Source organism: Microvirga arabica, from assembly GCF_016811235.1.
GTDB classification, from domain to species: Bacteria; Pseudomonadota; Alphaproteobacteria; order Rhizobiales; family Beijerinckiaceae; genus Microvirga; species Microvirga arabica.
Window position 1 is genome coordinate 56262 of the sequence record NZ_JAFBID010000003.1, and the last position, 54187, is coordinate 110448.

Annotated in this window: 63 protein-coding genes (2 of these 63 only partly in view); 27 read left to right on the plus strand and 36 right to left on the minus strand. The window is 62.7% G+C overall.

Annotation, left to right across the window (positions count from 1 at the left end; all coding sequences use genetic code 11):
- Positions 1-1482 carry the 5' portion of an isoleucine--tRNA ligase gene (gene ileS / locus JQC81_RS02495; RefSeq protein ID WP_203270141.1) on the minus strand. It extends 1467 nt beyond the left edge of the window, so only the first 1482 of its 2949 coding nucleotides appear in the window; the start codon lies at positions 1480-1482; its stop codon lies beyond the left edge, outside the window.
- A gap of 292 nt (positions 1483-1774) precedes the next feature.
- Here ileS and msrB point away from each other — a divergent pair, with 292 nt between their 5' ends.
- Complete coding sequence (gene msrB / locus JQC81_RS02500) at positions 1775-2278, plus strand: peptide-methionine (R)-S-oxide reductase MsrB (protein ID WP_246520165.1); 504 nt, start codon at positions 1775-1777, stop codon at positions 2276-2278.
- A 40-nt stretch (positions 2279-2318) separates the two neighbouring features.
- Positions 2319-3458 carry a DUF3095 domain-containing protein gene (locus tag JQC81_RS02505; protein WP_246520167.1) on the plus strand — a complete coding sequence of 380 codons (1140 nt, stop codon included), beginning with the start codon at positions 2319-2321 and terminating at the stop codon, positions 3456-3458.
- A gap of 267 nt (positions 3459-3725) precedes the next feature.
- Here JQC81_RS02505 and JQC81_RS02510 read toward each other — a convergent pair whose 3' ends face one another.
- The 3 genes from JQC81_RS02510 to JQC81_RS02520 form a co-directional block, all read right to left on the minus strand.
- The gene (locus JQC81_RS02510; RefSeq protein ID WP_203270143.1) at positions 3726-4670 is read right to left on the minus strand and encodes a bifunctional riboflavin kinase/FAD synthetase; all 945 of its coding nucleotides are present in this window, start codon (positions 4668-4670) and stop codon (positions 3726-3728) included.
- 215 nt (positions 4671-4885) lie between these two features.
- Positions 4886-5761 carry a TIGR01459 family HAD-type hydrolase gene (locus JQC81_RS02515; protein ID WP_203270144.1) on the minus strand — a complete coding sequence of 292 codons (876 nt, stop codon included), beginning with the start codon at positions 5759-5761 and terminating at the stop codon, positions 4886-4888.
- 107 nt (positions 5762-5868) lie between these two features.
- The gene (locus JQC81_RS02520) at positions 5869-7134 is read right to left on the minus strand and encodes an EAL domain-containing protein (RefSeq protein WP_203270145.1); all 1266 of its coding nucleotides are present in this window, start codon (positions 7132-7134) and stop codon (positions 5869-5871) included.
- A 141-nt stretch (positions 7135-7275) separates the two neighbouring features.
- Here JQC81_RS02520 and JQC81_RS02525 point away from each other — a divergent pair, with 141 nt between their 5' ends.
- Entirely contained in the window at positions 7276-7524 is a 249-nt protein-coding gene (locus JQC81_RS02525; protein WP_376772358.1) for a heavy-metal-associated domain-containing protein, read from the plus strand.
- Positions 7525-7624: 100 nt separating this feature from the next.
- Positions 7625-8974: an omega-aminotransferase AptA gene (aptA, locus tag JQC81_RS02530; protein ID WP_203270146.1), complete on the plus strand. Its 1350-nt coding sequence runs from the start codon at positions 7625-7627 to the stop codon at positions 8972-8974.
- Between the two features lie 12 nt (positions 8975-8986).
- Here the strand turns inward: aptA and JQC81_RS02535 are convergent, their stop codons facing one another.
- Positions 8987-9538, minus strand: coding sequence for a TetR/AcrR family transcriptional regulator (locus JQC81_RS02535; protein ID WP_203270147.1), 552 nt, complete (start codon positions 9536-9538; stop codon positions 8987-8989).
- A 170-nt stretch (positions 9539-9708) separates the two neighbouring features.
- Between JQC81_RS02535 and JQC81_RS02540 the strand changes: the two genes are divergently transcribed.
- The 6 genes from JQC81_RS02540 to JQC81_RS02565 all read left to right on the plus strand — a co-directional run bounded on the left by JQC81_RS02540 (position 9709) and on the right by JQC81_RS02565 (position 15692).
- Positions 9709-10299: a hydrolase gene (locus JQC81_RS02540; RefSeq protein WP_376772359.1), complete on the plus strand. Its 591-nt coding sequence runs from the start codon at positions 9709-9711 to the stop codon at positions 10297-10299.
- Positions 10300-10372: 73 nt separating this feature from the next.
- A complete protein-coding gene (gene hisS, locus JQC81_RS02545; protein WP_203270148.1) occupies positions 10373-11857 on the plus strand; it encodes a histidine--tRNA ligase in 1485 nt (494 codons plus the stop codon).
- A gap of 70 nt (positions 11858-11927) precedes the next feature.
- Entirely contained in the window at positions 11928-12365 is a 438-nt protein-coding gene (locus JQC81_RS02550) for a hypothetical protein (protein WP_203270149.1), read from the plus strand.
- Between the two features lie 665 nt (positions 12366-13030).
- A complete protein-coding gene (locus JQC81_RS02555) occupies positions 13031-14125 on the plus strand; it encodes an ATP phosphoribosyltransferase regulatory subunit (protein ID WP_203270150.1) in 1095 nt (364 codons plus the stop codon).
- A complete protein-coding gene (gene hisG, locus JQC81_RS02560; protein WP_203270151.1) occupies positions 14125-15099 on the plus strand; it encodes an ATP phosphoribosyltransferase in 975 nt (324 codons plus the stop codon). Before JQC81_RS02555 ends, hisG begins: the two co-directional genes overlap by 1 nt.
- A 110-nt stretch (positions 15100-15209) precedes the next feature.
- Entirely contained in the window at positions 15210-15692 is a 483-nt protein-coding gene (locus tag JQC81_RS02565) for an META domain-containing protein (protein ID WP_203270152.1), read from the plus strand.
- 269 nt (positions 15693-15961) lie between these two features.
- Here the strand turns inward: JQC81_RS02565 and JQC81_RS02570 are convergent, their stop codons facing one another.
- Positions 15962-18058: an ABC transporter ATP-binding protein/permease gene (locus JQC81_RS02570; protein ID WP_203270153.1), complete on the minus strand. Its 2097-nt coding sequence runs from the start codon at positions 18056-18058 to the stop codon at positions 15962-15964.
- A gap of 257 nt (positions 18059-18315) precedes the next feature.
- Between JQC81_RS02570 and JQC81_RS02575 the strand changes: the two genes are divergently transcribed.
- From JQC81_RS02575 to JQC81_RS02585, 3 genes are read left to right on the plus strand one after another with little or no spacing between them, the layout of a single operon-like run.
- Positions 18316-19410, plus strand: a complete 1095-nt coding sequence (locus tag JQC81_RS02575; RefSeq protein WP_210347052.1) for a methionine ABC transporter ATP-binding protein — start codon at positions 18316-18318, stop codon at positions 19408-19410.
- Entirely contained in the window at positions 19400-20065 is a 666-nt protein-coding gene (locus tag JQC81_RS02580) for a methionine ABC transporter permease (protein WP_203270154.1), read from the plus strand. Before JQC81_RS02575 ends, JQC81_RS02580 begins: the two co-directional genes overlap by 11 nt.
- 35 nt (positions 20066-20100) lie before the next feature.
- Positions 20101-20886: a MetQ/NlpA family ABC transporter substrate-binding protein gene (locus tag JQC81_RS02585; protein ID WP_203270155.1), complete on the plus strand. Its 786-nt coding sequence runs from the start codon at positions 20101-20103 to the stop codon at positions 20884-20886.
- A gap of 63 nt (positions 20887-20949) precedes the next feature.
- On the opposite strand, the gene JQC81_RS02590 is transcribed toward JQC81_RS02585, so the two are convergent.
- Positions 20950-22029 (minus strand): flavodoxin family protein, encoded by a 1080-nt coding sequence (locus JQC81_RS02590; RefSeq protein WP_203270156.1) that lies wholly within the window; start codon positions 22027-22029, stop codon positions 20950-20952.
- A 162-nt stretch (positions 22030-22191) separates the two neighbouring features.
- Here JQC81_RS02590 and JQC81_RS02595 point away from each other — a divergent pair, with 162 nt between their 5' ends.
- Complete coding sequence (locus tag JQC81_RS02595; protein ID WP_203270157.1) at positions 22192-23019, plus strand: aldo/keto reductase; 828 nt, start codon at positions 22192-22194, stop codon at positions 23017-23019.
- Positions 23020-23035: 16 nt separating this feature from the next.
- On the opposite strand, the gene JQC81_RS02600 is transcribed toward JQC81_RS02595, so the two are convergent.
- The 5 genes from JQC81_RS02600 to JQC81_RS02620 all read right to left on the minus strand — a co-directional run bounded on the left by JQC81_RS02600 (position 23036) and on the right by JQC81_RS02620 (position 25983).
- Positions 23036-23842, minus strand: a complete 807-nt coding sequence (locus JQC81_RS02600; protein WP_203270158.1) for an anti-sigma factor family protein — start codon at positions 23840-23842, stop codon at positions 23036-23038.
- Positions 23839-24348, minus strand: a complete 510-nt coding sequence (locus JQC81_RS02605) for an RNA polymerase sigma factor (protein ID WP_203270159.1) — start codon at positions 24346-24348, stop codon at positions 23839-23841. Before JQC81_RS02605 ends, JQC81_RS02600 begins: the two co-directional genes overlap by 4 nt.
- Before the next feature lie 56 nt (positions 24349-24404).
- On the minus strand, positions 24405-24791 hold the full coding sequence (locus tag JQC81_RS02610; RefSeq protein WP_203270160.1) for a COG4315 family predicted lipoprotein: 387 nt from the start codon (positions 24789-24791) through the stop codon (positions 24405-24407).
- 91 nt (positions 24792-24882) lie between these two features.
- Positions 24883-25428 carry a VOC family protein gene (locus tag JQC81_RS02615; protein ID WP_203270161.1) on the minus strand — a complete coding sequence of 182 codons (546 nt, stop codon included), beginning with the start codon at positions 25426-25428 and terminating at the stop codon, positions 24883-24885.
- A gap of 105 nt (positions 25429-25533) precedes the next feature.
- Positions 25534-25983 carry a MarR family winged helix-turn-helix transcriptional regulator gene (locus tag JQC81_RS02620; RefSeq protein WP_246520171.1) on the minus strand — a complete coding sequence of 150 codons (450 nt, stop codon included), beginning with the start codon at positions 25981-25983 and terminating at the stop codon, positions 25534-25536.
- Positions 25984-26078: 95 nt separating this feature from the next.
- On the opposite strand from JQC81_RS02620, the gene JQC81_RS02625 reads away from it, so the two are divergent.
- Both JQC81_RS02625 and gstA read left to right on the plus strand, forming a co-directional pair.
- Positions 26079-26528, plus strand: a complete 450-nt coding sequence (locus JQC81_RS02625) for a DoxX family protein (protein WP_203270163.1) — start codon at positions 26079-26081, stop codon at positions 26526-26528.
- A 25-nt stretch (positions 26529-26553) separates the two neighbouring features.
- Positions 26554-27171, plus strand: a complete 618-nt coding sequence (gene gstA / locus JQC81_RS02630) for a glutathione transferase GstA (protein WP_203270164.1) — start codon at positions 26554-26556, stop codon at positions 27169-27171.
- A gap of 74 nt (positions 27172-27245) precedes the next feature.
- On the opposite strand, the gene JQC81_RS02635 is transcribed toward gstA, so the two are convergent.
- The 3 genes from JQC81_RS02635 to groES form a co-directional block, all read right to left on the minus strand.
- Positions 27246-28502 carry a calcium-binding protein gene (locus JQC81_RS02635; RefSeq protein ID WP_203270165.1) on the minus strand — a complete coding sequence of 419 codons (1257 nt, stop codon included), beginning with the start codon at positions 28500-28502 and terminating at the stop codon, positions 27246-27248.
- A gap of 130 nt (positions 28503-28632) precedes the next feature.
- On the minus strand, positions 28633-30279 hold the full coding sequence (gene groL / locus JQC81_RS02640; RefSeq protein ID WP_203270166.1) for a chaperonin GroEL: 1647 nt from the start codon (positions 30277-30279) through the stop codon (positions 28633-28635).
- A gap of 52 nt (positions 30280-30331) precedes the next feature.
- Positions 30332-30619, minus strand: coding sequence for a co-chaperone GroES (gene groES, locus JQC81_RS02645; RefSeq protein ID WP_196263029.1), 288 nt, complete (start codon positions 30617-30619; stop codon positions 30332-30334).
- 195 nt (positions 30620-30814) lie between these two features.
- Here groES and JQC81_RS02650 point away from each other — a divergent pair, with 195 nt between their 5' ends.
- Positions 30815-31249, plus strand: a complete 435-nt coding sequence (locus JQC81_RS02650; RefSeq protein WP_203270167.1) for a MarR family winged helix-turn-helix transcriptional regulator — start codon at positions 30815-30817, stop codon at positions 31247-31249.
- A 60-nt stretch (positions 31250-31309) separates the two neighbouring features.
- On the plus strand, positions 31310-31798 hold the full coding sequence (locus tag JQC81_RS02655) for a PaaI family thioesterase (RefSeq protein WP_203270168.1): 489 nt from the start codon (positions 31310-31312) through the stop codon (positions 31796-31798).
- 59 nt (positions 31799-31857) lie between these two features.
- On the opposite strand, the gene JQC81_RS02660 is transcribed toward JQC81_RS02655, so the two are convergent.
- Positions 31858-32703 (minus strand): DMT family transporter, encoded by an 846-nt coding sequence (locus tag JQC81_RS02660; RefSeq protein ID WP_203270169.1) that lies wholly within the window; start codon positions 32701-32703, stop codon positions 31858-31860.
- Positions 32704-32938: 235 nt separating this feature from the next.
- Here JQC81_RS02660 and JQC81_RS02665 point away from each other — a divergent pair, with 235 nt between their 5' ends.
- Complete coding sequence (locus tag JQC81_RS02665) at positions 32939-33676, plus strand: L,D-transpeptidase (protein WP_246520173.1); 738 nt, start codon at positions 32939-32941, stop codon at positions 33674-33676.
- Positions 33677-33775: 99 nt separating this feature from the next.
- On the opposite strand, the gene JQC81_RS02670 is transcribed toward JQC81_RS02665, so the two are convergent.
- The 4 genes from JQC81_RS02670 to JQC81_RS02685 all read right to left on the minus strand — a co-directional run bounded on the left by JQC81_RS02670 (position 33776) and on the right by JQC81_RS02685 (position 37140).
- On the minus strand, positions 33776-34471 hold the full coding sequence (locus JQC81_RS02670; RefSeq protein WP_203270170.1) for a DUF2076 domain-containing protein: 696 nt from the start codon (positions 34469-34471) through the stop codon (positions 33776-33778).
- A 56-nt stretch (positions 34472-34527) separates the two neighbouring features.
- Entirely contained in the window at positions 34528-35109 is a 582-nt protein-coding gene (locus JQC81_RS32885) for an NUDIX hydrolase (RefSeq protein WP_203270171.1), read from the minus strand.
- A gap of 21 nt (positions 35110-35130) precedes the next feature.
- Positions 35131-35982, minus strand: a complete 852-nt coding sequence (locus tag JQC81_RS02680) for an SDR family NAD(P)-dependent oxidoreductase (protein ID WP_203270172.1) — start codon at positions 35980-35982, stop codon at positions 35131-35133.
- A 285-nt stretch (positions 35983-36267) separates the two neighbouring features.
- A complete protein-coding gene (locus JQC81_RS02685) occupies positions 36268-37140 on the minus strand; it encodes a hypothetical protein (protein WP_203270173.1) in 873 nt (290 codons plus the stop codon).
- Position 37141: 1 nt separating this feature from the next.
- Here JQC81_RS02685 and JQC81_RS02690 point away from each other — a divergent pair, with 1 nt between their 5' ends.
- Positions 37142-38878 (plus strand): recombinase family protein, encoded by a 1737-nt coding sequence (locus JQC81_RS02690; protein ID WP_203270174.1) that lies wholly within the window; start codon positions 37142-37144, stop codon positions 38876-38878.
- Positions 38879-39042: 164 nt separating this feature from the next.
- On the opposite strand, the gene JQC81_RS02695 is transcribed toward JQC81_RS02690, so the two are convergent.
- On the minus strand, positions 39043-39396 hold the full coding sequence (locus JQC81_RS02695) for a DUF6626 family protein (protein WP_203270175.1): 354 nt from the start codon (positions 39394-39396) through the stop codon (positions 39043-39045).
- 12 nt (positions 39397-39408) lie between these two features.
- Between JQC81_RS02695 and JQC81_RS02700 the strand changes: the two genes are divergently transcribed.
- The 3 genes from JQC81_RS02700 to JQC81_RS02710 all read left to right on the plus strand — a co-directional run bounded on the left by JQC81_RS02700 (position 39409) and on the right by JQC81_RS02710 (position 40845).
- Entirely contained in the window at positions 39409-39771 is a 363-nt protein-coding gene (locus tag JQC81_RS02700; RefSeq protein WP_203270176.1) for a hypothetical protein, read from the plus strand.
- Between the two features lie 59 nt (positions 39772-39830).
- On the plus strand, positions 39831-40268 hold the full coding sequence (locus JQC81_RS02705; protein ID WP_203270177.1) for a hypothetical protein: 438 nt from the start codon (positions 39831-39833) through the stop codon (positions 40266-40268).
- A 166-nt stretch (positions 40269-40434) separates the two neighbouring features.
- Positions 40435-40845 (plus strand): hypothetical protein, encoded by a 411-nt coding sequence (locus tag JQC81_RS02710; protein WP_203270178.1) that lies wholly within the window; start codon positions 40435-40437, stop codon positions 40843-40845.
- A 35-nt stretch (positions 40846-40880) separates the two neighbouring features.
- Here JQC81_RS02710 and JQC81_RS02715 read toward each other — a convergent pair whose 3' ends face one another.
- Positions 40881-41510 carry a recombinase family protein gene (locus JQC81_RS02715; RefSeq protein WP_203270179.1) on the minus strand — a complete coding sequence of 210 codons (630 nt, stop codon included), beginning with the start codon at positions 41508-41510 and terminating at the stop codon, positions 40881-40883.
- 269 nt (positions 41511-41779) lie between these two features.
- Here JQC81_RS02715 and JQC81_RS02720 point away from each other — a divergent pair, with 269 nt between their 5' ends.
- Positions 41780-42055: a hypothetical protein gene (locus JQC81_RS02720; protein ID WP_203270180.1), complete on the plus strand. Its 276-nt coding sequence runs from the start codon at positions 41780-41782 to the stop codon at positions 42053-42055.
- A gap of 81 nt (positions 42056-42136) precedes the next feature.
- Here JQC81_RS02720 and JQC81_RS02725 read toward each other — a convergent pair whose 3' ends face one another.
- Positions 42137-42379 (minus strand): DUF6894 family protein, encoded by a 243-nt coding sequence (locus JQC81_RS02725; RefSeq protein ID WP_203270181.1) that lies wholly within the window; start codon positions 42377-42379, stop codon positions 42137-42139.
- 2 nt (positions 42380-42381) lie between these two features.
- A complete protein-coding gene (locus tag JQC81_RS02730; protein WP_203270182.1) occupies positions 42382-43092 on the minus strand; it encodes a Crp/Fnr family transcriptional regulator in 711 nt (236 codons plus the stop codon).
- A gap of 277 nt (positions 43093-43369) precedes the next feature.
- Here JQC81_RS02730 and JQC81_RS02735 point away from each other — a divergent pair, with 277 nt between their 5' ends.
- Together JQC81_RS02735 and JQC81_RS02740 are read left to right on the plus strand one after the other, a co-directional pair.
- A complete protein-coding gene (locus tag JQC81_RS02735) occupies positions 43370-43774 on the plus strand; it encodes a response regulator (protein ID WP_203270183.1) in 405 nt (134 codons plus the stop codon).
- Positions 43731-44597 (plus strand): Crp/Fnr family transcriptional regulator, encoded by an 867-nt coding sequence (locus tag JQC81_RS02740; RefSeq protein WP_246520174.1) that lies wholly within the window; start codon positions 43731-43733, stop codon positions 44595-44597. Before JQC81_RS02735 ends, JQC81_RS02740 begins: the two co-directional genes overlap by 44 nt.
- Before the next feature lie 622 nt (positions 44598-45219).
- Here JQC81_RS02740 and JQC81_RS02745 read toward each other — a convergent pair.
- From JQC81_RS02745 to JQC81_RS02755, 3 genes are all read right to left on the minus strand, one after another.
- Complete coding sequence (locus tag JQC81_RS02745) at positions 45220-45717, minus strand: hypothetical protein (RefSeq protein ID WP_203270184.1); 498 nt, start codon at positions 45715-45717, stop codon at positions 45220-45222.
- A 462-nt stretch (positions 45718-46179) separates the two neighbouring features.
- Complete coding sequence (locus tag JQC81_RS02750; protein WP_203270185.1) at positions 46180-46839, minus strand: hypothetical protein; 660 nt, start codon at positions 46837-46839, stop codon at positions 46180-46182.
- Positions 46840-47456: 617 nt separating this feature from the next.
- A complete protein-coding gene (locus tag JQC81_RS02755; protein ID WP_203270186.1) occupies positions 47457-47762 on the minus strand; it encodes a hypothetical protein in 306 nt (101 codons plus the stop codon).
- Positions 47763-48064: 302 nt separating this feature from the next.
- Between JQC81_RS02755 and JQC81_RS02760 the strand changes: the two genes are divergently transcribed.
- A complete protein-coding gene (locus tag JQC81_RS02760) occupies positions 48065-48394 on the plus strand; it encodes a hypothetical protein (RefSeq protein WP_203270187.1) in 330 nt (109 codons plus the stop codon).
- Positions 48395-48441: 47 nt separating this feature from the next.
- Here JQC81_RS02760 and JQC81_RS02765 read toward each other — a convergent pair whose 3' ends face one another.
- From JQC81_RS02765 to JQC81_RS02805, 9 genes are all read right to left on the minus strand, one after another.
- The gene (locus JQC81_RS02765) at positions 48442-48942 is read right to left on the minus strand and encodes a hypothetical protein (protein ID WP_203270188.1); all 501 of its coding nucleotides are present in this window, start codon (positions 48940-48942) and stop codon (positions 48442-48444) included.
- Positions 48943-49095: 153 nt separating this feature from the next.
- Positions 49096-49314: a WGxxGxxG family protein gene (locus JQC81_RS02770; RefSeq protein WP_203270189.1), complete on the minus strand. Its 219-nt coding sequence runs from the start codon at positions 49312-49314 to the stop codon at positions 49096-49098.
- Between the two features lie 189 nt (positions 49315-49503).
- Positions 49504-49728 carry a Crp/Fnr family transcriptional regulator gene (locus JQC81_RS02775; RefSeq protein WP_246520175.1) on the minus strand — a complete coding sequence of 75 codons (225 nt, stop codon included), beginning with the start codon at positions 49726-49728 and terminating at the stop codon, positions 49504-49506.
- On the minus strand, positions 49709-50230 hold the full coding sequence (locus tag JQC81_RS02780; RefSeq protein ID WP_203270191.1) for a Crp/Fnr family transcriptional regulator: 522 nt from the start codon (positions 50228-50230) through the stop codon (positions 49709-49711). The genes JQC81_RS02775 and JQC81_RS02780 overlap by 20 nt, the downstream gene beginning before the upstream one ends.
- A 26-nt stretch (positions 50231-50256) precedes the next feature.
- Entirely contained in the window at positions 50257-50544 is a 288-nt protein-coding gene (locus JQC81_RS02785) for a DUF6894 family protein (RefSeq protein ID WP_203270192.1), read from the minus strand.
- Positions 50545-50674: 130 nt separating this feature from the next.
- The gene (locus tag JQC81_RS02790) at positions 50675-51415 is read right to left on the minus strand and encodes a hypothetical protein (RefSeq protein WP_203270193.1); all 741 of its coding nucleotides are present in this window, start codon (positions 51413-51415) and stop codon (positions 50675-50677) included.
- Positions 51416-51515: 100 nt separating this feature from the next.
- Complete coding sequence (gene glcF / locus JQC81_RS02795; RefSeq protein WP_203270194.1) at positions 51516-52871, minus strand: glycolate oxidase subunit GlcF; 1356 nt, start codon at positions 52869-52871, stop codon at positions 51516-51518.
- A gap of 62 nt (positions 52872-52933) precedes the next feature.
- Positions 52934-54118 carry a glycolate oxidase subunit GlcE gene (gene glcE / locus JQC81_RS02800; protein WP_203270195.1) on the minus strand — a complete coding sequence of 395 codons (1185 nt, stop codon included), beginning with the start codon at positions 54116-54118 and terminating at the stop codon, positions 52934-52936.
- On the minus strand, positions 54115-54187 hold the end of the coding sequence (locus tag JQC81_RS02805) for an FAD-linked oxidase C-terminal domain-containing protein (RefSeq protein ID WP_203270196.1). 1361 nt of this gene lie beyond the right edge of the window; the window shows 73 of its 1434 coding nt (coding positions 1362-1434); the start codon falls outside the window, past its right edge — the gene reads right to left on this strand; it ends in the stop codon at positions 54115-54117. The genes glcE and JQC81_RS02805 overlap by 4 nt, the downstream gene beginning before the upstream one ends.

Sequence of the window (54187 nt, forward strand, 5' to 3'; positions counted from 1 at the left end):
GCCGTTGATGCGGTTCTCGCCGGATTCCGGCACCCACTCGACAGACTCGATGCCATGGAGCGCGCGCTGACGGAGCGTATCGCCCTTATCGTCCAGCGGCTTGTCCATGGAGATGAACCATTGCGGCGTGTTGCGGAAGATCAGCGGACCCTTCGAGCGCCAGGAGTGCGGGTACTGGTGCTTGAGCCGCCCGCGCGCGATCAGCGCGCCGGTCTCGACGAGCTTCTTGATCACGGCTTCGTTGGCGCCCGCATCCTTGCCCTTGTCGTCGTAGATGCGCTCGCCCGCGAAGATCGGCACGTGAGGGAAGTAGGACGAGTCCGGCGAAACCGTATGGGGCACTTCCTTCATGCCGCAGGCAACGAACAGGTCGCGATGCTTCACATAGGTGTTGTAGTCGTCCGCACCGTGGCCGGGAGCCGTGTGCACGAAGCCCGTGCCGGCATCGTCAGTCACGTAATCGGCCGGCAGCACCGGGACCGGGTAGTCCCAATATCCATTGCCGCCTTCGATGCCACGGAACGGATGGGCGCAGCGCTCGAGCATCACCGGCAGCACGTCCTTCACGCGCTCGTATCCGGCGACCCGTGCAGCAGCGAAGACCTCGGCCGCGAGCTTGTCGGCGATGACGAGGCGGTCGCCGACCTTGGCCCAGTTGTCACTGGCTGCTTCCGTCACCGTGTAGAGGCCGTAGGCGATGTTCTCGCCATAGGCGATGGCGCGGTTGGCCGGGATCGTCCAGGGAGTCGTTGTCCAAATCACCACGAACGCGCCGTCGAGATCGCCGTCCAGGGTGTTGGTGATCTTGAACTTGACCCAGATCGTCGTGGAGGTCTTCTCGTGATACTCGACCTCGGCCTCGGCGAGCGCGGTCTTCTCGACCGAGGACCACATCACCGGCTTCGAGCCGCGATAGAGCTGGTCGCCTACGGCGAACTTGATGATCTCGCGGGCGATCTGCGCTTCCGCGTCGTACGACATGGTCTGGTACGGGTTCGTCCAGTCGCCCTCGACACCGAGGCGCTTGAACTCCTCGCGCTGCACGTCGATCCACTTCTCGGCAAACGCCCGGCACTCGCGCCGGAACTCGACGATGTCCACATCGTCCTTGTTCTTGCCCTTGGCGCGATACTCCTCCTCGATCTTCCACTCGATCGGCAGGCCGTGGCAGTCCCAGCCGGGCACGTAGTTGGAATCGAAGCCGAGCATGCCCTGCGAGCGGACCACCAAGTCCTTCAGGATCTTGTTGAGGGCGTGGCCGATATGGATGTTGCCGTTGGCATAGGGAGGGCCGTCATGGAGCACGAAGCGCGGACGGCCCTTCTGGACCTCGCGCAGGCGCTCATAGAGCCTCTTCTCGTTCCAGCGCTGCAGGAGCAGGGGCTCCCGCTGCGGCAGGCCGGCCCGCATGGGGAACTCGGTCTGGGGCAGGAACAGGGTTTCGGAATAGTCGCGGGCGGCGCGGTCTAGCTTGTCGGTCATGACGGTCAATCAGGTCTCGTGTGGCCCGGTTAGAAGGCGGGCGCATCAGGCTTCTCTTGAGGGCGAACGGCTAGGATCCCGGACCTTCGCAGGTCATGCGAAAGCCGGGCCGATAATTCGCGCCGCGCCTATCCGGGCTGCCGGCAGGGCCTGAGAAACCATGGGCATGGGGAGCCTTTTAGCAGCGCCGGGGCGGATAATAAAGCGTGGTGATTCCGGGAGCGGCTCCCTATTTATGAGCAGGAACCAGCCTTACAATGTCCAGCGAGTGACGGGCAGGAAGGATCAGATCATGGCAGACTCGACCACCACGGCCGAACGGCGCTCGAAAGCCGGCTTCGACCTCTCCCCGCCGACCCCCGAGCAGTTCCGCGCGCTGGTGAACAGCCTCGACGACGAGGAGCGCCGCGTGCTCCTGGAGCACGGCACGGAGCGGCCCTTCTGCGGCATCTTCAACGAGGCCAAGGACAAGGGCACCTATTGCTGCCGCCTCTGCGGACTTCCGCTGTTCAACGCGGGCACCAAGTTCGAATCCGGCACCGGCTGGCCGAGCTTCTTCGACCCCATCGACCGCTCGCACATCGCCTTCGTGCGCGACACCAGCTACGGCATGGTCCGGACCGAGATCCGTTGCGCCCGCTGCGAGGGCCATCTCGGCCACGTGTTCAACGACGGCCCGCCTCCCACGGGCGAGCGCTACTGCATGAACTCGGTCTCCATGCGTTTCGTCGCAGATGGCGATCCGCTTCCGGATGAGCTGGGACGCGGCGCGCCGGAGGGCGAGGCGGCGGGCTAGAGCCCTGTCAATGGAGCCGAGCCGGCAGGACACGAACGCAATGGCGGGCGCCGATTTCTACGCCCGCCTGCCGGTTTTCGACCACTTCTCCGACCTGACCGATCCTTCGCGCTACATGCCCGTTCCGGACGATTGGGTGCTCGGCCTCAGCGATATCGTGCGCTCCACCTCGGCCATCCAGGCGGGACGCTACAAGGAGGTCAACACGGCTGCCGCCGCCGTTATCGCCGCGGTGGCCAACAAGCTCGGCACGAGCGAATTTCCCTTCGTGTTCGGCGGCGACGGCGCGAGCTTCGCCTTGCCGGCCTCCCAATCCGACATCGCACGGGACGCGTTGAGTTCCGTCACGGCCTGGGTGCGGGATGCCTTCGGCTTCGAGCTGCGCATCGCCCTCGCGCCGGTCTCAGAGATCAGGGCGCAGGGCCATGATGTCCGCATCGCCCGGTTCTCCGCCTCGCCGGACGTGTCCTATGCCATGTTCGCGGGCGGCGGTCTGGCCTATGCCGAGCGGCAGATGAAGGGCGGCGCCTTCGCCATTCCTCCCGCCCCATCGGGCACCCTGCCCGACCTTTCGGGCCTGAGCTGCCGCTTCGACGAGATCAGGCCGGAACGCGGCGTCATTCTCTCCCTGATCCTCTTGCCCACTCCGGAAGCCAACATGGGGGCATTCAACACGCTCATAAACCAGGTGCTCGCCCTGGCCGAGGGCCAGGAAGCCGGCCGCCCGCTGCCGGACAAGGGGCCTCCGCTCGCGTCCCCATTCCAGGGCTTCGGGATCGAAGCCAAGACGGTCGGGACACGCGGCCTCCGCCTGCGCCCCCTGGTGCGGCTCGCAGCCGGGCGCCTGGCCGCGTTCATGATCTTCCGGACGGGCCGCTCGTTGGGCGGCTTCGACCCCGCCCAATATCGCCACCAGCTCGTCGAGAACACGGACTTCCGCAAGTTCGACGACGGCCTGCGCATGACCCTCGACTGCACGCCCGCCCTCGCCGACCGGCTTGAGGCTCTTCTGCAGGAAGCGGAGCAGCAAGGCATCGCCCGCCACGGTCTGCACCGGCAGGAGGCGGCCCTCATGACGTGCTTCGTCCCCTCGCCTACCCGAGCCGACCACATCCATTTCGTCGACGGCGCCATGGGCGGCTACGCCATGGCCGCGCAGGCGCTCAAGCCTGCCATGTAACAGGAGTCATCCCGGACGAAGCGCAGCGAAGATCCGGGATCGGGTGCAGGATGAGGCACCGAAACCTCGACATTGTCATCCCCGCGAAGGCGGGGATCCATAAACACGACGTCTCAGGAGAATGCGAACAGCGTCGCGCCTCATTCTGCACCGTCAGCGGTTATGGATCCCGGGCTCCGCTGAAGCGGCCCCGGGATGACGGTTCTAGACTGGTTTGCGCGATCCTGGATCGTCACTGCGCTTTGTCCGGGACGACAACTTATGGGTTCACCCAATCATCGAAACCGTCATGTCCTCAGCCAGCATCCGCCTCGCCTCGACCGAATCCCGGTCCATCTGGGCGATCAGGGCCTCGATGCCGTCGAACCGCTCCTCGCCACGGATCCAGCCGATGAACTCCACGTCCAGGGTCTGCCCGTAGAGATCGCCGGCGAAGTCGAAGAGGTGCACCTCAAGGAGCGGCGCGCCGTTGTCGAAGGTCGGGCGTCGGCCGAAGCTGGCGACGCCGTCGACGAGCCGGCCGCCAACCGACGCCCGCACCGCATAGATGCCGTGCCGCAGGCGGCCATCGTCGGGAAGGCGCATATTGGCCGTGGGATAACCGAGAACGCGCCCGCGCTTGTCGCCATGGCGGACCTCTGAGCGGATGAACCAGCGATAGCCAAGAAGCCGGTTGGCCGTGGCGATATTGCCTGCTTCCAGAGCAGCCCGAATGGCGCTGGAAGAGACAGGCTCCGTGCCCTCGACGATGGCCGGGGCACTGATGCAATCGAGCCCGCGCTCCCGGCACAGCTCCATCATGCGCTCCGGATTGCCCTCGCGCCCGCGGCCGAAATGAAAGTCGTGGCCGATCACCACGCCCGACAGTTCCAGGTCCTTCGCCAGCAGGTCCACGAAGCCCGCCGCCGTGAGCGCGGCGAGCGATCCGTCGAAGCGCCTCTGGAACACGCCCGCCAAGCCAAGGCGCGCGAAGATCGCCAGCTTCACCGGCTCGGGCGTGATGCGGAACAGCGGTTTGTCAGGCTGGAAGAAGGTGCGCGGATGCGGCTCGAAGGTCACGACCGCAGCCGGCCGCCCGGAGTTCAATGCCAGGGTCAGGAGATGCCGGTGCCCGCGATGCACCCCGTCGAAATTACCGATGGCCGCGACGGCTCCCTTGAGGCTCTCGGGCACAGGCTCGCCATCGCGGCAGATCGCGAAGGAAGTGGGCATCAGGGGAGAACCTCGGAACTCATCTGGGACGGATCAATGCCGCGCGACCCTGTCGAAAAGCAGCTGACTGGTCAAGGGAAGAGACGAGAGCGGCTGCCCCGGTGTCATTCCCGACCGGAGCGCAGCGCAGGGGAAGGGAATCCACTCTCACGCACACCGTTATGGATCCTCTTCCCGACCTCAAGGCTGCCGGGGATGACAACGCGGAAGCGGCTTCACCAGGCCAGCACCTCCGTGAAGGCGGTCGGCCGAACCGGCTGCCGATCGACCCAATCCTGCACGTGATCCGACACGAGATCGCCCTTGTGGAGGCCGAGCTCCTCCGCGTGGATGCCGCGGGCGATCATCAGGGCGTCGATGCCGAAGTTCACGGCGCCGGCGATATCGGTGCGGATCGCATCGCCGACGGCCAGCACCCTCTCCTTCGGGATTGGATGTCCGGCGAGATCGGACGCGACAGTGAGAGCCCGCTCGTAGACCGGTCGGTGCGGCTTGCCGGCATAGAAGACTTCGCCGCCCATCTCCTCATAAGCCAGGGCAATAGTGCCCGCGCAGGGCAGGATCATATGGCCGCGCTCGACCACGAGATCGGGATTGGCGCAGACCATCAGCAGGTTGCGCCGGCGCATGGCCTCGAGCTGCGGGCGGTAATCCTCGACCGTCTCTTCCTCATCGTTGTCGAAGCCGGAGCAGACCACGTAATCGGCCTCCTCGATGGAGCCGAAGCGCACGTCGAGACCGTTGTAGATCGGCATGTCGCGCGGCGGGCCGATATGGTGCACCACCTTGTCGATGCGCTCCTGGATCGCAAGCCGGGTCAGGTCGCCCGAGGTGACGATGGCGTCGTAGGCGGTGGGGGGCACTTGGAACCCGTCGAGCTGCGTTCCCACCGAGGCGCCGGGACGCGGAGCGTTGGACACGAGAACCACCCGTCCGCCCTTGGCGCGAAAGCGCGTGAGCGCGTCGCTTGCGGCCTCATAGGCTTTGACGCCGTTGTGCAGCACGCCCCAGACATCGCAGAGGATGAGATCGTAGCGTTCGGCGAGGGGCTGCAGCCCCTCGACGTGAAGGGGACGGGTCAGGGCGGTCATGGGGTCTCACTCGCGCATCGTGCGGAAAAGTGGTCCCGGTATTCCGGCCCACACGATGCGCACTTCAAGATGATGAGACCGGCGGGTAGGCCCTCGCGCTGTCCAAGTCAACCGGCGCGACGCAGACGGGTTGGCGCATCCTCCAGGCCGAAGGGGCGCGGCAGATCCTGCTCGCCGGCGATCTCCGGCTTGACCGGACGCGGCGCCGCGAAGGCGAAGCCCTGCGCGAGCGGGACGCCGAGATCCTCGAGAACCGGCACCATCTCGTCCCGGTCCACCCGCTCGGCGATCAGCCGGATGCCCTGGCGGCGCAGTGCGGAGGCGAAGTCCCGCACATCGAGCTCCGGTCCCGCATAGCGTCCGTCCTGCTGCTCGGCGGCCCTGATCAGCAGATCGGCCGGCAGCTTCATGAAGCGGACACCCAGCTCCGCAAGCGCCTGCGGGTCGAACCGGAGATCGGCCGCGCGGTCGAGGGAGAACGGCACGCCGCGCTCCCGCAGGCTCGCCAGCGCATTCTTGAGGTCGGCATCGAGATGGCGCCAGCTGTGCTGGGGCAGCTCCAGGACGATCCTGCCGAGGATGTCGGGCGAGGAATCGAGCAGCCCGGCAAGCGACCACAGGAATCCCGGCTCGACGATGGCGTGGGCCGACAGGTTCACCCCCACGATGGCCTCGCTGCCGCGGGCCACGAGGTGGCGGGCGACGGCCATGGCGCGGATCAGGATCCGCCGGTCGAAATCGGCCGCCCGGCCGGAGCATTCCAAGATAGGCAGGAACTCTGCTGGTGACAGCAGGGTCCCGTCCGCCAGGCGCAGCCGCGCCAGGGCCTCGTAGAAGCGGATCTTGCCCTGCGGCAGCGACACGATGGGCTGCAGATGCAGCTCGATCCGGTCCGCCTCGAAAGCCTGGGTGACGAGCCTGATCCGGCTCGCCTCATCGGGCGAGAGCCTGCGGATGGACGGCAGCAGCGACGGCTCGGGAAAGTTTTCGGGGTTTCCGGCCGATCCGCTCACAAGCGTCAGGGCAGGCTTGGCGCGCCGCGCCTGTGCAGCCGGCGCGGCGCCCTCCGGCGCCTCCGCAGCCTTGGCGAGCTCGCGCAGGAGAACTGCCGCGCCCTGCCCGGCAACCCTGGCCGGTTGCGGCGCGGGCGGAGCGTCCGGGAATGCGGGCCGGCTCCCCGCTTCGGCCTGCCGCCACAGAATGATGAGACCGCCGATCACCATCGTGATGAGTAAGGCGAAGACCAGCATGACAAGGCCCGCTTCCATCGGCACATAGGCCGAAGCCGACGCTGTCAGAAAGGCTGGCGTGAAGGCGAGCAAAGCCGCCTTCCGACCCTTCAGGGCCGGAATGATTTTCTTGGTAATGACCATGGGTGCCCCCGCTCCCCTGGCTCGGGTTCTATGCCCGAATCAGTGTCTTAACCGAATGTGAATCAAGGCGAATCGCGAGGCAAGTTTCGTATTCCCGCAATGGACATTTTTGCGCAACCGCGCGTTGCTCGCTGAAGGAACATGAGACATTTCGGAAAGGGCGTATCGATGGAAGAGCCTCGCAAGGACCTGCTCATGCAGGTTGAGGGAATGACCTGCCAGGGCTGCGTCAATTCGGTCACCAAGGCGATCCAGCGGCTGGATCCCGGCGCCAAGGTCGAGGTGGACCTGGATCATGGACGCGTGCATGTGGTCACCACGGCGCAGGCTCTCGAAGTGACCCAGGCGCTGAATGCCGCCGGCTATGAGGCGACCGGCATGACCATGTAGCGGAAGGGTTGCGCCCGGCTCATGGCTTGGCGCAAAGATCCTTTTGCCGCCTCGGGAAACGGCTGCTAGGCTCCCCGCCAGCCATTTCCGGGGATTAGCCATGACCGCCCAGATTTCCAGAGCCGCCAACGACTCGCTTGCACCCAACGACCTCGAGGCCTGGTGGCTTCCGTTCACGGCAAACCGCTCGTTCAAGCAGCGCCCGAGGATGATCGCCCGCGCCAAGGGCATGTACTACTACACCCCCGAGGGCCGCGAGGTGATCGACGGCGCCGCCGGGCTCTGGTGCTGCAATGCCGGCCACAACCGGGACGAGATCACCCAGGCGATCCAGGCCCAAGCCGAGGAGCTCGACTACTCGCCGGCCTTCCAGTTCGGCCATGCGGGCGGCTTTGCGCTGGCCTCCCGCCTCGCCCAGCTCGCGCCCGGCGACCTCAACCACGTGTTCTTCTGCAACTCGGGCTCCGAGGCCGTGGACACGGCCCTCAAGGTTGCCCTCGCCTATTGGAATGCCAAGGGCCAGGGCAGCAAGACGCGCCTGATCGGCCGTGAGCGCGGCTATCACGGCGTCGGCTTCGGCGGCATCTCGGTGGGCGGCATCGTCAAGAACCGCCAGTTCTTCGGCTCGCTGCTCGCCGGCGTCGACCACCTGCCCCACACCTACAACCGCGAGCAGCAGGCCTTCTCCCGCGGCGAGCCAGAATGGGGCGCGCACCTGGCCGACGAGCTGGAGCGCATCGTGGCGCTGCACGACGCGTCGACGATCGCCGCCGTGATCGTCGAGCCGATGGCCGGCTCCACCGGCGTGCTGGCAGCTCCCAAGGGCTATCTCAAGCGCCTGCGCGAGATCTGCGACAAGCACGGCATCCTGCTCATCTTCGACGAGGTCATCACCGGCTTTGGGCGCCTCGGCACGGCCTTTGCCGCCGAGCGCTACGGCGTCATCCCGGACATGATCACCTTCGCCAAGGGGGTGAATTCCGGCGCCGTGCCCATGGGCGGCGTGCTGGTGCGCCAGGGGCTCTACGACACCTTCATGAAGGGTCCGGAGCACATGATCGAGCTGTTCCACGGCTACACCTATTCCGGCCATCCGCTCGCCTGCGCGGCCGCGCTCGCTGCCCAGGACATCTACCGGGACGAGAAGCTGTTCGAACGGGCAAAGACCCTTGAGCCGGTCTGGGCCGATGCGATCCATGGGCTCAAGAGCCTGCCGAACGTGCTCGACATCCGCACCATCGGGCTCGTCGGTGCCATCGACCTTGCCTCGCGCCCCGACGCGGTGGGCGCCCGCGCCTTCGAATCCATGGATCGCGGGTTCCAGGAGCACGGCATCATGATGCGCATCACCGGCGACACCATCGCCCTCTCGCCGCCGCTGATCATCACCGAGGAGCAGATCGGCGAGATCGTCGACAAGCTCACCAAGGTGATCAAGGCGGTCGCCTGAAGCTTCCCACCCTCAAACCACCTGGACGCCGTCCAGGTGGCTTTTCAACATCTGCCGCAGTTCCGAATGGATAATGCGCCTTAGGTATTCATCCTCTTGCGAGTTGAGGGCAACGGCTACCTTCATGATCTGGAGGACAACAGCCGCCATGGCCTCCCGGCGCGTCTCCGGAAAAGGTGGCTGGGCCGAAGCGAGCAGTTCGGCAATCTGGCCCCGCATCGCGGCGCCCGTCCTGCGCTTCTGATCTTTGTCGATATCCCGCCGCTCCGCGAGCACTCCGAAGGCCGGGCGCACGGTTAGGAAAGCCAGGAGCCCGTCGAAAAGCTTGTCCGCCATCCTGGCGGGACTCTGGCCGGACGCCTCCTTGCTCAACCCGTCAAGCATCGCCGCCAGGTCTGCGAGATACGCCTCGTGCAAAGCCTTCGCCAAAAGCTCCTTGGTGGGAAAGAACTGATAGAGCGAGCCGATGGAAGCGCCTGCGCGGGCGGCAATCTCCGTCATCGTGGCCGCCTCATAACCCTTCTCGAAAAAGACCTCAGCTCCCGCATTCAAGAGTGCAGCCACTCGCTCGCGCCCACGCTTTCGCTGAGGGTTGCGTGGTGCAGGCTCTGAAGTTTCGCTTGCATTTTGTGAGGATGGTCTCATATAACTCACTTTTATGAGGATTACCTCATTTAAATAAATTGAGCGTCAAGGGAAGCGCCTGACGCCCCCTCATATATCAGGACTATGCCATGCTGAACGAGCTTGATCCACGCTTCACCGCCCTTGTCCTGATCGATCTGCAGAACTGGACGCTCGGTATGCCGATTGCCCCTCACCCGGCTTCAGCCGTAGTGGGCAACGCTTCCCGTCTGGCGCGCAGCCTGAAGGCCTCAGGCGGCACGATCATTGTGACCCGGGCCGACTTCTCTGCGGGCTATGCAGACGCCCTCCGTCAGCCAGTGGACATCCCCCTGCCTCTCCCTGAAGGCGGCCTGCCCCACGAGGCAGTGGCGTTGTCTCAGGCCTTCGATATCGAGCCCGATGCCGTGATCACCAAGCGCCAGTGGAGCGCCTTCCATGGCACTGAACTCGACCTGCAGCTTCGGCGCAGGGGCATCTCCACCATGATCCTGGGCGGGGTGATGACCAATTTCGGCGTCGAGTCCACCGCGCGGGACGCCTGGCAGCACAGCTATTCCGTGATCATTGCGGAGGACGCCTCCTCAAGCATCAACGCCGACATGCACCGTTTCTCGATCGAAAGAATCCTGCCCCGTGTGGCCCGCGTCCGCGCAACGGCCGACATTCTGTCGAGCCTTGCGGCTCCCGCTACCGCATAAGCCTTGCCCCTCCCCGCCGCAGGGAGTAGGACCGCAGCACGTTCTTTCCAACAAACGGCTGCCGTAAAATCCCATGTCCAAGGCCGACAAGATCAAGGCCCGCGCCCCGCGCGGCTTTGCCGACCGCACTCCCGCCGATCTTTCCGCCACCGAGCGCATGCTGGCGGCGATCCGTGAATCCTATGAGCTCTACGGCTTCGAGGGCGTCGAGACGCCCTTCGTCGAGTACACCGACTCGCTGGGCAAGTTCCTGCCCGACCAGGACAGGCCGAACGAGGGCGTGTTCTCGTTCCAGGACGATGACGAACAGTGGCTGTCGCTTCGCTACGACCTGACCGCGCCGCTCGCCCGCTACGTGGCCGAGAATTTCGATGCGCTGCCCAAGCCCTATCGCAGCTACCGGGCCGGCTGGGTGTTCCGCAACGAGAAGCCGGGCCCCGGCCGCTTCCGCCAATTCATGCAGTTCGACGCCGACACGGTGGGCGCCGCCTCCGTCGCGGCGGATGCGGAAATCTGCATGATGGCGGCCGACACCATGGAGCGGCTCGGCCTGAAGCGCGGCGACTTCATCATCAAGATCAACAACCGCAAGGTTCTCGACGGCGTGCTGGAGGCCATCGGCCTCGGCGGAGACGACAAGGCCGGCCAGCGCCTCACGGTGCTGCGCGCCATCGACAAGCTCGACCGCCTCGGGCCTGAGGGCGTGAGCCAGCTCCTGGGCGCGGGCCGCAAGGACGAGAGCGGCGACTTCACGAAGGGTGCTGGCCTTGAGCCGAACGCCATCGAACGCGTGCTCGCCTTCACCGCCGCTAAGGGCCAGGACAATGCGGCGACGGTCGAGAACCTGCGCAAGGTTGTCGGCTCCTCCACCCGAGGCCTCGAAGGTGCGGACGAACTCGCGGAGATCGCATCACTTGTTGCCTCTTCCGGCTATGAGGATCGCGTGACCATCGACCCTTCCGTGGTGCGCGGCCTCGAATACTACACCGGCCCCGTCTACGAGGCGGAGCTGACCTTCCAGGTTCAGGACGAGGACGGGCGTCCCGTCCGCTTCGGATCGGTGGGCGGCGGTGGGCGCTATGACGGCCTCGTGGGCCGCTTCCGCTCCGAGCCCGTTCCGGCGACGGGCTTCTCCATCGGCGTCTCGCGCCTGCTCTCGGCCCTGCAGATGGTCAAAAGCCCCATCGTGTCGGGCTCCGAGAAGCCCGGCCCGGTGGTGGTGCTCGTCATGGACCGCGACCAGATCGCCGCCTACCAGCGCATGGTCTCGGCCCTGCGGCAGGCCGGGATCCGGGCCGAGCTCTATCTCGGCTCCTCGGGCATGAAGGCCCAGATGAAATACGCCGACCGGCGGGGGAGCCCCTGCGTGATTATTCAGGGCTCCAACGAGCGCGAGCGCGGCGAGGTCGAGATCAAGGACCTGATCGAAGGCGCAAAAGCGGCCCAGGCCATCGCCTCCAATGAGGAGTGGAAGGCCGCCCGCCCGGCGCAGTTCTCGGTCGCCGAGAGCAAGCTGGTCGAGGCCGTGCGCGAGGTTCTCGCCCGCCATTTCGGTTAACCTTGGCCGTTCGGGAACCCCGATGCTAACCTTCGGGTTGTCTCGGAAGCTTGACCATCAGGAGATGAATATGGCGAAGGACAAGAAGAGCGGCAGTAAAGCGAAGAAGGCCTCTGGCAAGAGCACCGGCACGAAGCTGGCGAAATCGGCCAAGAAGTCGGGCCTCATGGATCTGGTCAATTCGGAGCTCGGGCGCGAGATCCTGGCAGATGCCCTGATCGCCGCCGCAGGTGCCGCCGCCGCCGCCCTGACCCGCACCCGCACCGCCAAGAAAGCGGGCGCGGCGGTGGCTGATGCCGGCTCCCAGACCGCCGACCTGACCCAGACGGCCGCCGGCGCCGTCGCTGGTGTCGTTACGGAAGCCGCTCGCCACTTCCTGCCGCCGAGCCTCGTGGGCGAAGAGAGCGGCAAGGCGGAACCCAAGAAGGTGAAATACGTGAACCGCTCGAGCGGGGACAGCAAGCGCAAGTCAGCAAAGGCCAAGAGCGATACGGCCGAGAAGCACTGAGGTTATCTGCCCCAACATCCTTTATCGTCATGGCCGGGCCCGTCCCGGCCATCCACGTTTTTGAGAGGCTAACGACGTGGATGGCCGCAACGAGTGCAGCCATGACGCAGTGGAGGCGAGGATGTGTTCCCACTTTGTTCTTGACTGTTGCTGCAAGCTCGGCTATAAGGTTGCGTAGATCTGCTCCTGACGAGGGGCGCGCTCGCGAGGCGTCGCAGTGTGGGAGCAGACACGGTCCTGTAGTGCAGCCTCGCAAGCAGCACCGACAGGAGGCCCAGGCTGTGGGCCGGTGGTCGGAATCGGTCTCAGGCCCCCGTCGAGCAGACGGGCAACGCCTGAGGCGGTCACCGGGCTGGTCTCGCTTGAACGCCTAAAGAAGCCGCGCGCGAAAGAGCAGTTCGGCTCTTCCACTTTCACCACACCACATCGAGCCGGGCTGCCCGTCGCGCCACCCTCGATCAACCTTTAGGCTTGAGGCTACACAGCCTCAGGCCCGAAGGTGCTGGCTCTGTGACAAGTCGCTTGCTGGCAGCTCCGCCTCAGCGGCAAGGCGCTTATCAAGCATGCCCGCTACGGACCCCGTTCACCCTTCCTGCCAAAAACAATCGCCATCGTGCCCCGGCATTGCTAGAGAGCATGCCAGCATAAGGGATTGAGCCAGGCCAGTGACGGAGACGGATGCCATTGTTGCGCTGATCGCGCTGTTTGAGCGCGAGGGCTATGCGCGTGTCGAGCCGCCGGTGCTGCAGCCGGCGGACGTGTTCATCGACCTGTCGGGCGAGGACATCCGGCGGCGCATGTTCGTGACGCAGAATGCTGACGGCACGGAGCTGTGCCTCAGGCCCGAATACACCATTCCCGTCTGCCTCCAGCATCTTGCCCAGCGCGGCGCCGAGCCCCTGGGCTATTCCTATGGCGGCCCGGTCTTCCGGATGCGTACGGGGGAAAGCGGCGAGTTCCTGCAGGCGGGCCTGGAATCCATCGGCCGGACCGACGTGTCGGCGGTCGATGCGGAAATCCTGGGCCTCGCCCTCGAAGGCTTGGCCCGGCTCGGCGGTCCCGCCCCTGTCGTGAAGCTCGGCGACATGGGTCTTCTCCACGCCCTGATCGACGCGCTGGGCGTGGCACCGGCCGCCAAGCGGCGGGTGATACGCGCCATCGTGTCGGGCCAGGGGCTGGCGAGCCTCGCCGAGCCCGAGGGTCCGGCCGCCCAGGAGCATGCGGGCCTTCTCGCCGCCATCGAGGGGCAGGCGCCCCAGGCGGCCAAGGCCTTCGTGGAGGACATCCTGTCGATTGCGGGCATCGCCCGGGTCGGCGGGCGCAGCGCTGGCGAGATCGCCGAGCGCTTCCTGGCCCGTGCCGCCAACCGCACCGGCTTGGCGGACGAGGCCCGGCAGGTGCTGGAGCGCTATCTTGCCATCGCAGGCGACCCCGATCAGGCAGCCCATGCGGTTCGGGCGCTCGCCAGGGATGCGGGCCTCGATATCGGCCCGGCCCTGACCCTGTTCGAGGAGCGCACCGGCTTCATGGCCGCCCGCGGCCTCGACGTTCGCAGCTTCTCGTTTGCCGCCACCTTTGCGCGCAATCTCGACTACTACACGGGCTTCATCTTCGAGGTGCAGGACACGCGCCGCAGCGATGGAAAACCCGTCGTCGGCGGCGGGCGCTATGACCGTCTGCTGGAGCACCTGGGCGCCGAGGCCCCGATCCCGGCGGTCGGCTGCTCCTTCTGGCTCGACCGCATCGTGGGGAGGCCCTGATGACCGATACTCCCCTTATTCTCGCTGTCCCCTCCAAGGGCCGCCTGCAGGAGAACGCGGCCGCGTTCTTCGCCCGCGCCGGGCTCGTCTTCACCCAGTCCCGCGGCGCGCGCGATTACCGCGGCACGCTCAAAGGCGTTCCGGACGTGGAGGTCGCTTTCCTGTCGGCCTCCGAGATCGTGAGCCAGCTCAGCTCGGGCACGGCCCATCTCGGTATCACCGGCGAGGATCTGATCCGCGAGCAGATCCCGGATGCGGATACGGCCGTCGAGATGCTGACGCCGCTCGGCTTCGGCCATGCCAACGTGGTGGTGGCGGTGCCGCAGGCCTGGATCGATGTGCGGACAATGGCCGATCTCGACGAGGTGGCGGCCGACATCCGTGCCCGCCACGGCACCAAGATGCGGGTGGCGACCAAGTACGTGAACCTCACCCGCCGCTTCTTCGCCGAAAAGGGCGTGTCCGACTACCGGATCGTCGAGAGCCTGGGCGCCACGGAAGGCGCGCCGGGCGCGGGCTCGGCGGAGCTGATCGTGGACATAACCACCACCGGGGCGACACTCGCCGCCAATGCCCTGAAGATCCTCGACGACGGGGTGATGCTGCGCTCCGAGGCCAACCTCGTGGCCTCCGCCCGGGCGCCCTGGACGGATCGGGCCAAGGCCGCCGCCACGGCCGTGCTCACCCGCATCGCCGCCGAGGAGGAAGCGCGCACGAGCCGCGAGGTTCGGGCGTGCCTCGATCCGGCGAAAGCCGCAGGCCTGGCGCCGCTCGTCAGGGAGCACGGCGCTACCCTGCCCTATGGCAATGCCCTGGGGCGCGAGATCGTGCTCCATTGCCGCACCGCAACCGTGTTCGACATCGTGACGGCCCTGCAGAACCTCGGAGCCCAGGACATCTCCGTCCGGGCCTTCGATTACCTGTTCCGTCCTACGAATGCGCTCACCGAGCGGCTGCTGCGGCGCATCGGCTAGGTGCGATTTCTCCAGCGGGACCAGGACAACATCACCATGTGATCACCTTGGGCGTTGCCTCTGCGCGCAAGGTTCCTTATGGTCCGGACGTTTCCGATGTAGAGGTTCCGATGAACGCGCTTCGACTTGCGACATGCCTGGTGGCTCTGGCCGCCGCCTCGGGAGCTCATGCCCAGTCAGCCGCCGCCACCCTCGGCCGCCCGGTCGGCCCGACCCGTCAGGTCGACACCAAGGTTCCGCAGCCTGGCCAGAACGGCAAGATCTTCCCGCTCAACTCTTCCTGGGTGGCCGTGAGCCTGAACGGCAAGCCCTTCACCGGCGAGCGCCCGAGCTTCAGGCTCGACGACCAGATGCGCGCCACCGGCTTTTCCGGCTGCAACACCTATGCCACCGCGGCCTACCCGCTGCGCGAGCAGGTGCTGGCCGTCGGCCCCTTCGCCCTGACGAAGAAGAGCTGCGACAAGTCCGCCATGGCCATCGAGCAGTCCTTCCTCGTGGCGCTCCGCTCTTCGGGCAAGTGGGACATCGATGGCCGCAACCTGATCATCAAGACCCAGAACGGCGGCGAGCTGCGCTTCGAGCGCTCTCTCTGAGGCTTTCGCTGGGGATTGAATGAAAAGGCCGGCTTCAAGCCGGCCTTCTTTGTTTGTCTCAGTGTCATTCCCGGCCGGAGCGCAGCGGAGGGGAAGGGAATCCATAGCGCTGAGCGTGATCGTGGATCCCCTTCCCGGTTCTGCGGACCGCCGGGGATGACACCCACCTCGTCATAGCCGGGCTTGTCCCGGCCATCCCATTTCCGAAAAGCATCGCGTTCAACATCATCGAGATCACCGGCACAATGCTGGTGATGACGAAGGATGCCTCACTCCGCAGGCTCCGCCTGGCGCAGGTCCACGGGGGTGGAGAGGCCGCTCTCCGTCTTCTTCATGTCGATGCGCCGGTCATGGAAGGCCGCGAGCGTCGAACGGTGGCCGATGGACACCACCGTGGTCTGCGGCAGCTTCTCCTTGATGATGCGATAGACCTCGGCCTCCGTCGGCTCGTCGAGGGCCGCGGTCGCCTCGTCCAGGAACAGCCAGTCGGGCTTGGCCAGAAGCGCACGGGCCACCGCAAGGCGCTGCTGCTCGCCCAGCGACAAGGTCTGGCCCCAGGCCCGCTCCTCGTCGAGACGATCGGCGATCTGGGGCAGCTTCGCCGCCCGCAGGGCCTCGGCGATCTCGGCGTCGCTGTAGGCATTCGCTTCCCCGGGATAGGTCACCGCCTCGCGCAGATTGCCGATGGGGATGTAGGGCCGCTGCGGCAGGAGCATCATGGTCTGCCCCTCCGGCACCTGCACCTCGCCCTCGCCGAAAGGCCAGATGCCGGCGATGGCGCGGAACAGGGTGGACTTGCCCGACCCCGACGGACCGGTCATGAGCGTGCGCTCGCCCGGACGGAAGGCAAGGCCCTCCGCATGTAGGAGGGTGCTGCCGTCGGGCAGGCGCACGTCGAGGTTTTTCAGGCGCAGCTCGCGGCCGGGAACCTGCGTGATGGCAAGCTTACTCTCGCCGCCGACCCGCTGCGCCGACGCGATCGCGCCCTCGAAGGTGGTGAGACGGTCGAGCACGGCCTTGTAGTCGGCAAGCGTCGTATAGATCGTGATAAAGTAGGTGAGCGCCGACTCCACCCGCGAGAAGGCGCCGACCACCTGCTGCATCTGGCCGAGCGAGATCCTGCCGATGAAGTAGTAGGGCGCGGTGAGCATATAGGGCACTACCACATTGGCCTGGAAATAGGCCGACGTGAAGGTGTTCAGCTTGATGAGGCGGATGACGATCCGCATGTAGTTGTCGACGATCTGGCCGAAGCGCCGGGCGATGCCCTCCCGCTCGGCCGGTTCGCCGGACAGAAGCGCCACCTGCTCAGTGTACTCGCGCAGGCGCGCCAGGGAGAAGCGGTAGTTCGCCTCCACCCGCTCCTGCTCGAAGTTAAGGCCGATGAGCGGGCGGCCGATCAGGTGCGTCACCCAGGTGCCGAGGATCGCGTAACCGGCGCAGACCCAGACCAGCAGCCCCGGCACCTCCACGTTTGTGCCTGGGAAGGTGAAGCCGGCCGAGATCGTCCAGAGGATCGCTACGAAGGAGACCAGCGTGGCCGCCTGATTCATGAGGCCGACAGAGAGCGAATAGGTGCTCTCGACAAACTTGCGCAGGTCTTCCGAGATGCGCTGGTCCGGGTTGTCGGCGCCGCGGCCGATCAGCTGCATCCGGTAATGGGCGCCGTCGCCCAGCCACTCGCCGACGTAGTAGGTGTTGAGATAGGCGCGCCAGCGGATGGTGAGTACGTTCTGCAGCAGCACCTCGGTGAGCGCGATGGCCACGAAGACGGCCGCGAGCGGCGTGAAGATGATGAAGAGCTGATACCAGAAGGCCGCCGCATCCTTGGCTTCCAGTGCATTGAACATGTCGCGCGAGAAGAAGCTGAGACGGACGTTGAGAGCCACCTGCGCGAGGTTGATTGCGATCAGGGTTCCGATGAACCAAGTGCCGATAGTGCCCTCCCGCGCCCGCACGAGACCGATGAATGGAATGCGGATGATGCTGTCGGCTTGGGAATTGAGGTATCGGTCGGTGATGCGGCAGATGGTGCGAATGACGGGAACATAGGAGAGCCCGAAGATGATCGCGCCGAATGCCGCCGCGCCGAGAGCCGCGGATGGCGGTGGGACATAGCCCGTGTAGTCGCCCGTGATAAAGCCGGCCCGGGCACCGAGGATCAGCGCCACAAGGATGAGATGCGTGGCCGTGAGCATCACGAGGAAGATGCGCAGGAATTTCGGGATCGCGCGACCCACGAACGCAACCCCGGCAAGGGCCAGGGTCGAGAGGGGCAGGTAGAACGGAACGTCGACCGCCACGGACACGGAGGCCGCCAGAACCCCCAACCCCACGAGTGCCAGCACGAGGCTCGCCTTGATCATACGCATCTCCTGCCAGGATCCCTGCCCCGGCTCTTAGAAACTCAAGGCAGCCGGATCAATGGCGCTTGTGGCGAAAGAAAGGAAGAACTTCTTCTCTGGGTGCGCCATAGCGGCCTTGTGACAATAACAGCCAGGGGTCTGGTGCGTTAGAACGTTCTTTAAAAAAAACTGTCCTCTTAAAAGAACAAAACCGTTGACATGGAGAACGGCATCCCCCATCTGTCTTGTCCGATACGAGACATCCTGAAGACGGATTAATGAACGCTCCCCTTGGCTATATCGGCAACACGCCGGCCCAGCGCCTGATTCCGGCCCAGCCCATCGTGCGCCTGGAGAAGGTGTCGAAGACCTTCCCCGGTCGCGACGGCCAGCCCGTGACGGCCCTGCGCGAGATCGACCTCACGGTCCCCCAGGGCTCCATCCTCGGCGTGATCGGCCGCTCCGGCGCCGGCAAGTCGACCCTGATCCGTCTGGTGAACGGCCTTGAGAAGCCCTCCTCCGGCAAGGTGATCGTGGATGGCGCCGACATCGCGGCCCTGCCCGAGGCGGCGCTTCGGCATGCGCGCCGCTCCATCGGCATGATCTTCCAGCACTTCAACCTGCTGTCCTCGCGCACGGCCGCCCAAAACATCGCCCTCCCCCTCGAGGTGGCAGGCTACGATAAGGCGGACATCCGGACGCGGGTCGAGGAGCTTCTCGCCCTAGTCGGCCTCTCCGACAAGCGCAACCGTTATCCGTCCGAGCTCTCCGGTGGCCAGAAGCAGCGCGTGGGCATCGCCCGGGCGCTCGCCACCAAGCCCAAGGTTCTGCTCTCCGACGAGGCAACCTCGGCCCTCGACCCGGAGACCACCCGGTCGATCCTCGACCTGCTCGCGCGCATCAACGAGGAACTCGGCCTCACCATCCTGCTCATCACCCATGAGATGGCCGTGATCCGCAATATCGCCCGCGAGGTCGCGGTGATCGAAGGTGGCGGCATCGTCGAGCAGGGCAATGTGTTCGAGGTCTTCACCCGGCCGCAGCACGAGGTCACCCGCTCCTTCCTGGCCGACGAATCCGGTCGCGCGTTGCCGCCCTATGTGCAGAGCAGACTCACATCCGAGGCGACGCCCGGCAGCCAGGCCGTCATTCGTATTGGCTTCCGTGGCCCCCATGCCACCGATCCGGTTCTGGCGCGGCTCGCCCGCGACCTCGATATCGAAGCCAATATCCTGTCCGGTTCGGTGGACGAGATTGCAGGACGCCCCTTCGGCACACTGGTCGTCGGCGTGCCGGAAACGTCGGTTTCCACCACCCTCGACTTTCTGAAGAAGCACGGTCTCGACACGGAGGTCCTCGGCTATGTCGCCTGAGATGATCAACCTCATCGCCGCCTCCACGGGCGAAACCCTCTACATGGTCGCGGTCTCGGCCCTGATTGCGACTCTCTTCGGGCTGCCGCTCGGCGTCTATCTCGCCACCTCGGGCAAGGGCGAGCTCTTCGCAGCCCCTTGGGTCAATCGCGTGCTCGGCCTGATCGTCAACGCCACGCGCTCCACGCCCTTCATCATCCTCGTGGTGGCGATCATTCCCTTCACGCGCCTGATCGCCGGCACGTCCATCGGCACCAACGCCGCCATCGTGCCGCTGACCATCGCCGCAACGCCGTTCATCGCGCGGCTCATCGAAGGTGCGATCCGCGAGGTGGATCAGGGTCTCATCGAGGCGGCGCGCGCCTTCGGTGCGACCCCGCTCCAGATCGTGCTGAAAGTCCTGATCCCGGAGGCCCTCCCCGGCATCGTTCTCGGCCTGACGCTCGCGATCGTCTCCCTGCTCGGCTTCTCGGCCATGGTGGGTGCGGTCGGCGGCGGAGGCCTCGGCGATCTCGGCATTCGCTACGGCTACCAGCGCTTCATGCCCGAGATGATGCTCGCCGTGGTGGTCGTGCTCATCGTCCTCGTCCAGGCGGTGCAGAGCATCGGCGATCGCCTCGCCCGCCGCCTCAACAAGCGCATCCGCCACGCCTGATCACCGTCAAGTAACATCGCACAAGGAGTAACACGATGTCCCTGAAGAACCTGGGCCTCGCCGCCCTCTTCTCCCTTGCCGCCCTGCCGGCTCTCGCGCAGACCCAGACGCTGCGCATCGGCGTCACGCCCGGCCCGCATGCGCAGATTCTGGAAGCCGTGAAGCCGCTGGCAGCGCAGAAAGGCCTCGACATCAAGATCGTCGAATTCTCCGATTACGTGGTGCCGAACGAGGCCCTGTCCTCCGGCGAATTGGAGGCGAACTCGTTCCAGCATCAGCCGTATCTGGACAACCAGAAGGAAACCCGCGGCTACAAGATCGAGACCGTCGCGCAGACCGTGAACTTTCCGATCGGCATCTACTCCAAGAAGCACAAGTCCTTCGATGCGCTGCCGAACGGCGCGAGCATCGCCATCCCGAACGATCCCACCAATGGCGGACGCGCGCTTCTGCTCCTCCAGGACAAGGGCGTGATCAAGCTGAAGGACGGCGTGGGCTTCAAGCCGACGATCCTCGACGTCACCGAGAACACCAAGAAGCTGAAGTTCACCGAGATCGACGCAGCTCAGGCGCCGCGCGTGCTCGACGACGTGGATGCCGCCGTCATCAACACCAACTATGCCACGCAGGCCGGCCTCGACCCGGTCAAGGACGCCCTCACTCGCGAGAACCCAAAGGGTCCCTACGTCAACATCATCGCCGTGCGCGCCGCGGACAAAGATAAGCCGTGGGTGAAGACCCTCGTCGAAGCCTATCGCTCGCCCGAGGTGAAGAAGTTCGTGGAGGAGAAGTTCAAGGGCGCGGTGCTCGCCAGCTGGTAAGCTCCGGTTGCTTTGCGATCTTGCAGAAGGCCGGGCTTGCGCCCGGCCTTTTTCTTTGCCGCGTCACTTCTGCCGCGGCTCCTTCAGGTTCTCTCCGGCCGTCACGAGGCTCCCCTGCCTCTTGGCCTTCACGGCTTCGAGCAGTGTCCAGGCGGCGTTGCGCACCTCGTCCTGTATAGCCTCGTCCTGATCCAATTCCTCGTGGCTCGTGGCATAGGGTTTCCAGTAGCCGATATAGCGGTCGAGCTCCGCGGCGGCGCCGGCCGGAATGAGATCCATGGCACTCAGCCAGTCGGAGATAGAGTGGCGAACGCCGCCTGCGCCCTCCGTGTCGCCGTGGACGATGACGGAGAAGAGCCGGCCTTCCAGGTGCTTGGGATAATCCCAGCCCTTCAGCTCCATGCCCTTCGCGATGTTGGTCTTCTTGCCCTGGGTCGAGGTCGGGTCCGGGTTGCCGCCGTCAGCGCAGACGAGGCGGTCCATCATCAGCTTCAAGGGCGAGGACACCTGATACCAGTTCACCGGCGTGACGATCATCACCCCGTGCGCCTCAACCCATTTCGGGTAGATCTCGTTCATCCAGTCATGGACCTGCCCGAGCGAGTAGTTGGGATAGCAGGAGCACGGCCAGTGGCACAAAGCCGCCGCCGTCGAGAAACAGGCCTTGCAGGGGTGGATGTGGCGCCCGTACTCCGCGGTGAGACGGCTGAGTTCCAGCACCTCGACCTCTGTGTTCTCGGCGCTGCCGAGAACCTGATGGGCGATCTCCACGAGGCGGTAGCTCTTGGACATCTCGCCCGGACAGGTGTGCTCGCTGCGGGAGGAGGCTGAAATCAACAGGAAGCGGGCCGGGCCGTTCGGATCCTCATGCCGCTTCTGCGCCACGTCGATGGCGTCCCTGGCGGCAATCCAGTCAACGGCAAGATCGTAATCGGGATCGGCGAAGCCGGGACCGGCCTTGCGGGTCTTGGGGCTCTTGCGGTGATGGCTAAAGGCATCCCAGGCCGCGTCGGCAATCCGCTGCAACTCGGTCCCGAGCGGTTCGTAGGCCGGGTCCTGAAACTGCTCGAGAAACCTGCTGCGGAACTCAGCCTCGTCGAGGGTCGGATCGGGCGTACCCTTTCGTGCTTCTGGAGAGGACAAAGCGCAGCTCCTGCGTTGCGGCGTGGTTGCCAAGCTTGGAACGCAGGTTATCCATGCCGGTTCCGGCGCTTCGTTGATGTTGGATCATCACTATTTGCTTATCGGGTCCCAAGCCCTACCTCGAAGCCCACCCTCCCTTCCGCACGATCTACGGAGCAGCCGATGTCGACCATACCCACGATCCGCCTGAACGATGGAAACGCGATGCCGCAAGTGGGCTTCGGCGTCTGGCGGGTCTCCAACGAGGAAGCCAAGAGCGCCGTCGCAGGAGCCATCGAGGCCGGCTACCGCTCCATCGACACGGCATCGATCTACGGTAACGAGGAGGGCGTGGGCGAGGCTATCCGCTCCACCTCCGTCCCGCGCGACCACCTCTTCATCACCACCAAGGTGTGGAACGACCGTCAGGGCTACGACAGCACCCTGCGCGCTTTCGACGAGAGCCTGGCGCGCCTCAAGGTCGATTATGTGGATCTCTACCTCATCCATTGGCCGGTGGCGGGCAGCGAGGCCTATCGCGACACCTGGCGGGCGCTGATCAAGCTGCAGCAGGACGGACGGGCAAAATCCATCGGCGTTTCGAACTTCATGGTGCCGCATCTGCAACGTGTGATCGACGAGACCGGCGTGACGCCTGCCGTCAACCAGATCGAGCTGCATCCCCGGTTCCAGCAGAAGGAACTGCAAGCCTTCCACAAGGCAAACGGCGTCGTCACGGAATGCTGGGGGCCGCTCGGGCAAGGCACGATCCTGTCCGACGAGACCTTCGCCGCCATCGGGCGCAAATACGGCAAGACGCCCGCCCAGGTCATCCTGCGCTGGCACCTCGACAACGGCTTCGTGGTCATTCCGAAATCCGTGACGCCGTCACGCATCCGCGAGAACATCGACGTGTTCGACTTCCAGCTCGATGCGGACGACATGCGCGCCATCGAGGCTCTCGACAGCGCCTCGGGCCGCGTCGGCCCCGACCCGGCGGTGTTTGCCTGATCATCGGGGATGGTTTCTACAGGCGGCTCTTCGCCGGTTCGCCTGTAGCCTCGAACTGCCTGTAGATCGCCTCCGCGATGGGCAGGAGCTGTGCGCGATCCACTTTCGCCGTAACCACGTAGGAAAGACCGTTGTCGATCCAGGAGAAGGCGGACACGTCGTCGCGAGACTCGAAGCGGAACGACGTCTGCGCGTCCGTTCCGCCGGAGCGCGCATAAAGCGTAAGCCGGTTGCCGCCGGCATTCTCGTACATGAAGAGAGCCGCCGCTTCGCCGCCGTCCGGGAGAAGCCGGCCGCCGATGAGGCGGTAGCCCTGGGCCGTCAGGTTCGGAGCACTCAGCGGCTTGCCGACGCGGCGGGACAGCCACTGCACGAGATGCGCCTCCTGCTCGGCCGGCACCTCCACCGGGTGCAGGCGCTCGCCGACATAGATCCGATGCGCCGCGATGGCGTTTCCGGCAACGCTCGTCTGCGCCAGTTGAGCCGGGCCGGATGACCACCAGATCCCGCCAGCCGCTCCCAGGACAGAGCCGACGAGGAGCCCCGCCACGGCGGCCGCAACGGCCGCAGGGCGGCCCCGCGGCGGACGGCGCTGCGCGGCCATGAGATTGGCGATCCGAAGGCGCGAGGGAATGGGCTCGGCGGCTTTGAAGGACAGCCGGGCGCGCAGGGCCTCGCGCTGCTCGATCTCCTGCCCCACCTGATCGGCCAGGGCCGGATGATCTTCCAAATAAGCTTTGACCGCCTCGCGCCGCGACGGGGTGAGCCTGCCGTCCACATAGGCCTGCAGATCGTCTTCTCCGATGGGTCGCTCGCCCGTCACTTTACTCTCCTCAAGACGGTGCTACGCCCGTTCTCCATGAATTCCCGCAGCCGCGCCCGCGCCCGGCTCAGGCGCGACATGACCGTGCCGAGCGGAATCCCCAAAACCTTTGCAGCCTGCTCGTAGGACAGATCCTCGACTCCAACCAGCAGCAGCAGGGAGCGCTGCTCTTCGGACAAGGCATCGAGCCCTACGAGAACGTCGCGCAGGCCGGCATGACTCTCCGGATCTGTCCCGAGAGCCTGGACGTCGTTCAGAGCGTCCTCACCCACCTGGGTTCCGCGTGCCTTACGCTGCCTCAAACCGTTGAGGAACAGGTTGCGCTGGATGGTGAAGAGCCACGCTCTGAGATCGCCCTCCTGCCGGCGCTGACCCCATCGGCTGATGGCCCGCTCGAGGGTATCCTGAACGAGATCGTCCGCCGCTTCATGATCGCGCAGCAGGGCCCAGGCGTAACGCCTCAGGGCCGGGATCTGCGGTTCGAGAAGGGCGGCGATCTCATCCAAGGTCGGTTCTCAGGCTACGGCATCATTCAAGGATGAACCGCCGGGCTCGGCAAGCCTCACGGCATCGCCACACGCCAGACATTGTTGACGCCGTCGCCCGTGACCTCGCCGGGCTTCGTGTCCTTCACCCAGAGATAGAGCGGCTTGCCCTTGTAGGCCCATTGCTTGGAGCCGTCGTCGCGGGTGACCACGCTCCAGTCGCCGGACGCGGAGGCATTCGCGGCGGCCATCAGCGGGGGCCAGTTCTGGGCGCACTGGCCGTTGCAGGCCGACTTGTCAGCCGTGTCGCGATCAAAGGTGTAGAGCGTCATGCCCTTGGCATCGACGAGAGCCTTGCCCTTGCTCGTATCTGCGACCTTCGCGGGAGCGGCGGTCTGAGCAACGGCGACGGATGCGGCGACGAGGGCTGCGGCCAGGATGGCGGGGCGCAGGATCTGTCTCATGGGTGTCCTCCAAGGTCGGGTGTGACCACAACCTCAAAGACACGGGGGCAGAGCCGCTTATTCCCGAAAGCTTGACAATATTCTCTGCGGATTAGCGGCCCATGGCGTTGAACTGCGCCGGGTCGTCGAGAGGCTCGCGCAGCTCGATCCGATGGCGTCCGTTGTCGCGGACCTGCGCCGTCCGGTAGGTTCCGTCCAAGTCGTCCTGCGGCGGCAGGAGGATGTCCACATCCGCCGCATCGAGGCGCCGCACCTCACGGTCGACATCAGGCACGAGCAGGCTGACGACCGGCGCCTTGGTGACCTGGACCGCCGCGGTCGTGTCCGGCTCCTGCTGCAGGATATGGTCCGCCTCGGAAATCTCGAGCAGGAAACCGCTGCGTTCCAGCACCGCCTTGCGTCCCGTTACGAGGCTTTGGCTGCCGAGCAGCCGGAATCCCAGCTTGTCCCGGTACCAGTCTACGCTCGCGTCGAAGTCAGGCGTGCGGATGGACGCCGAGCTCGGGCGAGGCTCGCTGTCGGCTGCCGCCGACCCTGCGGTCAGCAACCCGAGGCTGGCGACGATCAGCTGTGACGCAAGAAGGACGCGCCACAGGCTCTGCCGCCCCTTCGGAAGAATTGATTGTCCTGCGCTCACGTCCCGATCCTCGCTTAGCCAGCTATCGCTTAGCCGTATACACATGAACGCATAGAGCGGCAGATCGTTTGGCGGCGGGCTGAACGGTTGAGCTATGCAGTCAGGTCATTCCTGGATGAGTTTGAGCAGCAGGGCCGACAATTGCCCGGCTTCCTTGTCGGTGAGCTTGGCGCTGATGAACCGGTTGATCGCCGCGCCGTAGACGCTCCACATGCGCCATTGAAGGGCCTTACCCTCTTCGGTGATCTCGATCAGCTGGCGCCGCTTGTCGCCCGGAAAAGGGATGCGGCGCACCAGCCCTTTGTTCTCCATACGATCGAGAAGCCTGGACAGATTGTACTGCTCGAAGAGGCCGGCCTCCTCAATCTCGCGGGGTGTGAGACGGCCTTCCGGTCCCCGCTTCAGTTCGAGCAGCACATCATACCAGTGCAGGGACGGGAAGCCGGCGCTCTTCAGCTCCGCCTCGATGCGCCCCACCACAATGCGCTCCGCCCGGATCAGGCGGCCCCAGGCTCTGATGACGGAGGCAGGCGGCTCCGGAGGTGGTTCTTGCATTGCGGCAAAGCTCCTCTGTTTTTGATGCAATTGCATCGAGATTGACAGATCCATGCATCTGCATCAATTCATATGCACCTGCATGGAGATTTGCAATGTCACACCCTCAACCAACCAATTCCGACTACGCCGCCCTGCTCCTCAGGGTCTCGCTGGGTACCATGTATATCGCCCACAGCCTCATCCTGAAGTGGATGACCTTCACGCTCGCCGGCACGGCGCAGTATTTCGAGTCTCTCGGCCTGCCGGGAGCCCTCGCCTATGCCACCTTCTTGGCCGAGCTCATCGGCGGCATCCTGCTTGTTCTCGGCGTCCAGAGCCGCTGGGTCGCTCTCGGTCTTCTGCCGGTTCTGTTCGGCGCCGCCTGGGTCCACATCGGCAATGGCTGGGTCTTCTCGGCCCAAGGTGGTGGCTGGGAATACCCGCTTTACCTGATCGTGCTCTCGGTCGCTCAAGCCCTTCTCGGCGACGGGGCCTATGCCCTGAAGCCTTCGCGCCCGCTCGCCCTGTCCCCTGCCTCGGCATCGCTCAAGGCAGCGGCCTGATCCCGTCCACCCCTGGAGATACATCATGAAGCTCTACTACTATCCTGGCGCCTGCTCGCTCGCCCCTCACATCGTGGCCCGCGAGGCCGGCCTTGCCCTCACCATCGAGAAGGTCGATCTCGCCAACCGCACCACCGAGACGGGCGCAAATTATCTGGCCGTCAATCCAAAGGGCTACGTTCCGGCCCTCGGGCTGCAGGACAACTCCGTGCTCACGGAAGTCAGCGCCATCATCCAGTACCTGGCCGATGCCCAGACCGAGAAGACGCTGGCGCCTGCCGCCGGCAGCATGGAGCGCTACCGCCTGCTGGAATGGCTCGGCTTCATCAGCACGGAGATCCACAAGGGCTTCGGCCCCCTGTGGAACCCCGCGACGCCCGACGCGGTGAAGGCCGCCACCAAGGAGCGCCTCGCCAGCCGCTTCGCCTATCTCGACGAGACGTTTGCCAAGCAGCCCTTCCTGATGGGCGACACGTTCACCATCGCCGACGCCTATCTCTTCACGGTGGTGAACTGGACGAACTTCCACGGCATCGACATCTCGTCGTTCCCGAACCTGCAGGCCTTCCAGGCCCGCATCGCCTCCCGCCCGGCCGTGCAGCAGGCGCTCGAGGCCGAAGGCTTGGTGAAGAAGGCGGCTTAAGTCACACACAGCTCATTCAAACAAGAAACGCCCTGGAGCGATCCAGGGCGTTTCGTCGTGACATGTCGGGATGCTCAAACGATCCAGAAATCGTTCGCCTTCACAACGCTCATCGGTTCGAGCTGCGCGAATTTGACAGCGGCATACTTCGTGCCGGACCCGTCGGCATCGTAGACCAGATCACCGGTCTTCTTGTTGAACCCGATCCGATCCGTCTCGTCCTTGGCCTTGCTCCCGAAGAACAACGCGTTCTTCTTCAAGGCACCCTTGGCGATCTTGCTGAAGATCACCTTCGAGAGATGAATGGTGTCGTCCGTGGAGCGGAAGTCGAACACCACATCGATATTGTTCTTCAGCTTTGTGCTGAAGCTGAAGATGTCCTTGCCCTCTCCACCCAGCAACTGATCCTGGCCGAGATCCCCATCAAGCCTATCGTTTCCGGCTCCGCCGTCGAGAACGTTGCCGCCCTCGCTTCCGGTGAATTTGTCATCGCCATCGCTGCCGGAGAGATTCTCGATGTTGCGGATCGTTTCCCAGCTCTGCTGACCCGTCTTCTGCTGCTCCGTAATCCTCAGGTCCACCTTGGCGGCCTGCCTGTAAGACAGCGTATCGATTCCGTTGCCGCCGTCGATGAACTTGGTGCCCCACCCGGTCTCGAACACCTCCGTCTCGCTGCCGCCCCAGGCAATGTCGGATCCGGCATTGAGGACAACGACTCCTTTGATGGTGCCGCCGCGGCCGTCATAAACATCATCTCCCGAGCCTAGAACCACATCGCCACGGATCTGTCCCTGATTCTTGATGATGCTGGAGCCTTTTGAGGCCCCATTGATGGCTGCGAACTTCGTGCCCTCGATCAACCCGGTATTGTCAATGACGAGCCCCTCGTCCGAGCCGGATGCCACGATGCCGAAGTTGCCTTTGATCGAGCCTGAGTTCAGTACATGGCTCTGAAACGATTCGAGTCGGACGCCATAACTCCCTCCGCTGATTGTCCCGGCATTGTTCAGCACATGCGCTTGTCCAGGGTTGTTGGCGCCATAGAGGTAGACGCCATCCTGCGCTCCCGTGATGCTTCCCGATGCACCGACGGTGATGGTGCCGCTCACCACAACGGCAGGCCCCTGCTCGCTGTGAACGCTCCCATAGATCAGAAGGGAGTGATCTGGGTCGAATGATACCTCGGACGAAATCCCCACCGCTCCAGCGCCAGTCGCAGTGATCGAAACCCCTGCTGCCAAGACAAGGGTTGTCGTGAATTCGAGTGAAACCGCAGCAGAATACGGCTCGCTCGTTGACTGAGCTGTATCGATCACACGGATGATAGGCATGGCTGATCTCCCAGAACGGATCATAACGTTATATCGATACGAAACGCCCTTTCAAGGAAGCTCAGCGACCAACAAAAAGCCCCGGATTGCTCCGGGGCTTCTTCGTTTTAGGCTGTGGTGCCTGGACGTCTTAGAAGTCCATGCCGCCCATGCCGCCCATGCCGCCGCCCGGCATCGCCGGCGCGCTTTCGCGCTTGGGAGCCTCGGCAACCATGGCCTCGGTCGTCACGAGCAGGCCGGCCACCGAAGCGGCGTCCTGGAGAGCCGTGCGGACGACCTTCGCCGGATCGACGATACCGGCCTGGAGCATGTCCACGAACTCTTCCGTCTGAGCGTTGAAGCCGAAGGTGTCGGAGCCCTTGTTGTCGTTGATCTTGCCGACAACGATGGAGCCTTCGACGCCGGCGTTCTCGGCGATCTGGCGGATCGGAGCCTCAAGCGCGCGCAGCACGATCTTGATGCCGGCCTGAACGTCCGGGTTGTCGGTGGTCAGCTTCGCAACGGCGCCCTTGGCGCGCAGCAGAGCCGTGCCGCCGCCGGGGACGATGCCTTCTTCCACCGCAGCGCGGGTGGCGTTCAGAGCGTCGTCAACGCGGTCCTTCTTCTCCTTGACCTCGACCTCGGTCGCGCCGCCGACGCGGATCACCGCGACGCCGCCTGCGAGCTTGGCGAGACGCTCCTGGAGCTTCTCACGGTCGTAGTCCGAGGTGGTCTCCTCAATCTGCGCCTTGATCTGAGCCACGCGAGCCTCGATGTCGGCCTTCTGGCCGGCGCCGTCGATGATCGTGGTGTTCTCCTTCTCGATGCGAACGCGCTTGGCGCGGCCGAGCATCGGGAGCTGCACGGTCTCGAGCTTGATGCCGAGGTCTTCCGAGATCGTCTGGCCGGCGGTCAGGACGGCGATGTCCTCGAGCATGGCCTTGCGGCGGTCGCCGAAGCCGGGAGCCTTGACGGCAGCGATCTTCAGGCCGCCACGGAGCTTGTTGACCACGAGGGTCGCGAGAGCCTCGCCTTCCACGTCCTCAGCGATGATGAGGAGCGGCTTGCCGGTCTGAACGACAGCCTCGAGGATCGGCAGCATGGGCTGGAGCGAGGAGAGCTTCTTCTCGTGGATGAGGATGTAGGGATCCTCGAGCTCGGCCACCATCTTCTCGGCATTGGTGATGAAGTACGGCGAGAGGTAGCCGCGGTCGAACTGCATGCCCTCGACCACATCGAGCTCGGTCTCGGCGGTCTTGGCTTCCTCGACCGTGATCACGCCCTCGTTGCCGACCTTCTGCATGGCATGGGCGATCATCTCGCCGATGTCCTTGTCGCCGTTAGCGGAAATCGTGCCGACCTGGGCAACCTCGTCGGAGGACTTCACCTTCTTGGCGCGGGCCTGGATGTCCTTCACGGCCTCAGAGGTCGCGAGGTCGATACCGCGCTTGAGGTCCATCGGGTTCATGCCGGCGGCAACCGCCTTGGCGCCCTCGCGGACGATGGCCTGGGCCAGAACGGTGGCCGTGGTGGTGCCGTCACCGGCGATGTCGTTGGTCTTCGAGGCCACCTCGCGCACCATCTGGGCGCCCATGTTTTCGAACTTGTCGGCGAGCTCGATCTCCTTGGCGACGGTGACACCGTCCTTGGTGATGCGCGGAGCGCCGAAGGACTTCTCGATCACCACGTTCCGGCCCTTGGGGCCGAGCGTGACCTTCACCGCATCGGCGAGGATGTCGACGCCGCGCAGCATCTTGTCGCGAGCATCGGAAGAAAACTTAACGTCTTTGGCAGCCATGGGCTTTGCCTCCAGTTAAATTGGAAAATCTGTAATGGGTCCGTGGGCCTGATTAGCCGACGATGCCCATGATGTCGGATTCCTTCATGATCAGGAGATCCTGACCGTCGACACGCACTTCGGTGCCGGACCACTTGCCGAACAGGACGCGGTCGCCAGCCTTCACGTCGAGGGCAACAACCTTGCCGCTCTCGTCACGGGCGCCGGGGCCGACGGCGACGATCTCGCCCTCTTGCGGCTTCTCCTTGGCGGTGTCCGGGATGATGATGCCGCCGGCCGTCTTCTCTTCGGCTTCGATGCGGCGGACGACAACACGGTCGTGCAGCGGACGGAACTTCATGGAACTTCCCCTTTGACAATTGACGCGGCCCCTCTGGCCGCACCCTGGTCTGTCGGCTGTTAGCACTGTCTCCTGACGAGTGCTAACGCTGGCCGCGAGATAGGCATAAGCCGATGGGGAGTCAAGAGACCTGCCTTATGGTCAGGGCCGGAAAAGAAGCCTTGACGCTCTATAGGGGCGGGTCATGATCATTTCATGACCGATCTGGAAGCCATCGGCAAAAGCTGCTTTGCCCTTCACGCCCGCATGACGGCGCGGCTCCTGAGCCGCACCTACGAGGCGGCCCTGCGCCCTCTTGGTCTCAAGCTGCCCCAGTTCGGCATCCTGGGCGCCATAGGGCATGGCACGACGGCATCCGAAACCGTCCTGGCCGAGCGGCTCGGACTGGAGCGTACCACCCTTGTGAGGAACCTGAAGCTCCTGACCGAGAACGGCTGGATCGAACCCGTTCCCGGCGAGGGACGCGGCCTCCGGCACAGGCTCACGCCCGAAGGACAGGCCCTCCTGGAGGCTGCCATCCCCCTCTGGCAACAAGCCCAGGCTCAGGTGGAGGCTCGGCTCCAGGATGTTGAAGGCGACGAAGCCCGCAAGGCGATGCGTGCCCTGAGAAAGGCCTCTCATTCCTCTTAAAAGCCGTTGCAGGATCTCGCCCCTTCCCGTACCGTGTATCTACACAGACAGGAGAGAGCGATGCTTGAGCGGGTTCATGGAATCGTATCGCGGGATGTGCTGACGGCTGAGCCGGGCCTCGCCTTTCTGCGCGGCATGCTGGAGGGCCGCCATCCGGCGCCTCCCTTCTCGCGCTCCACCAATGTCTACATGATTCAGGCCGAGGAAGGCCGGGTGGTTTTCGAGGGCGAGCCGACGGAAAGCTTCTTCAACCCGCTCGGAACCATCCATGGCGGCTGGACCTCAGCCATCCTCGACAGCGCCATGGCCTGCGCCGTCCACAGCACCCTGGCCGCCGGCCAGGGCTACACGACGGTGGAGATGAAGCTCAACTTCGTCCGGCCGATCCTGCCGAATATGGGCAAGGTCACCTGCGAGGGCGTTCTCATTCATCGCGGCGGAACGCTCGCCACCTCCGAGGGCAAGCTCTTCGATGCCAAGGGCCGGCTTCTCGCCCATGGCACCGAGACCTGCATGATCTTCAGCGCGGCGGCCAGCAAGGCTGCCTAGGGTATCGGACCCAAAGTGGACTTGCACTTTTGGGATCCATCCGATGCTCAGTCTCTAAGCTAGCGCCGCGACGTCAGCATGGCGGCGGCCACGATGAGGATGCCGCCGCCCAGCGTCGCCCAGGTGGGGATTTCGCTGAACACCCCGTAGCCGATCAGCACCGCCCAGATCAGGGCCGTGTATTCGAGAGGGGCGAGCCGCGCCGCCTCGGCCTTGGCATAGGCGGTCACCATGAGCATATGGCCCATGAAGCCCAGCGCCCCCATGAGCATGAACCAGCCCAGATGCATGAGGTCGAGCGGCTGCCAGACGAAGAGCGCGAAGGGCGCCACGAGAATGGCCGGGCCGATATTCTGGAAGACCACGATGTGCAGGAACTTGTCCCGCTGGGCGCGCTGGCGCAGCAGCACCAGGCTGAGCGCATAGGTGACGGCCGATGTCAGCGCCGCGGCGACCCCGCCCCAGGACCGCGCGGAATTCGCCTCCTCGGTCTGGCCCAAGACCACGACGAGCGTTCCGGCGAACCCGATGGCGATGGCCCCGATGATCCGGACATCCACCCGCTCCTTCAGCATCAGGAGCCCGAAGAGCGCGATGAACATCGGCGAGAGGAACGACAGGACGAGGGTCTCGGCCAGGGGCAGCTGCCCCAGCGCATAGAAGAAGCTGACAGCCGTGACCACGGCGATGACCGAGCGCATTGAATTGGCGATCACCGTCTCGCGGCTCGGCCAACCGGGCCGCATGACGGACACGACGGCGGCCACGATGAGAGAGCCGCAGGCGAAGCGCAGGAAAGCCACCTGGAAGATCGGGTAAAAGGCGGCCATTCCCTTGATGACCGCATCCATGATGGACAGAACCGCGATGCCCGAGGCCGCCCGCAGGGCGGGACCGAATTTCATGATGTTACGACGATGTGAAAAGCAGCGTCCGGGATGAGCGCCGTCGAAGCGAAGGCTCTTACAGCACTTTCCTCAAAGCTTCATCTCTCTTTTCTCAGCATCGACAGGAAATGGGTCCTGACTTCGGCGCTTAAATTCATGCGAGCTTGGCGGAAACAAAAGCCGCGCTTGCCGTTAACTCAGCAAAACACAGCTATAGGACACTTCAATGCGTGCTTGGATCCCTTGCTCTGCAATGCTTTTGGCCGCCCTCCTGCCGGCCGCGGCCTCGGCCCAGCCCATGGGCCGCGCCGGACAGTTCTACGGCAACACCTACATCTCGTCGCAATACGATTACTACCCGTATGCGCGGACCCAGGACGGCTATGCGGAGGATTATCCGCGCGTCACGCGCCCGTCATCCCGCACCCAGGCCTACCGCACCAGCAGCTACCCGTATGACGTGCGCTCCACCGGCAGCACGGTGGCATCCTTGCCGCAGGATTACGGCAACGGCACCGGCTACGACAACAGCATCGATTATGCGATCGCCCCGCAGTTCCAGCGCCAGATCGTGTCATACCAGGGCCGGGAGCGGCCCGGCACGATCGTGGTCGATACCGACAACAGGTTCCTCTACCTCGTGCAGGACGGCGGCCGCGCCATTCGCTACGGCATAGGCGTTGGCCGCGAGGGCTTCGAGTGGAGCGGGCGCCAGACCGTTTCCATGAAGCGCGAATGGCCGTCCTGGCGTCCGCCGGCCGAGATGCTGCGCCGTCGCCCCGACCTGCCACGGTTCATGGAAGGCGGCCCCGACAACCCGCTCGGCGCGCGCGCTCTCTACCTCGGCTCGTCGCTCTACCGCATTCACGGCACGAACGAGCCGCACACCATCGGGCAGGCTGTCTCCTCGGGCTGCATCCGCATGCTCAACGAGGACGTGGTCGATCTCTACAACCGCGTGAAGGTCGGCGCGCCTGTGATCGTGATCTGATCGCCCGGAGGCGAGATCATCCATTCATGAAAACGGCCGGGCAAGCCCGGCCGTTGGCTTTATCGGAAGGTGCAGGCGCGTGTGATGTTACGGAGCCGATCAGGCCCAATCGCCCTCGTCTCCGCCATCGCCGCCGAAGTCGGAAAAATCCTGACCGGAATCCTGGTTGCTCGCGTCTTGGTAGAGTGAATCTGTGATGCCTTCATTGCCGGCGTTGGCAGCCTGATCGGCGCCCCCGAGGCCGGCCGCAGACGCCACATCGCTCACCGGATTGTTCTCGCCGCTGAAGGCACTCGTCAGGGCGTTCGCGATCATCATGCCGCCGGCGACGCCGGCCGCCGTCGAGAGCGCGGTTCCCAGGAACCCGCCTCCACCGCCGCGCTGCATCATGCCACCGCCCCAAGGGCCGGGCGTGCCGCCCTGAGGCGCGCCGTAGGGCTGCTGCGGATGGCGCTGCGGCTGGCCCCAGGGCGAGGCCTGACGGGCCGGCGGCGTGTTGTAGGCCGGCCCCGGCGGACGGGAGCCGCCGCCGAAGATACTGGAGAGAAAGCCGCCGGCTTGCGGCCGCCGGCTTGCCTGATCGAGCTCGGCGCGCAGATGCTCGTTCTCGGCCTGAAGTTTCGCGAGCGCCTGCTCCTGGACGTAGACCGCCTGGGCCATCGCATAGGGCGCATAGGGCTGCTCGCGCAGCTTGTCGGCGATGAAGCGCTCTGCCTCGGGATCGCGCGGCTGGTTCGCCACCTGTTCGAGCCGTCGGAAGATGTCGCTGATGACCTGGCGTTCTTGATCGTTCATGGCAAGCCTCCTTCAAGGGTTGTCGGAAACAGATGTAAGCATGGCGGTCGGGTTTGTTAGGGGGCCGCGAGGCCAAGCCTGCGCATATTCCGCAAGGCATGCGGGGCGATGGCCTCCAGCTCCCGAAGCCCGCGCCACGCGGCCCCATGCACCTCCCGCAGATCGGGCCGGAGGGCTGCGCTCTCCCGGGCTCTCACCACATAGCGGATGTCGTGATGCCAATGCTCGGGCTCGCCCCGTTCGGGACGGGCGGGAATGCGGTGGCTGTCGATGTCGATGGGAAGACCGGACGCGCGATGCCAGGGATCGATCGCAAGCCCCTCCATCCCGGTCTCCTCCACAGCCTCGCGCAGGGCCGAGGCCGCCAGATCCTCCGGCGCCTCGTAATGACCGCCGGGCTGCAGCCATCGTCCGAGGAACCGGTGATGGATCAGCAGGATTTTTCCGCCCTTTGCGTCGAGTATGAACGCCGATGTGGTGACATGCCCCGGAAAGGTGCGGCGGGAATGAATGTCATCCCCATTGGCGATCTGCCTGCACAGGAGAGCATGGCGTTCTTCAGGCACGTCGAACGCACTCGCATGCCGGTCCAGGATCGTCTTTACATGCTCCCGGAAGGCCGCAGCATCGAAGCTCACAGATGAGGCATCCACCCCCGCTCAGCCTTTCATCACCTGGGCGAAGGCATCCTTGTAGTCCGGATGCCAGCGCGACAGGGGTGGACGGTTCTCGGTGATATCCTCGGCGGCCCAGCGGATGCGCTTCTCGTCCATGTTGCGTGTGGTCTCGTTGTCCGGGCACAGCACGTAGAAGTCGCCCCGCTCCAGTGCCGGCAGCAGGAAATCGATCACCTGTTCCGGGGCCCAGGCGCCGGCGGGTTTCTCCGTTACGCCTCTGGCCTTGGTGAAACCCGTATAGACGAAGCCCGGGATGAGCAGGTGTGCCGTCACTTGAGCCTCGGGCGTGTTGCGCAATTCATGCGCCAGCGCCTCCGTGAAAACCTTCACGCCGGCCTTCGACACATTATAGGCCGTGTCGCCCGGCGGTGTGGTGATGCCCTGCTTCGACCCGGTGTTGATGATGGCGCAGGGGCTCTTCTGCGCGATCATGGCGGGTGCAAAAGCCTGCACGCCGTTGATCACGCCCCAGAGGTTCGTGTCCAGAATGGCGTGCCAGCGCTGCGGATCTCCAAAGATCTGCCCGCCGCCCTCGGTGCCGGCATTGTTCATCAGCACGGCGACCTCACCGAAAGCCGAAAGAACCTGGTCCTTCAAGCGCTCGATATCCTCACGCCGGCTCACGTCGGCTGCGACGGCCAGAACGTTGTCCGCCGATCCGGAGACGCCCGCCACCTCTTCAGCGCTTCGCTGGAGAGCCTCGCCTGGGAGATCGGCCAAGCACACTTTCATACCGAGTTCCGCAAAGCGCTTGGCGGCCGCAAAGCCGATGCCGCTGGCGGCCCCGGTGATGACGGCAACGCGGTTGGCAGTGAGTGCTGGATGCTGGGCCATTCGCTTGGTGTCCTTTGCTCTCGATCCGACAATGGACCCAAAGTGGCGCGCTGCGAATGGTTCGCCAAGGGACCCAGATCGAGCCACTCATGCATCCAATGAAAGCTGCCGTGTCATTCCCGACCGGAGCGCAGCGGAGGAGAAGGGAATCCATGGCACTGTGCGGACCGTGGATCCCCTTCCCTCGCCTTCGGCTCGCCGGGGAAAGCACCTGTGCTTCTTATCGGGAGCAAAGCGCAAAAGAAAAAAGCCCCGCATCGCTGCGGGGCCTTGGAGGTAGCTTGCTTATTCCGCGTCCGGCGACTTGAGCGGTCGGACATTAGTCTCGACCTCTTCCTCGTCGAAGAGGGTCGGGTCGTCCTCCTGCGTGTCGAGGCGCGTCTTCTTGCGCAGGGCCACGTATTTCTTCTGGATCTTGGTGCGGCTCTCGCGGGCGATTTCGAGGGCGCCCTGCACGAGGGAGCGCTCGGCCTTCTCGTTCTGCAGCTCTTCGGTGAAGCGCCGGTTGGCGGCTTCCAACGTGCTGCGCTCCTGCTCGAAACGCTTGGTGAGCTGGTCGATGCGCTCGGAGAGGCTTGCCACCTTGTTGTCGGAGCTTTCGATCTGGAAGTCCTTGGCCGCGATGGCCTTGCCCAGCATCTCCACGCGCTCCTGCAGCTCGATGCGCGAGCGCTGGAGCTCGTTGACCATGGCCACCTGACGCTCGACCTCCTGCTGGGTCGCCTCCAGGCGACGGTCGAGGGTGTTCTTCTCGATGGTGGTCTCTTTCAAGGTGCGCTCGACGCCGCGCAGGGCCTCGTTCTTGTCGCGCAGCTGATCGCGGGTATGGGCCAGGATCTTGTCGGTGGCCGAGAGACGCGAGGTCAGACCCTCGATCTTCATGTCGAGCGAGGAGAGGTCGGTCTGGTGGGCCGAGCGCTCGGAATCGATCTGCGTTTCCAGGCGCTGGCGCAGCACCTGCTCGGCCATGAGCTTGGTCTCGAGTTCGGAGGCGCGCTGGCGGGTGGATTCGAGCTGGGTCTCCAGTTCGCCGTAGCGGTTTCCGAGGCTGGAGAGGCGGTAGTTCTGCTCCTCGGCCACCTTCTGCAGGCGCTTGACCTCATGGTCCCTTTTCCCGGCGATTATGCTACACGAGAAAACCCTTTCGTGAGGTGCCATTATGCCCGATGCCTATTCGTATGTGCGGTTCTCAACGCCCGCCCAAATGCAAGGCGACAGCCTGCGTCGTCAAACCAAACGGTCAGACGATTTCGCCAAGAAACACGGGCTTACTATCGTCCGGAATTACCACGATCTTGGTGTTTCCGGCTTCCGTGGCAAAAACAGAGAAATCGGCCAACTTGGTGCCTTTCTGGACGCGGTAAAGGACGGTCGGATTAAGCGTGGGTCGTGGCTTCTGGTTGAGTCGCTGGACCGTCTGAGCCGCGACACCGTTGTGGAAGCTCTCCCCGGTTTCCTAGCAATCCTGAAGCAGGGTATCATTGTCGCCACCATCCAAGACGAACGGATCTATGACGAAATTTCCGTACAGGATGGCATGCAGTTGATGGGCAGCTTGATCGTTATGAGCCGCGCCCATGAGGAAAGCCGACGTAAGGCCGACCTCACGAAGGAAAATTGGAAGACCCGGCGTGAGAAGGGTAAGAAGCAAGCCCTCTGCCCTGCGTGGCTGCGGCTCCTGTCGGATGGCCAGACCTACGAATGCATTCCCGAACGGGTGAAGATTTTGGAAGAGATCTTCCAAATGTGCGTCGATGGAATGGGCAGCTACACTATTGCCAAGATCCTCAACGAACGTGGCGTTGATCCATTCTCAAAGAAACTCGACGGCAAGCCTCGTGCCGGGAAGGAGGCCCGTGGCTGGCACGCGGGGTCCGTGCTGGATCTCCTGACACATCGTGGCGTCCTGGGTGAACTCCATATCTTCCACCGGGAGGGTGCGAAGAAGTTCCCGTCCGACCAACCACCCATCAAGAACTGGTATCCGGCAGTGATTGATGAGGCCCTGTTCCTTCGGGCACAGGCCGCACGTCGGAAAGGTCGGTCAAAGGGTCGGAAGGGGCACACCTGGGAAAACCTGTTCCAAGGTATCGGCCATTGCAACCACTGTCAGGGGCCGATGCTCATCACCCACAGCCGGAACCAGACCTACTTGAAATGCAGTAATACCAAGAACGGGATCAACTGTAAGGAAGTAGGAGCACGCTACTTTCGCAACCGGACTGTTGAAGATGTGATCTTGGATCACGTTCGGGAGTACAAACTTTCTGAACTCTTCGCCAATCCTGTGACGGATGCGGAGCTTCGGAAAGTAGAGGTTGAGCTTGCCGGGTGTGCTGAAACAATCGGTCAGCTTGATAAACGCAATTCCAACCTCATCCGGCTGATGACCGACCTTGATCCGGATGACCCAACCATTGCCGACTATCAAAAAGTTGTGCGCGAACAGCGGGCGAAAATGGGCTTAGCCAACGATCTCCTGAAATCGTTGCAGGACCGTCGGGCAGAACTCGTGGCCCAACAGGACTACCGTGCGGACGTGGAAGCGATGGTGCTGAAACTCCGTCAGCAGATGGCCACAGAGGAAGATCCTACCAAGGTGGTTGCTATTCGGGCTAAGCTGGCTTCGGCCCTCAAGCTTTTCATCGACACCATCCAGTTCGACGCCAGGGAGGGCACCATTGATGTGATCCTGATGGGTGGTGCGGTGGCCTATCGGTTCAGACGGTCGGAGAAGAAATCCGGCTTCAAGCGTGAGTTCACCTATGCCTTTGAACAGCGGGTGAGTCTGCTGCCGGGGATGGTGGCAGGCATTCGGCCCATCGAAGCCTTCCTGGGCTACGATGCAAACGAAGAACGGGTGGAGAAGATGAAGCCGCTGATCACCCTATCCTGAGTTTTTTCGTTCACCGAAACCCTGCTAAAGCATCCACCAAACGGTGGGCTTTTCATGAGTGATTTGGCGGTCAAGGTTCAGCTTGATAGGAACGCTCGCAAGGAAGCGTCGGGCCGTGCCGCTGATGCAGCCTCCTATGGCCGGTTTCAAGCGTTTTGGCTGGCCTAGCGCCCACGTCCGATCACATCAGCGACTCGGCAAGCCCGCTCAATGTCCTCAAGGATGTCATCAAGTTCGACGGCAATCTGAGCAGGCACGCGGGCCTTGATGGCGCACAACCGTGATTGCAGGGTTTCGACTGTCACCGCCGACACCTTCACCATATCCCGGCCCGCGCGCCGAAACTCCTTGAGATAGCCGGGACCACGCGAGAGGAAACGGCAGAAATCCCGCTGCGATTTCACGAGTCCCATCTCGCGCAGCGACCGGTATGTATTTTCCAGGCCTATGCCCAGCATTTCGGACCTCCAAGCTAAATAGTTGGTGAAGAAGCCATCTGCACTGCTTTCTTCGGACACTTGGAGTTTATCATGGAAACCAACGTCATCGAGTCCGCGAATCAACTAATTATTCAGAGGGTCGCTGCCCGTTATTTAGCTCCCGCACAGGAAAGTTACATCTGCGTCATCGAAGGCGCGTGCGTTACAACTCGCCGGTCTTGGAACCGCTATGGCGTCCCCACTGATGCCACCTGCTGGCGGCATGTGTTCGAGCACCCGCAATATGGGTGGTCGTTCGCCGTCCGCAGCGTGTGGCGCGATGAGCGGCTGCACGAGCCAGTGGCCGTACATACAGTCATCACGGACTACTACATCGATGACACCAACCTGATCGGAGACGAAGCAGCCTGTATCCGATCCATTAACGAGTGGATGCAGACGGTGCCACTATGACTGCATGTAGCTGCACTCCCACCGTCCAACCTTCATTCAACGAGTGTTGGAAGGAAGCGATGGTGAATCATTGCCGGGATCTCGGCTTCACTCACGCCCTGACGTTGAGTTGGAACCGGAACGTCGTCCTGTCGGTCGCTAAAAGGCACCTGAAGCTGATCCACCGTAAGGTGGACCGAAAACTGCTTGGATGCCGCTACAACGCAAAACCACGGGACGAGCGCACGCTGGCCGTCTTTGTTTTCGAGGGGCTTAAAACAGGTCACATCCACGTTCATAGCCTGTGGCGCGTTAGAGACCGGCAGCACCTGATCCCGTTCGCTCGTCTGTTTCCGGAAGAGCGTGGTGGAATCTGGAACGGCATCGTTCGAAGCGGATCTTACAAGCTTGCTTTGGTCGATGATCCACACGTCTTCGCTGGCTACGCGCTCAAGGGCCAGCACCCATCGTCGGACGCCCAAGAGATGATCTGGTCGCTCGACTTCCTGCGCGACTAACGACCGACCGTCCTCCCGCGCCGATGAGGCGCATCATCCGCCATTTACCATCGCGCGGGAGTGGTTCGTCCGACATTACGAGAAATCGCAACCGGGACGCAACGGCGACCCGCAAAGCGAAGCTATGCCGATAAACCTAGATCAAACCTTCAACAGTGAGTTTCCAATGAGAATGAAGGAAATTGCCCCTTACCTAGATCCAGAACGAATTTCTCAAGATCTTCTCCAAGCCATTCAGAGAACCTTTGATCGCTCTCCACCGGTTGAGGACCGGAGCCACCTTATTCAAACTATGTACTCTACCGATGATGGTGACATGGACTTGCTCAGCGGAGAGTTCAATGCGCTTGCATCTGGCTGGGGCGCGGCTGATTTCGATCTCGATGATCTAGTAATCGATCCCCTTGAGAAGGAGGAGCAGAAGTTGGAGAACAAGCTTCTTCAACAGAAAATCGAAACGGAGCGGGAGCGCGGAAAATTGATCAAAGCCAAGCGACAGCAAAGTGTGTCCCTTGGATTGGAGGCCAAGGCCAAGGCGGAGACCGCACGCTCATTTTTGCCGTACTGGAAAAAGTAACGGCTTGCTGAGATAGCTTGCGAACCAGCACGCCATTATCTGGCGTCCACTGGAACCTCGATGCGCTTGGCGATCTTAGCGACAGTGGCACGGCTGCATCCAGTCGCCGCCTGGATCTGAGACCACGAAGTACCGGCCCGGAGCATGGATGCAATGCCATTATTGCGGGCTGTGTTTTCCTTGCGTCCGCGATAGAGCCCAAGCATCTTCGCCTTTTCCCGGCCCTGTGCGGTCCTATGTTTTCTATCCTCAAAGTCTTTCCTGGCCACAGCAGCGAGCATATCCAGCATCATTCCATTGATGGCGTCGAACATGCGCGCGGTGAAGTCATTTGCTTTGGCATTCAGCATCATCCAAGAGGTCGGAAGATCAAGTGCCACGACCCGTACCTGACGAGCGGCAAGCTCGGATTTCAGTTTCTCCCAATCTGAAGCGGTAAGGCGCGACAGCCGGTCAACCTGTTCGCAAAGAAGGATGTCACCCGGCAACGCATCAGAAAGCAGCCGGAACAATTCTGGACGGGCAAGCTTCGCGCCGCTTTCATTCTCAATGTAGGTGGCAGCTATGGTGAGGCCATGCTCCGCAGCGAAGGCTTCAACTTGCTCGCGGGCGCGGGTGGCGTCTTGCTGGGATGTAGAAGCGCGCAAATAAGCCCGAACGAACATAAAAGCCTCAATCGGTTCAGTTAGGATGGTTTATATATAGCCAGTTTACTTTGAATGGTCAAGCTTCCGGAAAATGAACCGAACAAGGCTGGTTTGCTTCGTCATGCTTGAACTGAACCACGACAGCTTCCGCAGAAGGCGTTTATTGAACTGCCAAGTTCAACCCATGATAAAGATTGTTCGCATTCTTCATGGTACGAAATCGTACATTTCTGGGTGTCTGGTGACTTGGCAATTGACCTCTCGCCCCAATTTGGAAGGCGAAGGCTATGCCCCACAACATCTCGTTTCAGCCCATGCGTGTGCTCATTGATGGCCATGACAGCGAGGGCAACCTTATCCTTTCGGATGACCAACTTGCTGCCGTGATCGTCCGCCTCGACGGCGAGTACCATGACCCTGAGCATAGTGGGTGGTGGTATCTGGAAGCGGGCTTCGGCAAATGCAGTGTCAGTAATGCTCCCTTGTTCAGAACGCCTAACGAAGCCGGAACCTGGGTTGAAGAAACCTTGATGGGCAAGGTCGTGCGAAATCCGCCCAGGTAAGCTTTGTTGGAGCGGAATGCTGCTCCGCGTCGAACCACAGCGAGGGGCATCCCCACGGACGATCACTGCGCCTGCATAGTATCAGTCTTCGTCGCTCCCTCCCAAGAACGGCAGGACCAGCACGGTCGCACCCTCCTCATCCGTGATGACGAACTCATCCTTCTGCCACTCACGCATCTCACCGTAGACATGCGGCAGCCGTAGCATGTCTCGCACGGTCTCAACGCCAAGCTCTCGCGCCGCGTCTACGTCAGGCAACTCGTCGCCTTCATGGTCAGGGATCAGCACCCCGTCTCGTCTGACGTTGAAGAAGTAGCGCGGCATTGTTACGCCTGTTGGATCAGGCGTTCATACTCGGCTTCGGCCATGCCGTAGGCATCATCTGCCAACTCTTCCAGCTTCTCCCGGTTGAGCACAATGATGCGCCCGCGCTCCGTGCGGATCATCCCGGCTCCTTCCAGCACATGGGTGGCGGTCGTCACCCCAGGACGGCGAACCCCGAGCATGGTCGCGAGAAAGTCATGGGTCAGGGTCAGTTCAAAGCCATCCGTGCGATCATGGGTCATCAGCACCCAGCGGGCCAGCCGCGCCTCCACGTTCAGGCTGGCGTTGGCGAAGGCTGTTTGGCCAGTCTGGATTGTCAGGTAGTACAAATAGCGCCCAAGCAGACCAGACAGCGACGGGCTCCGCTGCACGGCTGATCGCAGATCATCCGCGCTGATCCGCAAGGCTTGTCCATCAGCCTGACACATCATTGCGTGCGGGCTGCGCTCCGCTCCGAAGGCAGCCGCAACATTGCTCATGCCCTCGCGGCCCATCATCCCGACTTCGATCCGGTCATGGGGCATCTTCGCAAGGAGTGAAACTATGCCCTCCTCAATGAAGTGGGCGTGCTGGATCGGCTCACCGGCCTCGATCACCATCTGGCGCAGGGTGAGGTCCATCGGCTCAAGCTGCGGCTGAAGCAGGGCGAAGTCGTCGGGCGAGAGCGCCTTGAGCAGGCGATTGCGAACAGCAGATTGTTGAGGCTGAGACATGCTCTGCTCCCAAGCTGGGGCGGGAGCACTGTCGTGTCTCTCGGTCGCCTGCGCCCGAATAAATCGGCAGACGATATGCAATAGATGGCCCTTGGCTGCGCCCAATACAAGGTCGAGACCTGAATGAGCCACAGAATGTCCGGTTGAATGACCTTTCTCGTGAAATTCAGGGAGGCCCTTGGTCGAGCAATGTCTGTTTTCAGACCCTTTTCCACGACCGCCATTACATGGGTTATCAGGGTAGCATAACATCCTAGCTTAACCACGGCTTCAATTCATGATGTGTAATTTAGGTTCACACCAGCCTCGCTGTTTAATTGCTGAGGATCAGGCGCTGATCGGCATGGGGCTTGAGGCCACCTTGGAGGACATCGGCATCGCCGTTGCGGGGCCGTTCCCGTCGTGCAGCGAGGCCCTTGCCTGGATCGAAGCCGATAGACCCGATGTCGCTATCATTGATTACAAGCTCAGGGATGGCCCCTGTACCGAGCTTGTGACGGCACTTCTTGGGCAGGGCGTACCTGTCGTCATCTATTCTGGCTTTCCACAAGGCTCTGACATTGCACCTGAGCTTTGTGGGCTGACGTGGCTTGAGAAGCCCACCGCCCGTTCAGACCTCCTCGCGGCTATGGCGCGGATTGCACCGGCTATCGCTGATCAAATCACAAGCCCTGCACAATAGCAGCGCGGGCCGAGCGCCTTCCTTTGTAGACCAGAGCAAACATCCGGCCCATCGCGCCGGAAAGCGAGGCGCAATGCCACAGACACTAATCCGGAAACTTGAACAAATTGCTCCGCTTTCTGACGAGGAAAAGCAGGTTCTGAGAGAGGCAGTCGTTCGCACGAAAGATTTGCGCCCTGATGAAGACCTTATTCGGGAGGGCGAACAACCCACTGACTGTCATCTCATTCTCGATGGCGTGCTGTGCCGGTACAAACTCTTGCCAGAGGGTAAGCGCCAGATCACAGGCTTCCAGATTACAGGCGATCTGTGCGACCTATGTGGGCTGGTGATGGGGCGGATGGATCACAGCGTCGGAACCCTGACCCCAGCCAAGGTGGGGATCATCCCGCACCAGACCTTACGCAGGATCATAGAGCGCCATCCCCGCCTTGCCCAAGCCCTCTGGCAGGAAACCCTCATTGACGCCTCGATTGCCCGCGAGTGGATTGCCAATCTCGGGCGGCGCTCGGCTTACCAGCGCCTTGCCCATCTTCTGTGCGAGATGGGTGTGCGTCTGAACGCAGTCGGGCGGGTGGCGGATGGCATGAGCTTCGAGTGGCTAGTGACCCAGGCCGAGATAGCGGATGCAATGGGGTTGTCGAGCGTCCATGTTAATCGCGTGCTTATGCAGCTTCGGAGTGACGGGCTGATTGTCACAAACGACAACACGATCAACGTGCTGGATTGGCAGCGGCTTCAGAAGGTAGGCGAGTTCACCCCGGACTATCTGTTCGTCTCTTCAAGCGATGGGAACGGAAGAGAGCAGCCGCCTGCTGCATAGGTTAAGCTTCTTAATCCAATGCGAGATCACCGGATCAAACCGCCCAAGTTTCTTTATGTCTGTGACGCGCATACCTAGTGAGCGTCCAAGAGCAATCTTAAGTTTATCCAGCGGTGTTGTTATCTCTCAACGAGATTCCTATCGGGTTGCGGAGCAAGTGACCTCAATCACCTGCGTTCCGCACACTCCACCTGGGATGGTCGTGGAGGTCTGCGCGGTAGCGTAGCGTTGGCATTCCCTGTTGACCCAATCCGGCACGGAGCTTCCGCAGGGGAGAACCACGCTGGAATTCGGCGGGCATTTCTTCGGTTCGTTGGTGACGCAGATCCGATAGTTAGCCGTCATCGTCAAAGTTGGTGTGGACCTGTGGATGGTGGCCGGAGGGTCTTGGTTCGGCAGTTGAGGCGGCTGGGCCTGTGGTGGCTGGGGTGGCGAATGAAGCACCGCCTTGGGTTGCTCGACCGCAGCCGGAGCCGCTTGCTGCGAGCCTGAGTCGAAGTGAGTGAAGATGGCCCATGCTCCGCCGACGAGCGTCACGATTGCCGCGCCACCCATAGCAGCGATAGCGCGGTTATGTTCGTCCCGAAGCCAAGCGTACAAGCGTCCAAACATTTACAGGTGCCTAGTTGATCCGCTCGCAACGGCCTTGTGCAAGGGAATGGTTCTTCCCGCTCTCGAACGCGGTGAAGCGCAGATCATCGAAAAGGACGAAGGCTGCATACTGACTGTTGAACCGTATCGTATCCTCTGAGTACGATACGCGTGGTCGGATCTCGGCCTTCATGGCCATGCGAAACTTCTTCCACAAGTGAGGGGGAGCGGCCTGGATCTCGATGAAGAACTTTTCCTCACTCGGGTTAATCTTCCCAACATAAGGTCTCTGCGTCAGGTCAGGGGTGCCGTTGACGACCGGATGCTGAATGCCGACCGCATTTTCGTAGAAACAGAAGTATTTGCCGATGCGTGCTTCCTGCTGTTTCCGAACACACTGTTCATAGCGGTCCCAAAGAGCTTGGTCGTCTTCAAGATTCGGTAAGGCGCAGTCTTGGGCAAAGGCTGCTCCACTAAGACCCGTGAAGACCAGCGCCAGGAAGGCGAGGATAGTACGGTGAGTTGTCATTAAATTCCCCCTGGCAGCATAGGAACCACAAAGATTCGGGGGATGCCAGCCCGTGTGGATAACGGTTGGAACTGACGGGAAGTTGTTCTCGTTTCGTTCGCATTATGCTAGGCGCGGCCATGGTGGATCGTCTGAGCCAGTTTCCATGGGTGATCGTCCGCATCGGGTGCAATCTGTGCAACCGGCAAGGCGCTTATCGCCTTGCCCGTCTGGCCGCAAAGTTTGGCCCTGAGATCCCACTTGACGATTTGCTTGACCGGTTGGCTGCCGATTGTCCTTGGCGTAGAGGCCCTGGCGAACGGCCACCCGGCAAATACCCCCCTAAATGCCATGCCTGCTTTGTGGACCTGATCTTCAACCGGCCTCCACCCGATCTACCGCCACCCATGCGGCGGTTCAGGGTCATTGAGGGTGGCAAGGATTGAGCCGGTGCCACGCCGCAGCCTACACGCTTTGGCAGCTTCACCTGGGCGAAGTTTGAGTTTTAGCCGTTAGGGCAACACTACGGACGTGATGAAGCTTGTGGGCATCTGTCCGTGCTCGCTTCGAAAACCGTCTCGGCAGACGGGTTTCGCCAGTGGCCAGGATTTCGAGACATTCCAGAACATCATCGGGCAAACCCTTGATGGGCTCCGATACTGCCGCAGCCTTGTTCGCTTCTGGCCCAACCTTGACCCTGCCAGCGTGCCGGAACACCGACATAGTCAAGTGCCGCTCGACGTAGGAGCCGAAGAAGGCGTCCCAATTACTGGACATGATCCCCTGTTCCTCAACCCACCATCGGAACAGCCGCGCAATCTTCTGGATGTAAGACGCTTCCCTGCCATCCTCAATCAAAAGGGCAATATGAAAATCTTTTGGTTCCCATTCCGCAGGGAGGGTTTCTTTCTCTAAATCTTGATTTGAAAAATTATTATAATCTCCACGCGCACGAGGCGAGTCACCGTGACGTGCCGGTGACTGGCTTGTGATAGCCTTGGCCGCAGCCCTTGTGGCGCGGTTCCGCCGCTGTTTTTCGGCATTCTTGTCCCGCTCCTGCTGAACGTAGGCGGAGATGATCTCCCGCACCTTGGAGTCCAGGGTGGCGGCATAGATGGCAGCTTCCAGTTCTAACAACGTCATAGCACCCTCTTGGGTGCCTTTGGGCCAAGCGAGAACGTTCCCCGTCTTGACGGGGTAAGGGCAGGGTGTGAAGATCCGGATTGCTAGAGGCGGTCCTCACATGGACTGTCCAAGAGCCCTGAAGCCTGTGGCGGGCTTCGGGGCTCTTCTCGTTTCAAGGCTAGGCCATCGGCACGCTCCTATCACCCTGTATCGGGCAATTGTGAAACATGGAGCGGACTCTCGCCCTTGTAAACCCTTGATTAAATTGATCTTTTCGTTGACGAACCGGGTGAGTTAAATCGTATACCGCATTGGGCGCACAATTGAGATCCTGTGGTCGCCCAGTACGGTGCGGCATTCCTGTAAAACGGGTATTCTCGGAAGAGTCTTCTGAAGTCGCGTCAGATCAGCCGATCTGTGCCTTTGATTCGCGCAATTGATGGCTTGCGTCGCGACAAATACCCCACTGCTCATATGCAAGATTCCGCCTACAGCCTTCACCTCAATCCCGCTCTAGCTTTTGGCCAATGTGCAGGTAATCGGGACTGTACTAGGCTTCGCTAGGAGCGAGCACATCCGTTCAGGCCAAGTGGCTTCCCTATAATTTGCCTGTGATTTGGCAGATTGCCTGTAGTTTACGCCTCTTCCCAATCCTCCACGGAGGGTGCCTCGTTCTGGCTCTTTCGGGCTGTGGCGTAGAAGAGGTAAAAGCCGTTAAACCTCACACCAGCAAGTGCTGCTCGATTGTGGAAGCCGGATGGGGCGGCATCCTGAACATGAAGGATGCGGTCGAAGGACCATGCTTGCGCGACGAAGCTCGGCACTGGACGGTGTTCAGGCACGGCGCAGAATAGTTCGACCCGTTCATTGTTTCGGAAAAGATTGTACGCGCACTCCCGCCTCTCTGGACGGGCGGGTGCTGTTTCATCAGATAACGCCATGGCGCTCCCCCCTACAGACCGCGTGCGCCGACCTATTCTGAGGAACCCACTCTTTGTTGCTGCTGCGGTGGCTCCAAGCGCACACTGCTACCCATGCATATCCAAGGCGTCTTGTCTGTCGGGAATCTTACAAAAATAGCGTTCTATGGGTCACCCCGGCTCCGCCCCCATGTATTGGCAACGCTCCGCGTATGATCCTCTGAGGGGTACGGCATGGTCGCGCTTGAACTTAAGGAGTTGAGCCGCATTGGATCACCAGCATTATCGTGGTCGGGCAAGTTAGGCCGGTTCTGGAGCTTTGAATGAGGAAGAGCAGCAGGGCCAAGCTCAGGCAGGCGTTCCTGCACCTTGAGAATGAGGTGCCGGGAGGAGTGGCGCGACAAGTTCGCAATCTGCGTCATCCCAATGCTCGGTGGGTTCGGCTACCGGTCGGTGTATTGTTCGTGCTCGGCGGTCTGGTTGCGCCGCTGGTTCCTGTTCTTGGGGTCTGGATGATCCCGCTTGGGCTGCTTTTACTCGCCTACGATGTGCCAATCCTACGCAGACCAACAGCGAATTTTACAATCTGGAGCGCGCGCAAGTGGGTTGTTCTAAAAAAACGGTTCAATCAGCGTGTGAGAGGTTCAGCCTGACGAGATCACCCGGCACGCTCCTCAGCACCACCTTAGTACATTGCAAATCACCGCTGCCCGTCTTTGTCGTCCGCTCTAGGAGCACGATCCCCAATGGCGGTCGAAACAGCATCCGACAAACCTCGGGCGGCTTCAGGAAGCCCCTTGGTCATTTCCGTGACCGTTTCAGGCACTCGCCGCAGGGTACGCGGCAGTTCCCGCACTGAGTGGACAGTGGCTTGGCGGTTGCGTGGAAGAAGGCTGTAGAGGATGAAACCCGCGAGTGCGATGCTGCCGCCGATGACAAAGGGGTGAGTGGCAGCAGCTTTGAACGCACCTGATCTCAACTGGCGAAAAGCATAAACCGGCGCTGAAATATGGAGTAGGCTCTCCACATGCTCCAGATTTCTCTCGCTCGTATGAATGGCCAAGTCACAGGATTCATCAGTGTTCCGGTAAATTTCGATACTATTGCGTGCAAAGCCGTTTTCGATCAAACGGCTTTTGATTTTCTCGGCGGCCTCGTGCGACGGAAATTGTGCCCAAACAACAGTTGTGTTCTGCGTCATTAGAAGCTTCCACCAATTGCCGAGGGTTAATTCAGCGTGATGATTGAGGTTCCAAGCTGACATCGGAGCCACACCCGTGGAGCCCGCTTAACCAGCTTGCCTCGCGGTCGATTCTACTGATGGAAGGGCGGGGTCAGTGCCCCGCCGCCGTGGTCAATGACGGGTCGTGTCGCGATTGCGTCGTCCCATGAGACCGGCCAACCCAACCAGACCAAGCAGGCCGATCCAGCCATAGTCAGTGCCGTCATCGTTCTGCGTGGTGTTGGCTCCTCCGCCACCGGGTGCTGGAGCCCCCTGAGCTAGGACGAGGCTAGGACTGGCTGCTAAAAGCACCAATGCAAGGGTAGAGACACGCAGCAAACCGATGTTCATAGGATTTCTCCGGAGTTGTGCAGCCTGAGCTAACCCGTCTCGTGACGTGCAGCAGGCTCCATAAGAACCCAATCCCAACAGGGATGTTCCTCTCTACTCCTTTGGGGAAATAGTGGCTGCTTTTTGACTACGATAGTCAGACAGGAGTAAGCTCCAGAGCGTGAATAGGTTCTGGTTACAATCGGAGTCTCAATCCCGCTCTAGCTTTTGGCCGATGTGCAGGTAATCGGGACTGTACTGGGCCTCCTGCTGAAGGCGCTCCCAATCGTTGATAATCACGGTCTTGCCGCGTGTTGTGATGAGTCCATCAGCCCGAAGGTCTTGGAGCACTCGGTTGACGTGGACGGTGCTCATGCCGAAGGCATCACCCAACTCCCCCTGCGTGATCGGCAACTCATAACTGTCGTCCTTCATCAGGCCCACAGTGTTCAAGCGGTCCCGCATCTCGCAGAAAAAGGTGCATGAGGCGTTCACGGGCCTCCATTTGTCCAAGAGTGGTCATCCATATCCGATGCACGGCAGCATCAATCAGCGTGGTTTGCCAAAGTACACGTGTCAGATACGGGTACTTCTTCGTAACTTCCTTCAAGTCGCTGTGAGCCACCTTGGCCACCGTACAGGCAGTGAGTGCCCCAACCCCGTCGTCTATCCTCTTCAGGAGGAAGCTGTGCAGGTCGGCGAAGTCACCGGGGATGTGAAAGGCCGTGATCTGCCGCTTGCCATCGAGCAAATGCTTGTGGCGGGTCGCGAAGCCCGACACAATGAGGCTGCTGTAATCCGGGGTGCTGCCTTCCGGCACAATGTCCTCCCGTGGCCCAAAGACGACTGTTCGGGATGAGATTTCCCGAAGCACCTGTTTTTCCTCATCGGAGAGAGGACCATGCCGTTCAAGTTTGCCAATCAGCGGGTGGGACATGCTGGCATTCCCCAAGGCCAAGGTTTTCATGGTGATTTAGAGGTGGAGGATGCCACGGCAAGCAATGCCTCGGATAGGCGCGGTGGCAGGGCCTCGATGAAGGGGATCGTCATCAACTCCCGGCCTGTCTCGTCCGCGATGACGATGGCATCATCGAGCAGGTCGTCTTTTCCTTGTTTAATGGCTTCAGCGAGAAGGTCTCGGATGCCATTAAGAGCTTCGGTCCGAGCGGCATCGAGGTTGGGGCGCTCAATCCCTTCCGGGTCTTCGATGAGCCGGTCGCTCTGCCGGATGTGACGGTAATATCGGGGCATGTCCACAAACAAGGGTGTCCCTCCGTTGTTCCGCTATGATTTAGGTGGCGGAATGGCCCGCTCGTGGAACTTTAAAAGTTGCCAATTGGGTTGCTCCTGAACTGCGGCTTCCAGCCTTTCCATCGAGCCATCACACCATCGCCTGTGGTCGCACAATTACCGACTTATGGTCGAGCAGGCCGTTGCGCTCACGGGTCTCGATGAGCTCCCGCTCGGCGCGGGCAACGGTCTGATCGGCCTCCTGGGCCTCCAGGCGCAGGGCCTGGTTCTCTTCCGTGATGTTGCGGGCCCGCTCGGTCTCGATGGCGAGCTGGTTTTCAAGGTCGGCGACGATCGCCTCCTTGTCCTTCACGTTCAGGCGCAGGTCCTCGATGAAGCTGTCCTGCTCGCGGATCTTGGACTCGGCCTTGCGCAGCTGGGATACGGCGGCGTTGAGGTCGTCGACCGTGCGGGCATGGAGGCTGCCGAGATCCCCCAGCTCGCGGCGCAGGCTCTGAGCGGTCTCGGTTTCCTGCTTGAGCACCGCCTCGGTCTCGAGGAGCCGCGACTGGAGCTGCGGATAGCTGCGAATGAGCTCGGTCACCGGCTCGTTCAGGAGAGCGAAATCCTCCTTGAGGCTCCGCAGCTCCTCCAACCGGTCGATCATGTTGGCGAAGCGAACGCGGATCAGCTCGTTCTTCTGGCCGACCGAATCGAGCATGCCATTGGGCCGGACGATGATCGGCTCGGGCTTTTCCGGCGTAGCGGGAGCCGGAAGGGCCGGAGCGGCCGCCGCGCCGCCGCTCTGCGGCTGCGGCAGCAGAGGGACAGACTCGGCCTCATCGGGCTTTTTGCCAAAACGGTTCCTGAAAGACGTCCATCCCGAAGACATGATGCCGGCCCTTACGTCCTGAAATTCATACTTTCCTAACTTTTACCCCAGTCGGGCGCAGTTTTGAAACAAAATTTCGTTGCGTAAGAATGTAGCAGCCTCACTCTGCTGCGATGGTTAACGGCTGACCGGAGCGCTTACCGAATCCCGCCTCCTCCAGGGTTTCAGGCATCGGGCCGCCGGTCGCCCAGTCGAGAAGCTCGACCGTATGGACGATGGGGATTCCGGTGCCCTGCCCGATCTGGGTCATGCAGCCGATATTGCCCGTGGCGATGAGGTCGGGCTTGGTGCGCTCGATATTGGCGACCTTGCGGGCCCGGAGCTGGGCGGCGATCTCGGGCTGCAGCAGGTTGTAGGTGCCGGCCGAGCCGCAGCAGATATGCCCCTCGGGCACGTCCTTCACGGTGAAGCCCGCCTTCTTCAGCAGGGTCTTCGGTTCGGTGCGGATGGCCTGACCGTGCTGCATGGAGCAGGCGGAATGATAGGCCACCACGAGATCCGTCTCCCGCACCGGCTCCATGAGGGTCAGGGACGTGACGTATTCGGTAACGTCCTTGGCGATGGCGGACACGCGGGCCGCCTTCTCGGCATAATCCGGGTCCTCCCGGAACATGAAGCCGTAATCCTTGATCGTGGTGCCGCAGCCGGACGCAGTGATGACGATGGCATCCAGCCCCTCCCCGTCCATCTCGGCGATCCAAGCGTCGATGTTGCGCTTGGCGAAGCCATGGCTTTGCTCGTCCCGGCCCATGTGGTGGACGAGCGCGCCGCAGCAGCCCTCCCCCTTGGGTTGGACCACATCGACGCCGTGGCGGTTGAGGAGGCGGATGGCGGCCTCGTTGAAGCCGGGCTTGAGCACGGGCTGGGCGCAGCCGGACAGGATGGCGACGCGGCCCCGGCGCTCACCATGCGCTTGAAACGTCCCGGGCTGGTCGAAAGGAGAGCGGGCCGGCACCCGCGCCGGCGCCAGCTCGATCATGGCCTGCAGGCGGTTGCCGACCAGCGGCAGCGCGCCGATGAGACCTTTGAGGGGCTTGGCCATCATCGCGGCGCCGAGCGCGAAGCGGAAACGGTTCGGATAGGGCAGCACGGTGGCGAGAACCCAGCGCAGAAGCCGGTCGTGCCAGGGCCGCGTATAGGTGGCCTCGATATAGGCGCGGGCATGATCGACCAAGTGCATGTAATGCACGCCGGACGGGCACGTCGTCATGCAGGACAGGCACGAGAGGCAGCGGTCGATGTGCTTGACCACCTCGGGAGAGGCGGGCTTACCGCTCTCCAGCATGTCCTTCATCAGGTAGATGCGCCCGCGCGGAGAATCAAGCTCGTCCCCGAGCAGCAGGTAGGTTGGGCAGGTCGCCGTGCAGAAGCCGCAATGAACGCAGGTGCGGAGAATCTTCTCCGACGCCGCCATGGCGGGATCTCTCAATTGATCGGGCGTAAAATTGGTTTGCATGACGGATCAAAAATACTTTCTGCCAATAGCCACTATCAGATTACGCTCTTTGCACGCATTGACTACACCCCCGCATACATCCTCCCCGGATTGAGAATCCCGGCCGGATCGAAGGAGGCCTTGATGCCGCGGGTCAGCGTCATCAGCGCGTCGGATTGCGGCTCGAACACGTCGAGGGCCGAGCGCACCTCGGCGGGCGCACGCACAAGTGTGGCGTGGCCGCCATGGGTTCTGGTGGCTTCGCGCAAGACCGAAGCACCGGCATCGCCGTCGACCGGCGTCGAGATCCAGACGAGGCCGCCGCCCCAATCGTAGAACCATTGCGCGTCGAGAGCCTGCGCCACATGCGCGGCCACATCGGGTCCCTTGGTCGGTGCGGTGGAGACGCGCCAGATTGCGCGTTGACTCTGATCGGTTAGGATCGTTGCGTCGCGCACCGATTGCCAGAGCGCCTCGGCGCCCACGCCTTCGAGAATGTCCATGAACCGGAAGCGCTTCAGCAGGCGCTTGAGTTCGTTCATGCGGTAATCGACGGACACCCGGAAGCCTTCGAGCCGGATCAGCGTGCTGCCGCCGCGCCGGTCCCGGTCGGGGAGATGCGCGGCGCCCGTCACATCGAAGGGCGAGCCGAGGGCCATGGACAGGGCCTCGATGGCCTGATTATCGTCGAGGCCGCGGATGACCAGCGTTGCCATGCGCTCCGGTTTCGGGAGCACCTTGAAGGTGACTTCGGTGAGAAAGCCGAGCGTGCCCCAGGAGCCCGCCATGAGCTTCACGAGATCGAGCCCCGTGACGTTCTTCATCACGCGCCCGCCCGACTTCACCACCTCGCCGCGCCCGTTGACGAAGCGCGCGCCGATGAGGCTGTCGCGGGCCGCCCCCGCCATGATCCGGCGCGGGCCGGAGATGTTCATGGCAGCGATCGCCCCGATGGTGGGATCGCCCCTGGTGCCGAGGATCGAACGATAGTCCATCGGCTCGAAGGGCAGCTCTTGTCCCTTTACGGCGAGAACGCGCATGACCTCCAGCACCGGCGTGCCGCTTTTGGCCGAGATCACGAGTTCGGCCGGCTCGTAGAGCGTGATGCCCGACATGGCGGCGGACGAAATCGAGGCATCGGTCTGGTTCGGACGCCCCATGGGCGCCTTGGTGCCGTTACCGGCCACGTTCAGCAACGTGCCCTTGTCGGCCGCGTCGCGGATGATGATGGAGGCGTCCTGCTCGTCGCGGGGGGTGTGAACGGTCACGCGGCGAACCTTCCTTCGAGCGGAAACACTTTTGCCGGGTTGAGGAGCCAGCCGGGATCGAACACGCCG

Coding starts and splice junctions, on each gene's coding strand:
- msrB (WP_246520165.1), top strand. CDS start 1,775: ATGGCAGACTCGACCACCACGGCCGAACGGCGCTCGAAAGCCGGCTTC.
- JQC81_RS02505 (WP_246520167.1), top strand. CDS start 2,319: ATGGCGGGCGCCGATTTCTACGCCCGCCTGCCGGTTTTCGACCACTTC.
- JQC81_RS02510 (WP_203270143.1), bottom strand. CDS start 4,670: ATGCCCACTTCCTTCGCGATCTGCCGCGATGGCGAGCCTGTGCCCGAG.
- JQC81_RS02515 (WP_203270144.1), bottom strand. CDS start 5,761: ATGACCGCCCTGACCCGTCCCCTTCACGTCGAGGGGCTGCAGCCCCTC.
- JQC81_RS02520 (WP_203270145.1), bottom strand. CDS start 7,134: ATGGTCATTACCAAGAAAATCATTCCGGCCCTGAAGGGTCGGAAGGCG.
- JQC81_RS02525 (WP_376772358.1), top strand. CDS start 7,276: ATGAGACATTTCGGAAAGGGCGTATCGATGGAAGAGCCTCGCAAGGAC.
- aptA (WP_203270146.1), top strand. CDS start 7,625: ATGACCGCCCAGATTTCCAGAGCCGCCAACGACTCGCTTGCACCCAAC.
- JQC81_RS02540 (WP_376772359.1), top strand. CDS start 9,709: ATGCTGAACGAGCTTGATCCACGCTTCACCGCCCTTGTCCTGATCGAT.
- hisS (WP_203270148.1), top strand. CDS start 10,373: ATGTCCAAGGCCGACAAGATCAAGGCCCGCGCCCCGCGCGGCTTTGCC.
- JQC81_RS02550 (WP_203270149.1), top strand. CDS start 11,928: ATGGCGAAGGACAAGAAGAGCGGCAGTAAAGCGAAGAAGGCCTCTGGC.
- hisG (WP_203270151.1), top strand. CDS start 14,125: ATGACCGATACTCCCCTTATTCTCGCTGTCCCCTCCAAGGGCCGCCTG.
- JQC81_RS02565 (WP_203270152.1), top strand. CDS start 15,210: ATGAACGCGCTTCGACTTGCGACATGCCTGGTGGCTCTGGCCGCCGCC.
- JQC81_RS02570 (WP_203270153.1), bottom strand. CDS start 18,058: ATGATCAAGGCGAGCCTCGTGCTGGCACTCGTGGGGTTGGGGGTTCTG.
- JQC81_RS02575 (WP_210347052.1), top strand. CDS start 18,316: ATGAACGCTCCCCTTGGCTATATCGGCAACACGCCGGCCCAGCGCCTG.
- JQC81_RS02580 (WP_203270154.1), top strand. CDS start 19,400: ATGTCGCCTGAGATGATCAACCTCATCGCCGCCTCCACGGGCGAAACC.
- JQC81_RS02585 (WP_203270155.1), top strand. CDS start 20,101: ATGTCCCTGAAGAACCTGGGCCTCGCCGCCCTCTTCTCCCTTGCCGCC.
- JQC81_RS02595 (WP_203270157.1), top strand. CDS start 22,192: ATGTCGACCATACCCACGATCCGCCTGAACGATGGAAACGCGATGCCG.
- JQC81_RS02610 (WP_203270160.1), bottom strand. CDS start 24,791: ATGAGACAGATCCTGCGCCCCGCCATCCTGGCCGCAGCCCTCGTCGCC.
- JQC81_RS02620 (WP_246520171.1), bottom strand. CDS start 25,983: ATGCAAGAACCACCTCCGGAGCCGCCTGCCTCCGTCATCAGAGCCTGG.
- JQC81_RS02625 (WP_203270163.1), top strand. CDS start 26,079: ATGTCACACCCTCAACCAACCAATTCCGACTACGCCGCCCTGCTCCTC.
- gstA (WP_203270164.1), top strand. CDS start 26,554: ATGAAGCTCTACTACTATCCTGGCGCCTGCTCGCTCGCCCCTCACATC.
- JQC81_RS02635 (WP_203270165.1), bottom strand. CDS start 28,502: ATGCCTATCATCCGTGTGATCGATACAGCTCAGTCAACGAGCGAGCCG.
- groL (WP_203270166.1), bottom strand. CDS start 30,279: ATGGCTGCCAAAGACGTTAAGTTTTCTTCCGATGCTCGCGACAAGATG.
- groES (WP_196263029.1), bottom strand. CDS start 30,619: ATGAAGTTCCGTCCGCTGCACGACCGTGTTGTCGTCCGCCGCATCGAA.
- JQC81_RS02650 (WP_203270167.1), top strand. CDS start 30,815: ATGACCGATCTGGAAGCCATCGGCAAAAGCTGCTTTGCCCTTCACGCC.
- JQC81_RS02655 (WP_203270168.1), top strand. CDS start 31,310: ATGCTTGAGCGGGTTCATGGAATCGTATCGCGGGATGTGCTGACGGCT.
- JQC81_RS02660 (WP_203270169.1), bottom strand. CDS start 32,703: ATGAAATTCGGTCCCGCCCTGCGGGCGGCCTCGGGCATCGCGGTTCTG.
- JQC81_RS02665 (WP_246520173.1), top strand. CDS start 32,939: ATGCTTTTGGCCGCCCTCCTGCCGGCCGCGGCCTCGGCCCAGCCCATG.
- JQC81_RS02670 (WP_203270170.1), bottom strand. CDS start 34,471: ATGAACGATCAAGAACGCCAGGTCATCAGCGACATCTTCCGACGGCTC.
- JQC81_RS02680 (WP_203270172.1), bottom strand. CDS start 35,982: ATGGCCCAGCATCCAGCACTCACTGCCAACCGCGTTGCCGTCATCACC.
- JQC81_RS02685 (WP_203270173.1), bottom strand. CDS start 37,140: ATGGCACCTCACGAAAGGGTTTTCTCGTGTAGCATAATCGCCGGGAAA.
- JQC81_RS02690 (WP_203270174.1), top strand. CDS start 37,142: ATGCCCGATGCCTATTCGTATGTGCGGTTCTCAACGCCCGCCCAAATG.
- JQC81_RS02700 (WP_203270176.1), top strand. CDS start 39,409: ATGGAAACCAACGTCATCGAGTCCGCGAATCAACTAATTATTCAGAGG.
- JQC81_RS02705 (WP_203270177.1), top strand. CDS start 39,831: ATGGTGAATCATTGCCGGGATCTCGGCTTCACTCACGCCCTGACGTTG.
- JQC81_RS02710 (WP_203270178.1), top strand. CDS start 40,435: ATGAGAATGAAGGAAATTGCCCCTTACCTAGATCCAGAACGAATTTCT.
- JQC81_RS02715 (WP_203270179.1), bottom strand. CDS start 41,510: ATGTTCGTTCGGGCTTATTTGCGCGCTTCTACATCCCAGCAAGACGCC.
- JQC81_RS02720 (WP_203270180.1), top strand. CDS start 41,780: ATGCCCCACAACATCTCGTTTCAGCCCATGCGTGTGCTCATTGATGGC.
- JQC81_RS02725 (WP_203270181.1), bottom strand. CDS start 42,379: ATGCCGCGCTACTTCTTCAACGTCAGACGAGACGGGGTGCTGATCCCT.
- JQC81_RS02730 (WP_203270182.1), bottom strand. CDS start 43,092: ATGTCTCAGCCTCAACAATCTGCTGTTCGCAATCGCCTGCTCAAGGCG.
- JQC81_RS02735 (WP_203270183.1), top strand. CDS start 43,370: ATGATGTGTAATTTAGGTTCACACCAGCCTCGCTGTTTAATTGCTGAG.
- JQC81_RS02745 (WP_203270184.1), bottom strand. CDS start 45,717: ATGACAACTCACCGTACTATCCTCGCCTTCCTGGCGCTGGTCTTCACG.
- JQC81_RS02750 (WP_203270185.1), bottom strand. CDS start 46,839: ATGACGTTGTTAGAACTGGAAGCTGCCATCTATGCCGCCACCCTGGAC.
- JQC81_RS02755 (WP_203270186.1), bottom strand. CDS start 47,762: ATGGCGTTATCTGATGAAACAGCACCCGCCCGTCCAGAGAGGCGGGAG.
- JQC81_RS02760 (WP_203270187.1), top strand. CDS start 48,065: ATGAGGAAGAGCAGCAGGGCCAAGCTCAGGCAGGCGTTCCTGCACCTT.
- JQC81_RS02765 (WP_203270188.1), bottom strand. CDS start 48,942: ATGACGCAGAACACAACTGTTGTTTGGGCACAATTTCCGTCGCACGAG.
- JQC81_RS02770 (WP_203270189.1), bottom strand. CDS start 49,314: ATGAACATCGGTTTGCTGCGTGTCTCTACCCTTGCATTGGTGCTTTTA.
- JQC81_RS02775 (WP_246520175.1), bottom strand. CDS start 49,728: ATGAAGGACGACAGTTATGAGTTGCCGATCACGCAGGGGGAGTTGGGT.
- JQC81_RS02780 (WP_203270191.1), bottom strand. CDS start 50,230: ATGTCCCACCCGCTGATTGGCAAACTTGAACGGCATGGTCCTCTCTCC.
- JQC81_RS02785 (WP_203270192.1), bottom strand. CDS start 50,544: ATGCCCCGATATTACCGTCACATCCGGCAGAGCGACCGGCTCATCGAA.
- JQC81_RS02790 (WP_203270193.1), bottom strand. CDS start 51,415: ATGTCTTCGGGATGGACGTCTTTCAGGAACCGTTTTGGCAAAAAGCCC.
- glcF (WP_203270194.1), bottom strand. CDS start 52,871: ATGCAAACCAATTTTACGCCCGATCAATTGAGAGATCCCGCCATGGCG.